Here is a 57,139-nt window from a genome sequence, read left to right on the forward strand (position 1 = left end):
CCGACAGGCTCATCCGTCGTAACCAGCAGTCGTTCCGCTTCCGTGAGGCGGACCAGATTGACGAACTGGCTGACATTGACGCCTTCAACTGCGTTGACGGCTCTGGATAGATCCCGATCAGGAACCCCGACCCGCCGGGCCAGCCGCGTAAGTGTGAGCGATGGATCCCGGAAGAACTCCTGGTCGATCAGAACCGTTCTAGCAGCTTCAACCAGTTCTGCCTGTCGCGCTTCGCTTGCAGCAAACTCCTTCCCAGTATTCCGGGATCGCCCGAACCGAGTGCCTAGAAATCCAATGGCGGCTCCCACTGCGATCACCAGGAAAAACAGGCTTGCCCCGGAAATAGCCAGAGCTGCTGCGCCCTGTTTTTCTTGCGCAAACAGATACGCGACGAGAGCATCGATCAGGAGCGTGGCCACCATGACCAATATGGAGAAGAGAAGCAGCTTGTGCAGCAGACCGCCCATGTTGGTCGGCGCCTCGGCAAAGACGTCCTGCCCGTTGATCCAGATTCGTGCGAGAGCCAGCGAATAGACCGCATAGCTCATCCCGATCACCCCATCGACATACCCGGTCACCGGCACCGGCAAATTCAACGCTACCGTCAAAATGGCTGCCGCCCCAAGGTTCCAAGCAATCAGTCGCCGGGCTCTTTCGGCGGGTACCGTGAGGGAAATGAAGGCCAGATAAATGAGCGGCGCTATCCACACGGGCAGAACCCGTTGAACCGCAAGAAACTCGAAATGCCCATAGGCAAAACGCATTCCGACCAGGGACGCCTCGACCGCCATCAGGCAAAACACGCCGGCGAACATTCCGCGAGCCTGTCCAGGCAGAGACCGCCAGGCCAGGGTTGCCAGGGCGAGCCCTGCGAACAGTGCGGCAAGCAGGAAAGACACCGGAATGCTGATCATCGTTGGTCCAAAGCGCTCGGCTGTGGTGACAAAACACCTTGCAGGTCCTGTCCTTTATCACGTTTGAGGACAGGACATCGCCTCCGAGGCAATTGTCAACAGGTCTGGCGAAGCGCATCTCAGGGACTTCTTGCTAACACCCCTGGAGGTTCCATGTATCCGTCATCCAACCGCCTCTTTTGGCCCATCCGGCTGTGCTGGTTTGCTGCGTCACTTGCCGGTGTCTTAGGGCTCGCGTCAAGTGCGCTTGCCGAGGACACACTTCGCTACGGGCCGGGTGTCACCAAGATCACCGTCGAAGATGCGCGCAAAGACCGGCCCCTTGAAGGTGACATCTGGTATCCAACCGCAACGCCAGACATTCTACCCCGGGCAGACACGAGCAAAGTCTGGCAAATGGCGCTGGCCGATCCTGACGGCAAAGCCGCCGAAGGCATATTTCCGCTCGTTGTCGTATCGCACGGTATGTACGGCAACACGTTCAACCAGGCCTGGCTCGGCTCCGAACTTGCCCGGCGCGGCTATTTCGTTGCCATGGTCAATCATCCGGGCACCAGCTCTTTCCTGCGCGATCCCGACCAAACCCGCAAGCTCTGGGAGAGGCCCGTCGATCTGTCTCGCCTTATCAGCTTCCTGATCGAGGACAGCCCTTACAAGGACAGGATCGACCCGGAACGGATCTATGCGGCCGGCCATTCCCTCGGCGGCTTCACAGTCCTGCTTTTAGCTGGCGCTGAATTCGAACCTGACCGGTATGAGCGTGAGTGTTCGGGTGAGAAACTGCCGGTTGCCTGCCAAGTGCTGACCGGTTGGTCTATCGCGAAAACGGAGGCCGACCGGAGCGAGATGGCAAAATCTAGAAAGGACCCGCGGCTGACCAAGGTCATCAGTCTGGATCTTGGTGGAACTCCGGTCCTTTCCCGCGACAGCCTGAGCGCCATCGACATCCCGGTTCTCGTTCTGGGTTCGCAGCGTGCCGACATGCTGAACCAGGAGATCGAGTCGCGAGCGCTGGCCGCTGCCCTGCCGGCCGACAAGGTCCACTATGTGGAAATGTCTGATGCCGGGCATTTCGACTTCATGGGTGTGTGCAAGCCGGAAGGGTTTGCCATCCTGGAAGAATATGAGCCGGGCGACGAAATCGTATGCATCAAAGGCAACAAGGAACGCGAAGAGCAACATCAACGTATCCTCGCGGAAATTCTTGCCTTCCTGGAACATTGAGACAGGGCGCGGCGGGCTCAAAAGTGCAGCAATGCCACAGCCTGCTGCCCGAACGAGGTTTTGCTCCGGTTTCCGCTTGCATCCGCAGGGGCGCTCCGCCAAACATCCGCTTCATGTTGCAGATTACGGACCTTACATATCGGATCGGAGACCGCCTCCTGATCGACAGAGCCAGCGTTACGCTTCCCGGCAAGGCCAAGACAGGTCTTGTCGGTCGAAACGGTGCGGGCAAATCAACACTTTTCAAGATCATCACCGGTGATCTTTCCACCGAGACAGGCTCTGTGCAGATCCCGAAGCGTGCGCGCATCGGTCAGGTCGCACAGGAAGCGCCGGGGACGGAAGAAACCCTGATGGAAGTGGTGCTGGCCGCGGACAAGGAACGCAGCCAGCTGCTGGCAGAAGCCGAAACACAGACAGACCCTGCCCGGATTGCCGAAATCCACACACGGCTCGCCGACATCGGCGCCCACACGGCTGAAGCCAGGGCAGGCTCGATCCTGTCCGGCCTTGGCTTTGATGCCGCCGCGCAGCAAAGGCCGTGTTCGTCGTTTTCGGGCGGATGGCGCATGCGCGTTGCCCTGGCTGCGGTTCTTTTTTCCGAACCCGACCTTCTTCTGCTCGACGAGCCGACGAACTATCTCGATCTTGAAGGCACGATGTGGCTGGAAAACTATGTTGCCCGCTACCCGCATCAGGTGCTTCTGATCTCCCACGACAGAGACCTTCTGAACAAGGCTGTCGACAGCATCGTCCATCTCGACCGGGGCAAGATGACCTACTACTCCGGTGGCTATGACAGTTTCGACAGGCAACGTCGCGAAGCGATGATCCTTGCCGAAAAGGCAAAGGAAAAGCAGGACGCCCAGCGCAAGCACATGCAAGCGTTTGTCGACCGGTTCCGCTACAAGGCCAGCAAGGCCCGGCAGGCGCAGTCACGCCTGAAAATGCTTGAAAAGATGCAGCCGATTGCCGCCCTCACGGATGAGAGCAGCAAGCCGATCCATTTCCCCGATCCGGACAGCCAGCTGGCGCCGCCCATCCTGAAACTCGAAGGTGTGGCGACCGGCTATGGCGATACCAAGATCCTGTCGCGGCTGACGCTGAATATCGACACCGACGACCGGATTGCGTTGCTGGGCGCCAACGGCAACGGCAAGTCGACATTCGCCAAGCTGATTTCCGGACGCCTGGGCGCCATGGATGGTGAGATCACCAAGGCGTCGAAGCTGAAAATCGCCTTCTTCGCGCAGCACCAGCTTGACGAGCTCAAGCCTGCTGAAAGCGCCGTTGCGCATGTGCGTACCCTCATGCTCGATGCTCCGGAGGCAAGGGTTCGGGCTCGTGTCGCACGCATGGGTCTTCCGACCGACCGGATGGACACGCCCGCGAAAGATCTGTCTGGTGGTGAAAAAGCCCGCCTGCTCCTGGGGCTGGCGACATTTGACGGTCCGCATCTGCTGATCCTCGATGAACCGACCAACCACCTCGACATCGACAGCCGGGAAGCGCTCGTGATGGCGCTGAACGACTTTCAGGGAGCCGTCGTGCTGATCAGCCACGACAGGCATCTCGTCGAGGCTTGCGCCGACCGGCTATGGTTGGTGGCAGACGGCAAGGTGGAACCCTATGACGGCGACATGGAAGACTATCGCCGACTGATCCTGCAAGGTCCCGAGGCGGTTCAGAAAGCCCGTGACAAGGCCGCTGCGGAAGCCGACAAGGCAAATGCGCAAGAAAAACGCCGCGATGCTGCCGTAAAACGCGAACTTCTGAAGCCGCTCAGACAGAAGATCGATGCCGCTGAAAAGGAAATGAAGCGCCTGCAGGAAAAGATCATCAAGCTGGACGAAGCCCTTGCCGATCCGGAATTCTTCACGAGGGAACCGGAACGGGCTGCGAAATTCGCCAAGGAACGGGCCTTCTGCGAGAAGAAGCTGATCAATACCGAAGAGGAATGGCTGGAGCTTTCCGCCGAATTCGAGGAGGCTTCCTGATGGCCAAGATCACAACACTCGGCTTCGATGCAGACGATACGCTCTGGCACAACGAACGGGTGTTCAGGCTGACGGAAGAACGGTTCGCCTCATTGCTCGGCGACTACACCGACAAGGATCACCTGGCCGAGCGGCTGCTGGCCGCGGAAAAACGCAATGTCCTGCATTACGGCTACGGCGTTAAGGGCTTTACCCTTTCCATGATCGAGACAGCGATCGAAGTCACCGACAGGCAGGTGCCCGCCGATGTCATCGCCGAAATCCTGGAAGCCGGGCGAGAGATGATGTCCCATCCCGTCGAGCCTCTCCCTTACGTTGAAGAAACGCTGAAAAAGGTGAAGGCGTCTTTCAAGCTGGTCCTGATCACCAAGGGGGACCTGTTCGACCAGGAACGCAAGGTGACGGCCTCCGGCCTCGATGTCTATTTCGACGCAATCGAGATTGTTTCAGAAAAGACCGACGAGACATACCGCTCACTGTTTTCACGTCACGGCAGTGGCCCGGGTGAAGCGCTTATGATCGGCAATTCGCTGAAATCGGACATCCTGCCGGCGCTGGACGCAGGAGCATACGGTGCTCACGTGCCCTATGACCTGACCTGGGCACTGGAAGAGGCGGACGAGCCAAGTGGCCATGACCGGTTTTACCGATTGGACCACATCGGCAAGGTGCCGCAACTGCTCGCTCGTCTGAGTTGAATTGCGGTATTTCGACCGAAAAATTCCTGTCGGAAGTGAAACCAATTAAAGTCTGACGGGTTGTCGTAAGTGAACATTCAGACACTGCGGGCACGTTTGCGGAGTTACCGCGGGCGTTTTCGCAAAGCTCGATTTTTCGCACGCTTCAGACCAGGATACGTAATGTCTCTCTCCAGAACCGTCACCCTATTCCTTGGCGCAACAGCGCTCGTCGTTGCCCCTTCCCTGTCGCCGGATGTGCCTTCACTTTCCTTCCATGTGGACAAGGCGTTCGCCAAGAATGGCAACGGAAACGGCAATGGTGGTGGCGGCGGCGGCAATGGTGGCGGCAACAAGGGAAATTCCGGCAACAAGGGCAATAGCGGCAACTCCAACCGCGGTGGGAACTCCGCTTCCAACGGCAACGGCAACAAGGGCCTTGGCATCTTCAACCGCGGCAATGGTTCCAAGCAGGCCAAGTCGAACAACGGCAACGGAAATGGAAAAGGCCTCGGCGGCTTTCTGAATTCCGTATTCGGAACCGAAAATTCAAAGAGCTCCGGCAAGCGTCAGACCGCCTCCAGAGGCAATAGTGGCACCGCGAGCCATCGGCTTCCAAAGGCTGAACGCGCGACACTGGCAAGCATTGCCGTGACCCCACAGGCAAGCCCTGCAGGCAAACCGAAGAACTTCAATGCAAAGCTTGGCCGGTTGAATTCCCTCAATCGCAATTACCACGCCTATATCAATTCCAACGACCCGCATCTGGCGGCCATCCAGGCCTACATAAATGACAGCCTTGCCTACGAGCGGCTTTCCGCAGATCTGCAAGGCCTCGAACAGGACCTCCTGACCGCACGTACGCTGTTCGACGGGTTGCTTCAGGACGTGGACAGCTATGACGGCTTCGCCTACGAAGGCCTGACCTCGCAACAGCTCGAAGACCGACTAGCCGAACTTGAAAGCCTGGATACGGCTGAATTGTCAGATGACGAGCTGACCGCTCTCGAAACTGAAAGACTGGCGCTTGAAACTGCTCTTCAGAGCGACGCCTATTCGGATTTCAAAACGGCTGAAGCCAACTACGAAACGGAAAAGACCGGCCTGGATGGGCTGGCCGCTGATGTCTCTGACGAAGCGCTGGAAGAAGCACTTCTGGCGATGGCAAACGAGAACCGCGTCCGGGAATATGGCGACGACTACGTCGACGAGGAAATGCTCGACTGGGCCAAGCAGGTTCTCGGGGTTGGCGATTACGACGGCAAGATCGATGAAATCCGCGAAGCAACCGAGACCGCGGACGACGGCACGGACCCGATTGATCCCGATGAAACCGCCGTCAACGACGATGGTACGGACGGTTCGGACGCCGATCCGGATGAACTGCGCCTGATCTCGACGTCCAACTAGCACCAATACGGCGGGGCGGTCTGTTTCAGTCCTTTTGTTCGACAGGACCGCCCTTCTCGACCCAGTCTGCGAACCCATCGGTCAGATGGGCAGCTTCAAAGCCCATATCCTGAAGCGTCGCGACAGTGAGTGCAGAGCGCCAACCTGCGGCGCAATGGAAGATGAAGCGTTTTTCCTGCGAGAAGACCTCCTTGTGATAGGGGCTCTCCGGATCCACCCAGAACTCGATCATGCCGCGTGGGCAATGAATGCTGCCCGGAATGAACCCAAGCTTCTGACGTTCACGCACGTCTCGCAGGTCTACGAATACCACATCCGGATCTCCTACCAGGGCGATGGCAGCGTCGGTGTCGACTTCCTCAATCCGCGCCTTGGCTTTGGCGACCATGTCGGCCGATGATATCTTCAGCTTCTTCATGAGGTTTTCCTCCAATATCGGCATCGCGCACCGGTGCGCGCCTCACTTCTTAAAAGATTGCTTGCCCATCTCAGGGTCTGTGCCGGCCTAGGCCTTGCGTTCCCAACCGCCGGCTTCGGTCTGTTGCCAGTAAGCGATTTCAAACCCTTCCGCCTTGGCTTCCTTCCAGCGATTGCGCGCTTCCTGAACAGCCTCGGTATCGTTGCCATCAAACATGTAGATCGCCCGCTTGTAGGCGCTCAGCGGTGGCGGCGCTGCCCTGTCCACCAGGAAGCGCACGTCGGCTTCGTTCGGATTATCCTGTTCGGACGTGAGGTATATCGGCTGATGTTCGGCGTAACCGTCTGCCTTGGTGCCATGTGGCAGAAAACCGTCGTCGGTAAAGGTCCACAAATGGGCATCAAGGGCACTGCATCGCTCCTCGGTTCCCGTTTGCACGACAACTTTCCAATCCCGCTCCAGGCACTTTTGCAAAAGCTGCGGCAAAGCCATCTCCAGTGGCTTGTGCAAAAGGTGATAGAATACAACTTCAACGCTCATGCCGGACCCTGTCTAGACACATCCTTGTACCTTCGCTTTCCGTTTTCCAAAGCCATGCCGGAATGTGGTGCAGGCCTGCAACACTTGCCTGTTCAAATTCCCCCGACGGCAAACATGACATGGACAGGCCATAAGACTCGTATCATTAACCCTTCGAAAATGTCGATTGGCTAGGGTTCGTCCCCGGGGACGATCCAATGATCATTTGATTTGGCCATGGATCAAAAAATTTGGCTGGTGAGCGGTTTTCCCGAGCCGGCGCAAAAGGGGATTTGGTGAATGCTTGCGCGTGTCGTTGTGTTTTTCGCATTGGTTGCTGTCGTTGCAGGCGCGACACTTGGCATGGGTCTTCTGGTTGAACCGGCAACGGCCTGCCAGACCTACAAGACCTGCTGATCCAGGGTCGACAGTCAGTTATGAAAAACCCGCCTTTCCGGCGGGTTTTTCTTTACCCAGCGGCATTCCAGTCCTGGCGCCCTCCACCAGTAGAAAATGCGAAGGGCGCCAAGATGGACCTCAGCCTTCGTAGTGATCCGCGACAAGCTGGTTGAGCAGACGCACGCCATAGCCCGAAGCCCAGCTCTGGCAGATATCGTCCTTCGGAGCGCCGAATGCGGTTCCGGCGATGTCCAGATGCGCCCAGGGCACATCATTCGTGAAACGCTGCAGGAACTGGGCAGCGGTGATGGACCCGGCCCAGCGGCCACCGGTGTTCTTGACGTCTGCGTTGGGCGTATCGATGATCTTGTCGTATTCCTTCGACAGCGGCAGGCGCCAAAGCGGCTCACCGCTCGACTTGGCAGATGACAACAACTTGTCTGCCAGAGCGTCGTTGTTGGAAAAGAGACCAGCATTCAGATTGCCGAGAGCGACAAGCACGGCACCGGTGAGCGTTGCCAGATCGATCATGATCGCCGGTTTGTACTTTTCCTGCGTGTACCAAAGCGCGTCGGCAAGAACCAAACGGCCTTCCGCATCGGTATTCAGGATCTCGATCGTGGTTCCGGACATGGCGGTGACGATGTCACCTGGTCGTTGCGCATTACCGTCCGGCATGTTTTCCACGAGGCCGATGACACCGATCACGTTTGCCTTGGCCTTGCGGCCCGCGATCGCATGCATGGCGCCGATGACTGCGGCAGCTCCGCCCATGTCGCCTTTCATATCTTCCATGCCCGCGGCCGGCTTGATGGAGATGCCGCCAGTGTCGAACACCACGCCCTTGCCGACGAACGCAACCGGAGCTTCGCCCTTCTTGCCTCCGTTCCAGCGCATCACGGCCAGCTGCGGTGGGCGGGTCGAGCCTTGGGAGACGCCAAGCAATGCAGCCATCTTAAGCTTCTTCATTTCCTTTTCGCCGAGAACCTCGACTTCGACACCAAGGGCCGTCAGTTCCTTGGCCTTCTCGGCAAACTCCACCGGACCCAGCACATTCGCCGGTTCGTTCACAAGGTCGCGGGCCAGAATCACGCCGTCGGCAATAGCTTCAGCAGAAGACCAGGCCTTCTTTGATGCCTTGGGATCGGCAACGGCCAAGGTCACCTTCATGTTCTTGGGTTTGTCATCGTCTTTCTTGGCAGTCTTGTAGGTGTCAAAGGCATACGCCCGCAGCTTCACGCCCATTGCGAACTCTGCTGCCAATACACCGGACGGATCTGCATCGCCCGGGACATCCAGAAGCACCGTTGCTGCGTCTGCCTTGGTCTTCTGCAATTCTGCAAACACCGCGCCGCCAAAAGCCCGCCAATCGTCGCCAGTCAACTCGCCGGCATCGCCAACGCCGAATACGATCAGCCGGTCGAGACCCGATCCGGCAGGAGCGACCAGATCAAGACTTGCCTTCTTCTTCCCGGTGAAACCTGCGATACCGGCCGAACGTTGCAAGCCTCCCTCGAGACCCGAGACAACTTCTGCGGCAACTGGCCCGAGGCTAAGGTCGCTACCGGCCAGGATTACGGCCACCCCACCCTTCGGCGTTTCGGCCTTGGAGAAGTTCAGTTTTGCAAGCTTGGTCATGCTTCGGTCCCGTTGGTTTTTCTGGTTGGAGCGGTTGGGCAGTGGAAAGAAAAGGCGCCCTATCCCGTAGATTGTGATTTTCCTGTCAAATCATGGGGTTTCAACAGCTTTTCGGCAAGGGCGACAAAAATTAATGTATATTTACCATTCTTATTCATGCGCCATTCACCACATTCCGTGTTATTCGGTCTCAGGCCGATTATCGTCATTTTTGCAGGGACATGTACCGGCACCGTTATGAAAACGCTTGAACGTTACATCATCCGCCGGACTGTTTACGCTTTCACCCTCACGATTGCAGCGATGACGGGTGTGGTTTGGGCAACCCAGGCCTTGCGCCAACTGGACCTGGTGACCTCAAAGGGTCAGACCATTGTCCAGTTCATTGGCATAACCATGCTTGCCCTGCCCTTCCTGATCGTCATCGTAGCTCCGTTCGCCCTGATGATTGCGCTGATACTGGTTCTAAACTCCTTGTCGGGCGACAGTGAGCTGATCGTGATCGATGCCAGTGGCGGCTCCAGGTTCCTTGTCTTGAAACCGGTCATGCTCTTTGCCTTCGTGGTCATGTTGCTGACCGCGAGCATGTCACTTTATGTGGCTCCGACAGGACTGGCTCAGCTGCGCACCGAGATTACCCGCGTGCGCGCAGACCTTGTTGCCAACATCGTCAAGCCGGGCCGCTTCATCACCGTCGAGGACGGATTGACGTTCCATATCCGCAACCGTTCAGGCAAAGGCACTCTTGACGGTCTTTTAATGCACGACACCCGCGACCCGGAGACGGCCTTTACCTATCAGGCAGACACCGGGCTGATCGTCGAAGCTGCCGATCGCACGCTTCTTGTCATGCAGAACGGAACAATTCAAAGACGTCCAAAGCAGCAGGGCGATATTTCGATCGTTCGCTTCCAGTCCTATGCATTCGATCTGTCGAACCTTATTCCTGAAGCAGGCGAGCCAGTGTTCAAAGCCAGTGAGCGGACCACCCTTAACCTGATGTCACCAGGCAGGAACGACGAATATGCGCTGAAGAATCCGGACAAGTTGGCGCAGGAGCTCCACGAACGCTTCAGCCAGCCGCTTTACTGTCTTTCCTTCGGCCTGATCGTGTTCGCGTTTCTCGGCAAGGCCAGAACGACACGCCAGGGGCGCGGGTTCGCCGTGCTCGGGGCAATCTGTTCCTGTGTCCTGTTGAGGACCACGGGCTTCGGCGTAACCGCCATTTCCGGTGGTTCCACCGCGCTTCTCAGCCTGCTTTACATTGTTCCCGTTGCGGGCGCGATGTTCGCCCTCGTCTCCATCTTCCGCGAACAAGGCGGGTCGCAGCCACGCTGGCTGGTCGATCTGCAACATTCTGTTCAGGACAGGATTGATGCACTGAGTGATCGCTTGAACGGTCGCAAGCCGGGAGGCGTCGCATGATCCTTGGACGGACCCTGTCGCTGTATTTTTCAGGGCGTTTCCTGAAGGCTATCCTCGGTCTCTTCCTGTTTGCCGCCGTCCTGATCTATCTGTTCGACGTCCTGGAACTTGTTAGACGTGGTGGTGACCGCGAAGGATTTTCCGTCCTGCGCGTTGCCATGATCTCGGCCTTGCGGGTGCCTCTGCTGCTGGAACAGGTCATTCCCTTCACCGTCCTGTTCGGTGCAATTGCTGCCTTCGTGACGCTGAGCCGTGGCCTGGAACTGGTCGTGGCACGGGCTTCCGGCATCTCGGTCTGGCAGTTTTCCCTTCCCGCCATCCTTGTCGGGATCGTTCTCGGCATCCTGTCCATCACTGTCTACAATCCTGCGGCTGTCTGGTTTCAGCAGAAATCGGACGAGGCAGCTGCCGGTTTGTTCGGCTCGGAACAGAGTTTCCTTTTGCAGTCCTCGAACGACGTTTGGGTTCGGCAGGACGGCCTGGACGGAGAATCGGTGTTGCTTGCCAAGCAATTGCTGGAAGGCGGCACGCTGCTGCAGGGCGTCACCATTTTCACGTTCGACAAGGACGGTACCTTCCGCGAGCGGATCGAAGCTGACGAAGCGCGGCTCGGAGACCAGATCTGGTACCTGGACAATGCCATCGTCTACACGACCGAACAGGATCCACAGCCTTACGGGCAATATCAGATCAGCACATTCCTGACTGCGACTGAAGTTCGTGAAAGCATCGGATCCCCCGAATCGATTTCGTTCTGGAATTTGCCTCGTTTCATCGAACTGGCCAGAAACGCTGGGTTACCTGCCTATCGCTACAATTTGCAGTATCAGACTCTCCTCGCCCGCCCGCTTCTTTTGGTCGCTATGATTTTGATCGCAGCGGCGGTTTCCCTTAAAGTTTCGAGGTTTGGCGGTTTGGGAAGTATGATTCTGGGTGGAATCCTTTCCGGGTTCGTGCTTTACGTTCTAACCGAACTTGCCAAGGACTTCGGGGGTGCGGGTATTGTCCCTCCCTTGGTGGCGGCCTGGGCGCCGGGAATATTTGGAGTACTCATGGGTTTGACAATTCTCTTGAATCAGGAAGACGGGTAAAGCGATGACTTTTCCGGTTTTTCTGACAACAGAGACTTGGGCCAAAAAAGGCAGACTGTTGGCTGCGGCGAGCTTGTGCGCCATTGCAGCAACCCTTTGCCATGGGTACGGATCACCAGCCGCGGCACAGGACCTGACAGCAGGTCTGGCCGGTCAAGTCGATCCCGATGCCGAACTCCTGCTTGAATCAAGTGAGATCACCTACGATTTCGACCGCGATCTCATCGTCGCGACCGGAGATGTTCAGGTCTATTACGACGGCAGCACCGTGCAGGCGCATCAGGTTGTCTTCGACCGCAAGAGCCAGCAGCTCAAGGCGTCGGGCAATGTGATCTTCATCGAATCCAACGGCAATGTCGTGCGCACGGAAGAAATGGTCCTGTCCGAGGACTTTTCAGAAGGCTTCGCACGCGCCCTTCAGATCGACACGACGCGGCGCACACGCTTCCTGGCCGAGCAAGCCCGGCGCGAAGGCAACAACATCACGACCATCGATAACGGCGTCTATACGGTCTACACCAAACCGACCAACCCGCCGGACAAGCCGCCGCTCTGGCGCGTGCGGGCCGAGAAGATCATCCACAATCAGCAGGAAAAGATCATCCGGTTCGAGAACGCAGCCTTCGAGGTCTACGGTCAGCCGATTGCCTACCTGCCCTATCTGTCGATGCCGGATCCGTCCGTCACCCGAAAGTCCGGTTTCCTGATGCCAAGCGGCATTGTGTCCGACAAGCTCGGGTATGGCGTAAGCGTTCCCTATTACTGGGCGCTCAGCCCCTATTACGATGTGACGACCATTCTGACGCCGCTCACCAAGCAGGGTGTGTTCGGCGATGTCGAATATCGTCATCGGTTTGCCGCTGGCGAAGTGAGTGTTTCTGCGGCTGGCCTGTTTCAGGCGCAGCCGAGCAACTTCACGACGGACCGTGCTGACGATCGTTGGCGTGGTGCGGTCAATTCGACCGCCTCCTTCAGCATTGCGCGCGACTGGACCCTCGGCTGGAACCTGACCTACAAGAGTGACCGTCAGTTCTTCAAGGACTACTCGTTCACCAGTTTTGGCGACAACGGCGAGACCTCCACGATCTATCTGGAAGGCAAGACCGACCGTAACGCGCTGTCTGTCAAAGCCTATGCGTATCAGATCTCCCAGGAGGACTATACGGACAGCCAGTTCAACGCCAATGGCTTCTCTCCGGTCGGCAGCTCCCTGCAGGACAAGCAGCCGCTCGTTCTGCCCGTGATCGACTATGACTATGTGTTCGCGGATCCGATCCTCGCCGGTGAGTTGGCACTGACTGCCAACTTCACCTCGCTGACACGCGATGAAACGGATGCTTTCTCCATTGATGGCGGCACAACCGCGAAATTCCGTGGTATCGACGGCACCTTCTCGCGCGTGTCCGTCAAGGGAAACTGGCGCCGCACATTCATCGATCCGCTTGGACAGTCGTTCACGCCGTTTGCCTATATGCGCGGTGACCTGTTCTTTCTTGCCTCACCCGATTCTGACGTGACCGCTCTCACAGGCGAAAGTTTCGTCGGCCGTGCGATGCCTGCTATCGGCCTAGAATACCGCTATCCGTTCATTGCAACCTTCGACGGCGGCAACCAGATCCTGGAGCCCGTCGCCCAGGTTGTGGCCCGCCCGAACGAGCAGCGGATCGGCGAACTGCCGAACGACGACGCGCAAAGCATCGTCTTTGATACGACGACCCTGTTTGACTACGACAAGTTCTCGGGCTTTGACCGCGCCGAAGGCGGCACACGTCTTAACGTCGGCCTGAACTACAAGCTGCAACTGGACAGTGGCTACTATGTCAGCGGCCTGTTCGGCAGGTCCTATCAGCTTGCCGGCGACAACTCCTATGCCATTCCGGACATACTCGGTGCGACGCAGGATTCCGGTCTGGAAACTTCCTTGTCCGATTATGTCGGCAGCCTCTATCTGGACACGCAATACGGTGTGAAGGTCGGCGCCCAGGCCCGGCTCGACAAGGAAGATTTCACCGTAAACCGGATACAGGCACAGGCCAGCGGTATCTACGGCCCGGTCGTGTCTTCCCTTGCCTATGCCTTCCTGAACGCGCAGCCGGATGTCGGGATCGATGATCCGCGAGAGGAACTGCTTGGCTCCGCAAGCCTTCGCCTTGAGGAAAACTGGCGCGTTTTCGGCTCCATGCGATACGATCTGCAAAACAGCAACATCGTGCAGGACGGTCTCGGGATCGGTTATGATGACGAAGGTTTTTCGCTGTCCGTCACCTATGCTGAAGACCGCAGCCGCAACGATGGCGATGACGTCAACCGGACGCTTTATTTCCGAATCGGGTTGAGGACCATCGGCACGACACAGGTTTCAAGCGGCGCTCTCAACTAGGCCATCTGACTGACCGTAGGTCATCATGCCGCCATGAAAAAAGGCATGATGCGTGGAACCTTTGAAATTTCGGACATGATATGCGAAACATCATGTCATAAAACAACGAACTTCGGTTTGGCCTCAAGCCAGCACGGATGGTTATTCAATGCGACTTCGTATCGTTCCGGTATTCTTTGGACTAGCTTTGATCCTGGCAGCGCCGCTGGCAACGCCTTCCCATGCAGCGATCAAGATCATCGTCAACGATGTGCCGATTACCGACTACGACATCAGCCAACGCGCCCGGCTGATTACAATGACCCAGCGCAAGTCCGCATCCATCGCCAAAAAGCAGGCGGAAGAGGAGCTGGTCGACGACCAGGTCAAACTTGCCGAAGCCGAGCGTGTCGGCGTTGACGTCAGCCAGTCGGAAGTCGACAACGCTTTCAACAACATTGCCCGTAATGTGAAGATGTCTCCGGCCCAGCTTTCCAAGGCGCTTCGCAGTGGCGGTGTTCAGCCGGATACCTTGAAGGAACGCCTCAAGGCGCAGCTTGCCTGGAACCAGGTGTTGCGGTCCCGTTTCAGTGGCCGGATCGAAGTGGATGAATCCGACGTGATCGCGGCCCTGAAGAAGACCGACGAGGAAGACCGTCAGAAGTCCGTGGAATATGACCTCAAAAGGGTCATTGTCGTGGTACCGAAGAACTCTTCCGGTGGCTTCAAGTCCAAGCGCAAGAACGAGAGCAACCAGATCCGGGCTGCTTTCAACGGCTGCGATGAATCCGGCGCCATTCTCGGCAAATACAGCGAAGTGGTTGTGCAGCCTATCGGACGCCGGCTCGAAACCGAGCTTCCGGAAAACATGCGCGCCGAAATCGAAAAAATGACACCGGGCAAGTTGACGAAACCTTCCACCACGCCCGTCGGTTACGAAATGATCGCGGTTTGCGGAAAACGCGAAATCGCGTCGGACATAGCCGTTCGCACGGAGCTTGAAAACGAGCTGCGACAGAAGGAAGGCGAAAGCCAGTCCCGTCGGTATCTCCTGGAAATCCGCCGTCGTTCCACCATCATTTATCGCTGATCCTACATGCGCTCCAACCAGAAGCCGATCGCCGTCAGTATGGGAGAACCTGCCGGGATCGGCCCGGACCTGGCTCTGATTGCATGGGCTAATCGCAAAGCTCTCGGATTGCCGCCATTCTACATTCGCGGTGACGAGGCCCTGCTGCACGAACGTGCACAGAAAATGGGCCTGAACGCGCGGCTCAGGCTGGTGGCGCAGGACGAAGCCGTTGCGACTTTCACCAAAGCTTTGCCTGTTGTACAGACCGGGCCGGCCCTACTCGACCAGCCGGGTGTGGAAGCACCTGAAACGGCAGCTTCCGTTGTTGCTGCTATTGAAGGGTGTGTCGACGATATAAAGTCCGGCCATGCCTGCGCCCTCGTGACCAGTCCGATCAACAAGGCTGCGCTTTACCGAACCGGCTTCGCCTTCCCCGGCCATACGGAATATCTCGGCTCCCTTGCAGAGATGCACTGGCCCGGAGAACCGGCAAAACCCGTGATGATGATTGCCGGACCGGAGTTGATGGTGGTTCCGGTCACCATTCACATTCCAATTCGCGATGTTCCGACATCTCTAACGACTGAACTTATCGTTGAGACTGCGGAAATTACCGCACGCGACCTCAAGACCAGGTTTGGCTACACGTCGCCACGATTGGCGATTTGCGGGCTGAACCCTCATGCGGGTGAAAACGGCTCGATGGGAACAGAAGACCGCGACATTATCGAGCCAGCCATTTCTCGCCTGCGAGCGATGGGCATCGAGGCGACAGGTCCGCATCCAGCCGACACTCTGTTTCACCCGCCCGCACGGCAGCATTATGACTGCGTGCTTGGCATGTATCACGACCAGGTGTTGATACCGGCGAAGACCATCGGTTTCGATGAGAGCGTCAATGTCACGCTAGGTCTGCCTTTCGTGCGCACCTCTCCCGACCATGGCACGGCATACAACCTGGCAGGAACCGGCACCGCCCGGGTCGACAGTTTCGCTGCGTCTTTGCGCATGGCGGATGTGCTTGCCAACCCCGAGCGGTTCTAGGGCGACAGCGATCAATGGCTCAGATAGACGACCTGCCCCCGTTGCGCGACGTCATCGCCGCTCATGGTCTCAATGCGAAAAAGTCGCTGGGACAGAACTTCCTTCTCGATCTCAATCTCACCTCTCGCATCGCCCGATCTGCCGGCAGTCTTGAAGATTGCACCGTTCTGGAAGTCGGCCCTGGTCCCGGTGGGCTGACACGTGCCCTGCTGGCCGCAGGAGCGAAGCGGGTGATCGCGATTGAAAAGGACAGCCGCTGCCTGCCGGCTCTTGCCGAAATCTCGGCACACTATCCGGGGCGCCTGGAAGTCATCGAAGGCGATGCCCTTGAAATCGATCCGGTCGCCCTGACTGGAGGAGACAAGGTCCGCATTGCCGCGAACCTGCCTTACAACGTTGGCACCCAGCTGCTTATCAATTGGATCACGACACCGCAGTGGCCGCCATTCTGGTCGTCGCTGACGCTGATGTTCCAGAAGGAAGTCGGTGAGCGGATCAGCGCGTCCCCTGCGTCCAAGGCCTATGGCAGGCTTGCAGTTCTGGCAGGCTGGCGCTGCAAGGGCGGGATCCTGTTCGACATCAGCCCAAAGGCGTTCACGCCGCCCCCGAAAGTGACGTCGGCTGTGGTTCATCTGACGCCAAATCCTTCGCCCCTGCCCTGCGACCTGAAAGCCCTTGAAAAGATTACCGCTGCGGCCTTTGGCCAGAGACGCAAGATGCTGCGTGCCAGCCTCAAGTCACTGACACCGGACGCAGAAGACTTGGTCACAAGGGCCGGGTTGAAGCCGACGGCCCGTGCCGAAGAAATCGACATCGCAGGGTTCGTTGAACTTGCCAACACGTTCAGGGCCGCTCAGGCAGTTTGACGACTGGCAGGATGCTGGAAAGTTCCGGTTTACGGCACTTGCCCGCCTGAACGGCTTTCAGGTTGTCCGGGTTATCCAACCCGAGATCCCGCATCATCCAATCCGGCATTTGGTTTCTTCGGTCAGCCTTGTCCGGACCGGTGTACCAAACGTTTCGTTTTCTTGAAAACAGGACCCTTAAAAAGCTGACCATTGTCTCATCTCCCGTAGATGACGGGCAGAAGATGTCAGAACCTTTTCTGAATGTAATTGAATGATGCTGCATGATATCATTCAAAAATGAATGAAATCGATTTTGACTGGGATGCCGTACGCGTCTTTCTTGCTGTTGCCGAGAATCAGAGCCTCAGCAAAGCCGCCCAGGTTCTTTGCCTGTCCCAACCAACCGTCGGCCGCCATATTGCGCGGTTAGAAGAACAGTTGGACGTACAATTGTTCGATCGACGCCAGACCGGCTACGAACTGACGGGTGGTGGCCGACGTTTGATCAAGATTGCCAGATCCATGGCACGCGGAGCGGCGGACTTCAGGCGCGCGGTTGATCTGGAAAAGGTCGGCTCAAAAGAGCAGGTCTGCAGGATCACGCTCGGTGAATGGGGGCAGCATTATCTGACACGGCACGTCGACCAGATAACCGATGGTCTTGACGGTGTCCGGATAGAATTTTTCGCGGACGATGCCTTCTGGGATCTCAGCCGGAACTCCGCCGACATCGCCATCGGGAACAGACAGCCTAAACATCCGCACCTGATTGTCCAGAAACTGGGTGAGATCCAGTTTCACGTCTACGCCTCAAAGGACTACTGCCGAAAGCGGCCGGACGCTGTTGACCCCTCGACCTGGCAGGAACAGATCTGGGCGGGATATTGCGGCAGCCGGGCGCGGCTCAAGTCCTCGCAGTTGCTCAACGCCATTCTGCTGGGCAAGACATGCCGCTACGCCGTCAACAATTCCGTATCGCTCTGCAATATTCTGAACGCCGGGCACGCCATGGGCGTTCTACCAGACTGGATCGCGGAAACGGAGGGGCTGACACGCCTGACCGCTTCCCCACTCGCTCAGGGAGAGTCATGGATGAGCTTTCACGAAAGACTGCGTTTCCACCCGATGCTGTCGGAGGTCAAGGATCGCGTCGCCAAGCTCTTTCGGCAGAGGTTTTCAGAGACAGCCTCTCGAGCAGAGCAAAGGGATACAGCTCATGTCGCAGGTGCAGGTTCTTCGTCTTCCTAGCTTCTATTGACGCTGAATGGCCAGTCCAAACAGCGCTTGAGACGTCAGGATTTTTCGGCCAGCTCGTTTTCCAGATCATCGACCATGCCCTGAATGAGCGGACCGATTTTCGGCGAGCGGAACTGCTTCAGTCTTTCTGCTTTCAGGATTGCACGAACGTTTTCGTAAGCGCGTTCCAGGTCGTCATTCACCACAACATAATCGTATTTCGACCAGTGGCGCATTTCACCGACCGCAGTCTTCATCCGCTTGAGGATAACAGTGTCCTCATCTTCAGCACGCCGCTTCAGCCGTGATTTCATTTCCGCGATGGACGGCGGCAAAATGAAGATGGAAACGACATCGTCACGCATCTTTTCATAGAGCTGGAAGGTTCCCTGAATATCGATGTCGAACAGGATGTCCTTGCCATTTTCAATAGCATTTTCGACCGGTCCACGCGGTGTGGCGTAGTAGTTGCCATGCACCTCGGCCCACTCCAGAAGCTCATCGTGCTCGCGCATCTGCTCGAACCTGCCGGCATCAATGAAGTGGTAGTGCACGCCGTCAACTTCGCTGGACCTGCGTGGCCGCGTGGTCACGGAGATCGACAGGGCAAGATTGTCTTCGTTCTGCAGCAGGAGGCGCGCGATCGTCGACTTTCCGGCTCCGGACGGTGACGACAGCACCAGCATCAGGCCACGGCGCTGCTGCTCGGCCTGCTCCGCACTGACAGTGGTTCCCGTTGAGGTACCTGCAGGTGCGTCGGTCATGTGGCTCACTCCAGATTCTGTATCTGCTCACGCATTTGGTCGATAACGGACTTCAGGTCCAGCCCAATGGCTGTCAGGTCCACGTCGTTGGACTTTGAACACAAAGTGTTGGCTTCCCGGTTAAATTCCTGAGCCAGGAAATCCAGGCGCCTTCCGATTGCTCCACCGGTGTCCATCAATTCACGCACGGCCGCCACATGGGCATGCAGGCGATCCAGCTCCTCACGGATGTCAGCCTTGGTTGCCAGGAAGACAGCTTCCTGATGCACGCGCTGCGGATCCAGTTGACCGTCCGAGGCATCCATCAGCTCTGCGAGCTGTCGCTTCAGCCGTGCCTTTATGGCGTCCGGTTTGCGCGCAGGCAGATCCTCGGCGGCCTGGGTCAGTTCGGCGATCCTGTCGATCTGATCTCGTACCACCTTGCCAATTGCCTGCCCCTCGCTGTGGCGCATGTCGACAAGGTCAATCAGCGCAGCATCCAGGGTCGTCAGAAGAGTGTTGTGAAGCGCTGCCTGAACCGCTTCGTCTTCTTCGGGCTCCTTGAGCTCAAAGACGCCTTTTTGCGCCAGAATGGCGTCAAGCGACGGCGGAGCAAGATCAGGTACCCGGTTCTTGAGGAGATCGATTGTCGCAAGGACAGCTTCAAGAGCCGATTCATTGACCTGGAGCTGCTGTTCGGACTGGTCTCTCTGCATGGAGAGCCCAACGGAAACATTTCCGCGCCGAAGTAGCTTGCCGCAACGCTCGCGGATCTTCGGTTCAAGCGTCTCCAAACCCGTCGGGATGCGGATACGAAGGTCAAGGGACTTGCCGTTGACAGATCTCAGTTCCCAGGTCCAGCGAACCGGTCCGGATTCTCCAAGGGCCCGTGCAAAGCCCGTCATGCTGGCAAGTGCCATGTGCCCCCCTTTGCGAATGTGCCGCCACCGGCCCGCCGCAAAGGCGGGCTCCTGTCAATTGGATGTGGCTGGCTGCGTTTCCTGGTTCTGCTCCGCCTGACGACGGTCTCTTTCCACCTGACGCCACTTGCGGACGTTTGCCTGGTGCTGCTCGTAGGTCTCGGCAAAGATGTGGCCACCGGTTCCGTCGGCCACGAAATAGAGATCCTGCGTGCGGGAAGGATTGGCGACCGCTTCCATGGCCGCGCGGCCCGGATTACCGATCGGTCCTGGCGGCAAGCCGTCGATCTGGTAGGTGTTGTACTTGTTGTCCGCCTTCAGCTCGGATTGCTTGATTGCCGAGCGGTCCTTGAGCCACGCTTCACCGCCATAAAGACCGTAAAGGATCGTAGGGTCGGACTGCAGGCGCATGTTCTTGTTGAGACGGTTCACGAAAACACCGGCGACGCGCGGTCGCTCGTCTGCCAGGGCTGTTTCCTTTTCCACGATCGACGCGAGAATAACCAGGTCTTCCGGCGTTTCGACCGGCAGGCCTTCCGTCCGGCGTCCCCAGATTTCGCTCAGCAGCTTGGACTGCGCCGCTTTCATCTGGTTGAGAACTTCCTGGCGCGAGGCACCGCGTGCAAAGGTATAGGTTTCGGGAAGCAGTGCACCTTCTTCCGGAACTTCGGTAATCTCGCCTACAAGCACTGGGTGCTCGCGCACGCGCTCGATGATCTGGGCGGTGGTCCAGCCTTCCGGGATCGTTACCGAATGGGTGACGGCATTGCCTTCCACCAGATCGGTCATGATCTCCTGCATGGAGACGCCGGGCGCAAAAGCGTATTCACCGGCTTTCAGTTTGGTGGCGTTCTTGTAGAAGCGGATGCCCAGGTTGAAGATCCACTCGTCGAGCAGATTGTCACTGATGACGCCCTGCCCTGAAAGCCTGTCGGTAATACCGGAAAGCCCGGCACCTGAAGAAATCACCACGGTGGCGTCTTTCTGCAGCGGGCCCTTTTCCTCGAATTTCTGTTTGCCGAAATAAAGCGCGCCCCCGAACGCGGCAAGTCCGAACACGGTCAATGTGATGACCATGTTGATCAGAATGACGAAGGGGTTGCGTACGTGCCTGGAGCGTTGCGGAGGCGCAGGCGCCGGTTCCGGCTGCAAGGCTTCACGCGGGCTTTTGGGCTTAATGCGCATATTGGGTCGCACCTCCAAGATTGAGCCCCCAAATCCCTGACTTAGGCTCAAACGGACCAGTTGTCACAATCAAAGTTTCAGGCCGGCCCGAGAGAATCGGACCGGCCTGAAGAACTTGAATGGGTTATGCGGCAACTTTGCGGAAGACAAGCGAGGCATTTGTGCCGCCGAAGCCGAACGAGTTCGAAAGGGCGACATTGATATCCAGCTTCTTCGGCTTGTGCGGCACCAAGTCGATAACCGTCTCGACAGACGGGTTATCGAGGTTGATCGTCGGCGGAGCCATACCGTCACGCATGGCCAGAACCGAGAAAATGGCCTCGACCGCACCAGCAGCACCGAGAAGGTGACCGATGGAAGACTTGGTCGACGACATTGTCAGATCGGCGGCATGTTCTCCCGCAAGCCGGGTGACAGCGCCAAGTTCGATCTCGTCGCCAAGCGGCGTCGAAGTTCCATGAGCATTCACATAGTCGATGTCGGCCGGCGTGACCTGGGCGCGCTTCAGCGCAGCTTCCATGCAACGGTAGGCACCATCGCCATCGGAGGACGGAGCGGTGATGTGATAAGCATCGCCGGACAAGCCGTAACCGATGATCTCACCGTAGATCTTTGCGCCGCGGCGAACTGCATGCTCGTATTCTTCGAGCACGACGACACCGGCGCCTTCTCCCATCACAAAGCCGTCGCGGGCGACGTCGTAAGGGCGGGAACCTTTTTCGGGAGTGTCGTTGAAAGCCGTGGAAAGCGCACGGCAGGCAGCAAAGCCCGCGAGTGCAAGACGGCAGACCGGGGATTCCGTACCACCGGCAACCATGACATCCGCATCACCGAAGGCAATCAGCCGCGATGCATCGCCAATGGCGTGCGCGCCGGTCGAACACGCGGTCACGACAGCGTGGTTCGGGCCCTTCAGGCTGTGACGGATCGAGACATACCCGCCGGCAAGGTTGATAAGACGGCCGGGGATGAAAAAAGGAGAAATGCGGCGCGGGCCTTTTTCGGCCAGCAGATTGGCGCCCTGCTCGATGCCCTGAAGACCACCGATGCCGGAGCCGATCAAAACGCCAGAGCGTACCTGTTGTTCGTAAGTCTCGGCCTTGTAGCCGGAATCGGCCATTGCCTGATCGGCAGCCGCCATCGCGTAGACGATGAAATCATCGACCTTGCGCTGTTCCTTGACGTCCATCCAGTCATCCGGATTGAACGCGCCTTCAACGGACGAGTCACGCGGGATCTGACATGCGATCTGGCAGGCCAGATCGTCAACTTTGAAATTCGTGACCTTGTTGGCCCCGCTCTGTCCTTCAAGGATCTTTTTCCAAGTGACATCGACACCACAGCCAAGCGGCGTCACCATGCCCAACCCAGTTACGACAACTCGCCTCATACACCCGCACTTACGTTGGAAGGGCCAGGCGGGGTTTCGCCCCGCCGGCCCGATCTTCAAACATTCACAAGAAGGGGGTAACCCTTACTTGTTGGCTTCCAGGAATTTGACAGCATCGCCAACGGTCAGGATGGTTTCTGCTGCGGTGTCCGGGATTTCTACGCCGAATTCTTCTTCGAACGCCATGACCAGCTCGACCGTGTCAAGGCTGTCTGCGCCCAGGTCGTCGATGAAGCTTGCACCTTCAACAACTTTGTCAGCATCTACGCCGAGGTGCTCAACGACGATTTTCTTTACCCGATCCGCGATATCGCTCATCTTTCACTTCCTTAGTTTTCATCTATTCGTCACTCGCGAAACTGCCCCCATCCGGTTTACAAACAAGCGGTGGCGCGAACTCGCGGTCTTTAAGATGTCGCCGCACACCAGGCCAGTTTATTTGGCCAACTGTGCAATTCGAAACAATCGGCGGGTTGGTAACACACTTTGTTGACCTTTACCAGCCGATCCAGACCGCTTGTGAGCGGCCCGGATTCTTTTTGCCTGCTCGGCAAAAATTCCTTTTAAATCATAGCCATGCCGCCATTAACGTGCAGGGTCTGCCCGGTCACGTAAGCGGCTTCGTCGCTGGCCAGGTAGACGGCGGCTGCGGCAATCTCTGCGGAAGTGCCCAAACGCCCTGCAGGCACGCTCGTCAAAATCGATTCTTTTTGCTTGTCGTTCAGCGCATCGGTCATTGCCGTTTCGATGAAACCGGGCGCAATCGTATTGACCGTGATGTTGCGGCTGGCGACTTCCCGGGCAAGCGACTTGTACATGCCGATCATGCCGGCCTTGGCTGCCGCATAGTTGACCTGACCGGGGTTACCGGTGACACCAACGACGGACGTAATGCCGACGATGCGGCCGGACCGACGCTTCATCATGCCCTTGATTGCGGCGCGGCACAGACGGAAACCGGACGACAGGTTCACTTCCAGAACCTGATCCCACTCTTCGTCCTTCATGCGCATGAAGATGTTGTCGCGCGTGATCCCGGCATTGTTCACCAGAATGTCGACGGAGCCCATTTTCTCTTCAGCCGCCGGTAACAAGGCATCAACAGCCGCGCGGTCGGACAGATTGGCCGGCGTCACATAGGCGCGTTCGCCGAGATCAGCAGCAAGCGCTTCCAGCTTTTCAGCCCGCGTGCCGGACAAGGAGACGGTTGCGCCCTGTGCATGGAGCGACCGGGCGATTGCTTCGCCGATCCCACCGGTGGCACCGGTGACAAGCGCGTTTTTCCCTTCCAAGCTGAACATTCGGGATCCTTCCATTGTTCCTGTTTGGGTCCGCGGCGGACCAAATCGTCGCCTCGGCCGATATAAGCCTTATCCGGAGATCTTTTCCATAAGGGCGTCGATGTCTTCCGGAGAATTGACCGCCATGCCGGTGGCTTCCTTGGCGATCCGCTTGACCATGCCGGTCAGCACCTTGCCTGTCCCAACCTCGACAAAGGTGTCGACACCGTTGTCGGCAAGCCAGGTGATGCTTTCGCGCCAACGCACGGTACCGGTCACCTGCTGAACAAGACGATCGCGAATTTCATTTGCGTCAGTGATCGGGCGCGCCAGCACGTTTGCGACCAGCGGCACGGCAGGAGAGCGGATTTCGGCATTCGCCAGAGCTTCGGCCATCTTGTCGGCAGCCGGGCCCATCAGGGAACAATGGAACGGTGCGCTGACCGGCAGCATCACCGCACGGCGCGCGCCCCTGGCCTTGGCAATCTCGACGGCGCGCTCGACGGCGGCCAGATGACCGGAAACAACCACCTGCCCCGGCGCGTTGTCGTTCGCGGCCTGGCAGACTTCGCCCTGTGCGGCAGCCTCGGCCACTTCTGCGGCAACATCAAACTCCAGCCCGAGCAACGCAGCCATTGCGCCCTGACCGGCCGGAACCGCATCCTGCATGGCATCTCCGCGCACGCGCAGGAGCTTTGCAGCGGTCGCAATATCCAGGCTGCCGGCAGCAGCCAGCGCGGAATATTCACCAAGCGAATGTCCTGCGACAAAGGAAACACTGCCGGCAAGATCGAGGCCGCGGGCTTCCAGAACGCGCATGGTCGCAAGGCTGACCGCCATAAGTGCAGGCTGAGCATTTGCTGTCAGTGTCAGCGTTTCTTCCGGACCAGTCCACATGACATCGGACAGCTTCTGGCCAAGCGCCTCGTCGACTTCGTCGAAAACGGCTTTTGCTTCCGGGAACGCATCGGCAAGGGCTTTACCCATTCCAACGCCTTGACTGCCCTGGCCGGGAAATGTGAATGCAATGGTCATCTGGAAACGCCTCCGTGACTCGTGAGCGGACCTTAGTTGTTCTTATAGCGAAAGGTCGACGGCTTATTAGAAAGCGGAGAAGACAGCCCGTGCAGGCTGAAATCGAACTTGGCGCGAGGCTATGATACGGTCTTGACCAAACTGTCAAGGCCCACAGGGCAATCATTTCCGCTTTTCGGGCGGTTTTGCCGGTTTTCCTTTGTCCTGATTATCCCTGAAATGCCCGGCAACCCGATGGGCATTGTCTTGCGCGCGAAACCGGTCCTCCCCTTACCTGCTTCGGGAACTCGATTTATATAGACAGTCAGGCAATCTTCCAAATCGGCAGCGTTCGTATCTTCTCCAGATTTTCGATCCTTTCGGGCGTATGCTGCTTGCAATTTCCGCAAAACAGAGTATAGAGCGCGCTTCATCCGGGGTTTGGCCGGGGGCTGAACGGAAGGGCATGACGCCAGGATCCTTGATCGGATCCGACTTCCCGTGTTCCCGCTCTCGTTAGAATTCTCGTGCCTTTCCGGGGCTACGAGGAGGCTCTGCGCCGATCCCGCGTTGTCAACACGAAGAAAGGCTATTTCCATGCCTCTTTACGAGCACGTATTCCTGGCTCGCCAGGACGTTTCGGCCCAGCAGGTCGAACAACTCGTCGAACAGTACAAGGGCCTCATCGAAGGCGCTGGCGGTACTATCGGCAAGGTGGAAAACTGGGGTCTGCGTTCCCTCGCATACCGCATCAAGAAGAACCGCAAGGCTCACTACACCCTCATGAACATCAACGCTCCGCACGCCGCGGTTGCCGAGATGGAACGTCAGATGGGTCTGAGCGAAGACGTTCTGCGTTTCATGACCTTCAAGGTCGATGAACTCGACGAAGAGCCGTCTGCAATGATGCAGAAGCGCGACCGTGACGACCGCCGTGGTGGCGATCGTGGTGGCCGCTTTGGTGGTGGCGATCGCGGCGGCGACCGCGGTGGACGCGGTGGCGACCGCGGTGAGCGCGCTCCGCGCCGCGCAGAAGGGGAGTAAGATTGATGGTTGATATTGCACAGCTCCCGAGCCGCCGTCCGTTCTTCCGTCGCCGGAAGACCTGCCCGTTCTCCGGCACCAACGCGCCGAAGATCGATTACAAGGACATCCGTCTGCTGCAGCGCTACATTTCCGAGCGCGGCAAGATTGTTCCGAGCCGCATCACCGCGGTTTCCGCGAAGAAGCAGCGTGAACTGGCCCGTGCGATCAAGCGCGCCCGCCTGCTCGGCCTGCTGCCGTTCGTGATCAGCTAAGCGTTTCTCGAAAATCTTGAGACGTTTCTTTCGGGGCTTCCCGAAAGACCCGAATTGGGGCCGCGGGCAAACGGCCTCTAACCATCCTCAACGGGTGGGACAGTAGGAGAAATGACATGCAAGTTATCCTTCTTGAGCGTATCGCCAAGCTCGGCCAGATGGGCGACACCGTTCGCGTACGCGACGGCTATGCCCGTAACTTCCTGCTGCCGCAGGGTAAGGCACTGCGCGCCAACAAGTCGAACCTCGAGCGTTTTGAGCGTGAGCGCGTTCAGCTCGAAGCTCGTAACCTTGAGCGCAAAAACGAAGCTGAAGGCGTTGCCTCCAAGCTCGACGGCGAATCCCTGGTGATGATCCGTTCCGCTGGTGAAACCGGCCAGCTCTACGGTTCCGTTTCCACGCGCGATATTGCTGACGGCCTGACCAATGCCGGCTTCTCCGTTTCCCGCAGCCAGGTTGAACTGCGCAACCCGATCAAGACGATCGGTCTGCACAGCGTTCTGATCCAGCTGCACCCGGAAGTCGAAGTCGCCATCAGCGTCAACGTTGCCCGTTCTGAAGACGAAGCTGTCCGTCAGGCTGCCGGCGAAGATCTCTCCACGCCGGAAATGGACGTCTTCGAATTCGAAGAAGACGAAGAAGCAGAAGACACCGAAGAAGGTGCAGAAGCTTCCGAAGAAGCAGCGGAAGAAGAAGCCTAAGCACTTCGCTTCCCTTGTGGACTTTAGAAAACGGCGCTGGCTTCAGCGCCGTTTTTTTGTTTGCCGGCAACTTTTTGAAATGATGGCAAGCCACGCCTAATCCTGGCTTTTCAGTTTCCGGTTTAAGGCCTTGAAACTGCTTGAAAATTCATTAACCAGCTATTAATCTTCTCGAAAATATCATAAATTTCAATAACTAAGAGGTAGGCCCTTGAGTCTTCAATCGAGTTCAGAGTCAAGCTGGATTCGATTCTTTCCCCGCTGATTTGTCCAAGCCGGTGGGAATCGAAATCAGCCATTTTTGAACCTTGAGCCCTCCCCCGTCACAGAGTATTCCCAATGAACTTGGGTCAACGGGGGTCGTTATGAAGGGCACGCTACAGAAGGTCGAAACGGAAGAAGACATCCAGCGCTTGGCACCACACAATGCCGAGGCTGAACGTCAGCTTCTGGGGGCGATTCTCGTTAACAACGAGACGTTCTACCGGGTCTCAGACTTTCTGGAACCACATCATTTTTTCGTGCCTGCTCACCAGGATATCTACGAGAAGATCAGCCATCTGATCCGCGCCGGCAAAACCGCGTCGCCGATCACGCTGAAGACCTTCTATCCCGCCAACGCGAAGATTGCGGATCTGTCCGCGACCCAGTTTCTTCTGCGCCTGGCTGGTGATGCCGCCTCGATCATCAACGCCGAAGATTATGGCCGGACCATCTACGACCTGGCGATCCGTCGCAATCTGATCCGCATCGGCGAGGACATGGTCAATATCGCCTTCGACGCCCCGATCGATGTGCCCCCCTCCCAGCAGATCGATGATGCCGAGCGCCGCCTGTTCGAACTTGCAGAAACCGGCCGCAGCGAAGGCGGGTTCGTCGCGTTTGGCGACGCCCTGACCGAAACCATCGAGATGGCGCACGCCGCCTATAACCGTGAAGGTGCCCTTTCCGGTATTTCCACAGGCCTGCGCGAACTGGACCGTTTGATGGGGGGTCTGCAGCATTCGGACTTGATCGTGCTTGCCGGTCGTCCCGCGATGGGCAAGACCTCCCTGGCAACCAACATCGCCTACAACATCGCCCAGTCCTACAAGTCCGAAGAACAGCCCGACGGCTCGATCAAGACCGTCAACGGCGGCGTTGTCGGCTTCTTCTCTCTGGAAATGTCGGCCGAACAGCTGGCCACCCGTATCATTTCCGAACAGGCGGAAATCTCGTCCTCGAAAATCCGCCGTGGCGATATCACCGAAGCGGAATTCGAGAAGCTGGCCGCCTGTGCGCAGACCATGCAGGCCGTCCCGCTTCATGTGGACCAGACCGGTGGTATTTCCATCGCCTCGCTGGTTGCCAAGGCACGGCGTCTGAAGCGTCAGCGCGGTCTCGACCTGCTCGTGGTCGACTATATCCAGCTCTTGTCAGGCTCGAACAAGAACTCCGGCAACCGCGTCCAGGAAATCACCGAAATCACCACGGGCCTGAAGGCGCTTGCGAAGGAACTTCACGTCCCGATCATCGCGCTGTCACAGCTCTCCCGTCAGGTGGAATCGCGTGACGACAAACGACCGATGATGTCGGATCTGCGTGAATCAGGCTCCATCGAGCAGGACGCCGACGTGATCCTGTTCGTGTTCCGCGAAGAATATTACCTGTCCAAGACCGAGCCGGAATTCGGAACTGTCGAACACGAGAACTGGCAACGGGACATGGAGCGGCTCAAAGGCAAGGCAGAAGTCATCATCGCCAAGCAGCGTCACGGCCCGACCGGTACGGCGAACCTGCACTTTGAAGGCCAGTACACCCGCTTCTCCGATCTTGCCGAAGAAGATCACCTGCCTGAACGCTACGAATAACAGGCGTCTTCGCGATTTTGGATGGTCCTTGAGACAAGGTGCCCCGATAGCCGCCTGATGCCGCATTCAAACTCTCGTCTGCGGCTCACTTGCGGCATTTGGCAATGAACACTCCGTCGCTCACGATTAAGCCACTGTTAAAACTCCTCACTTACTTTAAGTAGAAAGAATTTCGCCTAAAATCTTTTCCAGGTGACCGCATCTTGTATTCGTCGGCACAAAAACTCCTCGAAGAAGCTCGCATCTTTCCGCGTAAAAGATGCAAGTGGTCCGGCCTTTTGAAGCAGGACGCGACCCATCGCCCCTGCGTGGTCGAAGACATCAGCGTCGGTGGTTGCCGCGTTGCGACCAACACCAAGGGTCTTGAACGGCATCAGCGCATCACCATCGAAATCGAAAGCCGGAAATTGCGGTTTTACGGTGAAATTCGGTGGGTGCGCTCCGGCGAAGCCGGCGTCGAATTCCTCTATATGGATTGAGCTTCCGCTCTTCAGCGCACTTCCCGTGGGGAGCGCTGCAGTGCGCTTCACTTGGTCACGGTTTTGGCAGTTTGGCCGTTGGTGCAAATACGCCTCGATGCGCTAAGCTCACTCTCGAATTTCAGACATTGATTCTGACTGGAGAGATATTCGGACCGTGCCTGCGACGATTGAACAAGCTTTCCCATCCAATCTTTACGGCGGACGACTGACGATCGACCTTGATGCGATCGTGTCGAACTGGTCCTTGCTGAAAGGCAAGGTAAGCGACAGCACCGATTGCGCTGCCGTTCTGAAGGCCGATGCCTATGGAACCGGACAGGACAAAACCGCTGCAGCCCTCTACCAGGCGGGATGCAGGACGTTTTTCGTCGCGGTGCCGACCGAGGCCCTGACGTTGCGCGCAAGTCTTCCGGACGCCGTCATCTACGTGCTCGACGGGCTGTTTCCGGGAACGGCCGACCACTTTCTGACCCATGACATCCGTCCCGTCCTCGGCAGTCTGGAAGAACTCCTGGAATGGGCGGAAGTCTGCAAGGCGTCGGGCAAGAACAATGCCGCCGCTGTCCATGTCGATACCGGCATCCACCGTTTGGGCCTGTCTCCGGCTGAACTCACCCGCGCTCTGGGTGACAACACCGTTCTGGGGCCGTTCCAGCCATCACTGGTGATGAGCCATCTTGCCTGTGGCTCGACACCCGACCACGACATGAACCGGCGGCAGCTCAAGCTGTTTACGGAGACAACCGCCCCCTTCCCTCACATTCCGCGGTCATTGGCAAATTCCGCCGGGGTGCTGCTTGGCCCGGACTACCACTTCGACCTTGTCCGTCCCGGGATCGCGCTTTACGGCGGGCTGGCCATCGAAACCGAGCCCAACCCGATGAAACCGGTCGCCAAGGTGGAAGCACGCATCATGATCGTGCGCGACGTTCCACAGGGCGATACCATCGGCTATGGCGCGAAACAAACCGCAAAGCGCCCCTTGCGCAATGCCGTCGTGGCTGCCGGTTATGCCGACGGCATGATCCGTCGTGCCGGCTCTACGGACGACCGCCCGGGTGGCTTCGGGCTGATCGGCGGATACAAGGCGCCGATCCTCGGCCGGATTTCAATGGACATGATCACGCTCGACGTGACGGATGTGCCTGAACACCTGCTTCAGCGCGGCGCGTTTGTGGAAATGCTGGGGCCAGGTGTTGCAGCTTCCGATCTTGCCGCTTATGCGGAAACCATCGACTACGAATATCTGACAAGCCTCGGACGTCGGTTTGAGCGCGTCTATGCGCCCCTGACCTGACCGGAGCCGAGAGCGAAAGGCAATTTGCATGGCACGGCGCTCCACATCCTTCGTCTGCCAGTCCTGCGGCGCGGTTACCGCCAAGTGGGTTGGCCGTTGTGAAAGCTGCGGTGAATGGAACACCATCGTGGAGGAGCAGACCGGCGGCGGCGTCGGTGGCGGCCCCGGCAGGGCTTCCCGCAGCAAGGGCCGTGTCATTCCCCTTGTCGGCCTTTCCGGCGATGCCAAGGAAGCCCCGCGCATTCAGACCAAGGTGCCTGAACTTGACCGGGTGACCGGCGGCGGCTTCGTACGAGGGTCCGCCCTGCTGGTCGGCGGCGATCCCGGTATCGGCAAATCCACATTGCTGATCCAGGCGGCTGCGCAACTGGCAAACCTCGGGCACAAGACCGTCTATATTTCGGGCGAAGAAGCCATTGGACAGGTTCGGCTCCGGGCCGAAAGGCTGGGTCTCGCCCAGGCACCTGTGGCACTGGCTGCGGAAACGAGCGTTGAAGACATTCTGGCGACACTGGAATCCGACACGGCGCCGGCCCTACTCATCCTCGACTCCATTCAGACGCTCTGGACAGACCAGGTGGAATCTCCTCCCGGCACCGTGACGCAGGTGCGTGCGTCCGCCCAGGCGATGGTGCGTTATGCCAAGAAGAACGGCACCACCCTTGTTCTTGTCGGCCATGTGACCAAGGACGGGCAGATTGCCGGTCCGCGCGTGGTTGAGCACATGGTCGACGCCGTGCTCTATTTCGAGGGGGACGGCGCTCACCAGTATCGTATCCTGCGCTCGGTCAAGAACCGCTTCGGCGCGACGGATGAAATCGGCGTTTTCGAGATGACCGGCAAGGGGCTGCAGGAAGTCCCCAATCCTTCCGCCCTGTTCCTGGGAGACAGAAACACGTCCGCGCCCGGCGCAGCCGTTTTCGCTGGTCTGGAAGGCTCAAGACCTCTCCTGATCGAGATCCAGGCACTGGTGGCGCAGTCTTCTCTCGGAACACCCCGCAGGGCCGTCATTGGCTGGGACAGCGCGCGGCTTTCCATGATCCTGGCCGTGCTTGAGGCACGGTGCGGCGTCCGCTTTTCACAACATGATGTCTATCTGAACGTCGCCGGTGGTCTCAAGATCAACGAGCCTGGAGCCGATCTTGCCGTGGCAGCAGCGTTAATCTCCTCACTCAGCGGACTTGCCCTTCCGGCCAATTGCGTCTATTTCGGCGAAGTCAGCCTGTCGGGGGCCATCAGGCCGGTCGCCCAAGCCCCTTCCAGACTGAAAGAAGCCGAGAAACTCGGCTTCGATCAGGCTTACTGTCCGGAGGGCAATCTCAAGGACGGCACTGTGTCTTCGTTCAGGACGACAGGCGTGCCGGAACTTGGGGACTTTGTTGCCAAACTTTCGGCGGAGGCTAGTGCTACGGGGCAGACCTGACGCAAGATGGTGACGGGTTTGGGCAAAAAGTTTAAGCTCTTGAAAGAGCGCCAGACAGAGGATTTTTCAGGAACATGCCGATAACGCTGCTGGACGGACTGCTCTTGGTCATCATGTTCATCTCGGCGGTCCTTGCGATGATCCGCGGATTTGTCAGGGAAGTTCTTTCCATCGTTTCCTGGGTGGCTGCGGCAGCTGCGGCATTCCTGCTGTACGAACGGGTTCTTCCTTACACCAAGCAGTATATCAACCATGACCTGGTTGCCATGGGCGTATCTGCCGCGGCAGTCTTTCTGGTCACGCTGCTTGTTGTCAGCTATATCACCATGCGGATTTCCGATTTCGTGCTCGACAGCCGGATCGGCGCCCTCGACCGGACCCTCGGGTTCGTGTTCGGAGCTGTGCGCGGTCTGCTGCTGGTCGTCGTCGCGATGATGTTCTTCAACTGGTTCGTCCAGCCGGAACAGCAGCCGAACTGGGTCAAGACCGCCAAGTCGCGGCCGATCCTGCTGTCCATCGGTGAACGGCTGGTGGCTGTGCTGCCAGAAGACCCGGAAAAGGCGATCCTGGACAAGATCCGGCAGAACAACCAGGCCGGAGGGGGAGCAACCCCGACTGATGAACCGGCCTACAGCGATTCAGAACGTCAGGGACTTGAACAGCTGACGACGGATAGTAACTAACAGGCCTTGGGCATAAACCAGGGACACTAACCGAGACTGGGGCAGTAACGGGCACCGCTTGAGGTGCAGCGTTGAATGAGGCATCCCGCGCCCAAATATGTGCGGGACGATGTACCATTTGCAAAGCGGCCAATGTTTCGTCCACCTGAGTGACGATGACAGACATTTGACCGCAAGACCCGGCCGGTCCTCCCACCGGCCAGAACGAAGGAGTGTTCGCCATGGCTGGCGGAACCGACGTGCACGAACCGTTCGACATCAATGCAGATACCTTGCGCGAAGAATGCGGTGTTTTCGGCATTCTGGGTCATGAGGATGCCAGCGCGCTGACCGCGCTCGGGCTTCATGCGCTCCAGCACCGCGGGCAGGAAGCAGCGGGGATCGTCACCGTTGACAACGAGCAGTTCCGTGCGGAACGCCATCTCGGGCTGGTGGGCGATCACTTCTCCGACGCCGACACCATCGAGCGGCTGAGCGGAAAGGCCGCTGTCGGCCACGTTCGGTACTCGACGACCGGTGAAACCATCCTGCGGAACGTGCAGCCGCTCTTTGCCGAGCTGGACGGTGGCGGCATAGCCGTTTGCCACAACGGCAACTTCACCAACGCCCTCACCCTGCGCCGCCAGTTGATCCGAGACGGAGCAATCTGCCAGTCGACCTCCGATTCAGAGGTGGTCCTGCAGCTCGTTGCCCGCTCGCGCAAGGGCAAGATCGTCGAACGTTTCATCGACGCGATCACCCAGATGGAAGGTGCCTATTCTCTGGTGGCGCTGACTTCGAAGAAACTGATCGGCGCGCGTGACCCGCTCGGCATTCGCCCGCTGGTGCTGGGCGACCTGAACGGTGCTCCGATCCTGGCCTCGGAGACCTGTGCACTCGATATCATCGGGGCAAAATTCATCCGCGAAGTGGAAAACGGCGAAGTTATCGTCTGCACGTCAACAGGGATTGAATCCTTCTTCCCGTTCGGCAAACGCCCGGCTCGTCCGTGTATCTTCGAATACATCTACTTCTCCCGCCCCGACAGCGTCGTCGGTGGTCGCAGCGTCTACGACGTCCGCCGGGAAATGGGGCGCCAGCTGGCCCGGGAATCCAACGTCGAAGCCGACGTCATCGTTCCGGTGCCGGACAGCGGTGTGCCGGCGGCCATCGGCTTCAGCCAGGAAAGCGGCGTGCCGTTCGAACTCGGCATCATCCGCAACCACTATGTCGGCCGCACGTTCATCGAACCGACCCAGCAGATCCGTGCGCTTGGCGTGAAGATGAAACACTCCGCCAACCGGGCTCAGATCGAAGGCAAGCGCGTCGTGCTTGTGGACGACAGCCTTGTGCGCGGAACAACATCGGTCAAGATCGTGCAGATGATCCGCGAAGCGGGCGCGAAGGAAGTTCACTTCCGCCTGGCCAGCCCGCCGATCAAGTATTCCGACTACTACGGCATCGACACGCCGGTGCGTGAAAAACTGCTGGCTGCAAAATACGGTCTTGAGGAAATGCGCGCCTATATCGGTGCCGACAGCCTGGCCTTCCTGTCCGTCGATGGCATCTACAAGGCCATGGGCTACGATGGCCGCGACGATGCCAATCCGCAGTTCACGGATCATTGTTTCACCGGCGATTACCCGACACCGCTGACCGATCTTTCCGAGGATCAGGACTTCGTCAGCGCCCCTCGCCTGGTCGAGGTCGGCTAAAGCGCTCAAAACTCTTTGGACCGCTTCAATTTATGCCTTTCGGCGGTACCGCCGGAGGGCAAATTGATCTAAGAGATCACGCATGATCAAAGACTTTGAAGGCCGGGTCGCTCTCGTCACCGGCGCCTCCCGCGGAATCGGCTATCAGATCGCAAAGCAGCTCGGCGAACGTGGTGCGCATGTCATTGCGCTTGCGCGGACTGTCGGCGGCCTGGAAGACCTCGATGACGAGATCCGCTCCGCAGGCGGGGAAACAACGCTCGTCCCGCTTGACCTGACCGACTTCGACGCGCTCGACCGGCTTGGCGCCGCGATCTACGAACGCTGGAAGAAGCTCGATATCTTCGTTGCCAATGCCGGCATGCTGGGTGTTCTGTCGCCGATCGGCCACATCAGCCCGAAGGACTTCGAGAAAGTGACGGCGGTGAATGTCGTTGCCAACTGGCGGCTGATCCGCTCTCTGGACCCGCTCCTGCGCCAGTCGGACGCGGGCCGTGCACTGTTCCTGTCTTCCGTTCATGCAAGCACCTGCACACCCTTCTGGGGCCTACAGTCCATCAGCAAGGCTTCCGTTGAAGCCATGGCACGGACCTGGGCGAATGAAAGCCTGCAGACGAAGATGAAGATCAACCTGGCCGACCCGGGCCCTACCCGCACAGGGCTGCGCGCCAAGGCAATGCCGGGCGAGCTTGCCACCAACCTTCCGACGCCGGATGATGTTGCGGCAGATCTTCTGCCCTTGCTGATGCCGGACGTTCTGGAAACCGGCCGCCTGTACGACCGCGTCAGCGGAGAATGGATTCAGCCCTAAGGCGGATCCTGCTGGGCTGATCCAATCAACGGTTGCATAGCCCGTTCATTCGCTTTACGCCTTCCGGTTGATGATCGGAAGGGAAGAATGCCATGCGGTCAGATATCAGTGTCATCGCCTGGGATTTCGACGGCGTTCTAAACCGCAATGTCGTCGACGGCAGGTTCATCTGGGCCGACACGCTGGAGAGCGACCTCGGCATCGCGCTCGATGCATTCGAACGCGGCGTCTTCGATGCCTCCTTCCTGCAAGTCATCTCCGGGAAACGGGACATAAAAACTCACCTGCAAGACTGGCTTGACCGGTGCGGCTACCTCCTGGATGCGAGAGAACTTCTCGACTACTGGTTTGCCAAGGATGATCTGCGGGATCCCTTCACCTGCAGCCTGCTTGAACATCTGACAAGTCATGACGTCGTTCAAGTGATAGCGACGAACAATGAAGATCGCCGCTGCAGCTACATTGAGCACCAGTCCGGCTTCGGCTCGCTCGTCAGCCAGATTTTCTCTTCCGGCCGCATCAAGTCAGCCAAGCCGGACACCGCGTTCTTCGCCCATGTCAGCGACACTCTCAAGGTTGCCCCGTCCGAGATCTTGCTGATCGACGACAGCGCCACAAACGTTCGCGTAGCGAAGGCGCTTGGCTGGAAGGGCTTTCATTTTACCGAGAAGACCCGCCTGGAACTTGCTTCCTTTCTGGAACTTTGAAAGCATGCAGGGTATCCAGCGGCGATCGCTGCAGAGGAGCCAGGAAGATGAAACTCGGCGCGTTCTCGGTCAGTCTGGCCGTCAAGGATCTCGAAAAATCGAAGGCGTTCTACGAAGGACTTGGCTTCGTGGATATCGGCATCTCGGACGCGGACAACTGGGCGGTCCTGAAGAACGGCGATACCATCATCGGGCTGTTTCAGGGCATGTTCGACAAGAACATACTCACCTTCAATCCCGGCTGGGACCAGGATGCCAGGACACTGGAAGATTTTCAGGATGTACGGGACATCCAAAAGGTGCTGAAGGCGAAGGGATACGCTTTCGCATCCGAAGCTGACGAGGCCGGCAGTGGTCGGGCCAGCTTCATGCTGGTCGACCCGGATGGAAACCCGGTTCTTGTCGACCAGCATGTGTGAGGCTGATTAAGCAGCTTCGAAAGGCGCAAAGGAACTTTCGGCGATTTCCTTCAGGTCAGCAAAGACGCCGGGAGCGCCAACAACGACACGTGCGCCATCGTAAAGGGACTGGTTGATGTCCTGTTCCAGAACTTCACCACCGGCTTCCTTGGTGATCAGCATGCCTGCAAGGCAGTCCCAGGCGTTCATGTGGGATTCTACATAACCGATAAGGCGCCCGGAAGCCGCGTAGGCAAGCATCAGACCGCCCGAGGCATTGCGGAAGAACACACCGCCCTTGGAGACCAGGGCACCGACGACGTTGACCGCATCCGTGACGGCAGTGCGGCCGTTGAAACCAACACCGACAGAGCCGTGAGAAAGGCTTTCGCTGTCGGAGGCACGGATCGGCTTGCCATTGAGGAACGCACCGTGACCGGCGGCAGCCTTGAAGGTTTCCTTGGACACCGGATCATGGATCACACCGACAATCACCTGGCCCTGATGAACGCAGGAGATGATGACGCACCACTGCGGAATGCCGGCAACGAAATTTGCCGTACCGTCGATAGGGTCGGTAACCCAGGTGTAGCCCGAAGACCCTTCTTCCATGCCATGCTCTTCGCCCAGGATACCGTCGTCCGGATAGCTCTTTGCGAGTTCCGCGCGGATGAGCGTTTCCACATTGCGGTCCGCTTCCGAGACGAGGTCTTGATGACCCTTCTGCGTAATCGTCAGCGTGTCCAGCTTGTGAAAATAGTCGAGACCGAGCTCGCCAGCCTTTTCGGCAAGGGCAACGGCGAATTCCAGCCGGTCGATGGACATGGTTCAAACTCCCTTAAGTGTCGATAGCGCGGCGGGAAGCTGCTTTCCCGCCAGGAAAGAAGAATACTGGCTGGCAGCCTGGCAAAATGGCAGGCTGCCCTCCCCACTCAGCCCCGTTTTCTCTTCGGGGCGTAAGGGTTTTCGCCTTTGCGATAGGACAGGCGAATGGGAGTTCCGTGTATGTTGAAGGTCTGGCGCAGCGAGTTGACCAGATAGCGCGTGTAGCTTTCCGGCAATTGTTCGGGACGCGAACAAAAAACCACGAAATGTGGCGGCCGCGTCTTGGGCTGGGTCATGTAACGCAGGCGCACCCGGCGTCCGGCAACTGCAGGGGGCGGATGGTTCGCGGTGACCTTGTCCAGCCAACGGTTCAGCTTGGCGGTCGAGACACGCGAGTTCCAGGCCTCGTAGGCGGTAAAGACGCTTTCGATCAGGCGATCGACGCCCTGCCCTTGCTGGCCGGACAAAGTCGCGATCTGAACACCGCGGATCTGGTTGAAATACCGCTCGTTGGCGTCCTTGATTTTCTTCCAGGCTTCTTCCCGGTCTTCGATCAGGTCCCACTTGTTGATCGCAATCACCAGCGCGCGGCCTTCGCGCGCGACCAGATCGATGATCTGCAGGTCCTGCTTCTCGAAGGACATGGTGGCGTCCAGCGTGACAACAACCACTTCGGCGAACTTGATCGCACGCAGAGCGTCAGCCACGGAAAGCTTTTCGAGCTTTTCCTGAACGCGCGCCTTTTTCCGGATACCGGCGGTATCGAACAGCTTGATATGCCTGTCGCGCCAGACCCAATCTACCGAGATGGAATCGCGCGTGATGCCTGCTTCCGGGCCGGTCAGCATGCGGTCTTCGCCCAGCATGCGGTTGATCAGCGTCGACTTGCCCGCATTCGGACGGCCGACGATGGCAACACGCAGCGGTCTTTCAATGGTGCCGACCGGCTCTTCGTCCTCGACGAATTCCCCGTCCTCGTCGACATCCACGTTGGTGATCGCCTCTTCGCGCTTTGCCTCTTCTTCTTCCGTGACCCGGTCGACATGAGGTTTCAGAGCATCATAGAGATCAGCAAGCCCCTCGCCGTGTTCAGCGGAGATTGCAATCGGATCACCGAGCCCAAGCGAATAGGATTCGTAAAGTCCGCTCTCTCCGGCCCTGCCTTCCGCCTTGTTGGCCAGCAGGATCACCGGGCGGGTGGTCTTGCGTGCGACTTCGGCAAAATGGGCATCAAGCGGCGTTACACCGGCACGAGCGTCAATCACGAACAGAACCGCGTCGGCGGTTTCGATGGCCTCCTCGGTCTGCCGGCGCATGCGGCCCTCAAGGGATTCCTTGTCCGCATCTTCGAGACCAGCGGTGTCGATGATCGTAAAGCGCAAGTCGCCCAAACGGGCATCGCCCGGCCGCCGGTCTCGCGTCACACCAGGTGTGTCGTCTACCAGCGCCAGGCGCTTGCCCACAAGGCGATTGAACAGGGTGGACTTGCCGACATTCGGCCGTCCGATAATGGCGACAGTAGCGCCCACAGCAGATTCTCCTGATAGGCGGGCCTCTTCGGGCCCTGCCTCAAATGCTAGTTGAAGGCAGCGACGCCGTCATTGCCTGTCAGCACGATAATCCGGCCTCCGGCGACGATCGGTGTCACATAGACATCCGTATTGGTCCGCTGCGTCAACATGGTTTTTCCAGAAGCGGCATCCACGATTGCGATCTGACCGTCGCTGGAAAAGGCAACCAGTGCCCCATTCGCCAGGATCGGGCCAGCCCAATTGCGGCGCTTCTTCTTCTTTTCCGGACGCGGCAAGGCCGTTGCCCAGAGGGTTTCCCCGTTTTTCAGATTGAGGGCGACCATACGGTCGTCGAGATCAACCATGAACAACGCGCTGCCGGAGACTACCGGCGTGTGCACGCTGCCGAGATCCTGTTCCCAGCGACGCTGGCCGGTGCGGGCATCCACCGCAACCGTGCGGCCGGCAACACCAGTGGCATAAACCGTACTGCCGGAGACAACCGGGCTAGCCGAAACGTCCGCGAGACCGGACAGGGCAAGTGTCCTGAAGCCGCGCGACACGCCATCGATCCAGGCCGGTTCGCCCGACTTGATGTCGATTGCCATGATTTCACCGGAGGAGAACGGCACGATGACACGGTTGCCGGAAATGGCCGGATTGGCCGCAGACAACAGACCAGCGGTTTCCTCGATACCTGCATAAGTCCAGGCAACGCTGCCGTCAGACTGCTTCAGGGCATAGACTTCGTTGGACTGGGATACAACGATGACATGACCGGCACCGGCAACAGGCGCACCACGAGCCGGCGTGTCGATGTCGACTTTCCAGATTTCCCGGCCGGAGCCGGCTTCAAGAGCCGCCACCTGACGATAGCTGGTGGCAGCGTAGACAACGCCGCCTTCAACGGCGACACCACCACCAGGCCCCACATCCCTTTCGCCTTCCGGACGCAGGTTCTGAGTCCACTGGCGTCCACCACCCGTCGACAACGCTACGACTTCGCCATTCGGCTTGTAGACGTAAATACGGCTGCCATCGCTGACCGGACGGGAAGACACCCGAAGTGCGGATGTTGTCAGCCCGCCGCCGGACGAGCCGACCTGAGCGCGCCAGGCACGATTGCCGGAGACGGATATGGCGACGTTGCCCGGATCGTTGGTCAGGCCACCACCGGCTGTTGACCAGGACTGCCCGCCAGTCGCAGAACCGACCTTTGCTGCCTGGCCAAGCGCTTCGGCTGCCGGATCGGCACCGTCGAAAACGGGCTGGCGCTCACCCTTGAGGATTTTCTCGCGAGCAAACGGGTTTATGTTCTCGGTAAATTCGCTGACCGACCCGCAACCGGTGAGGACGAGCGAAAGCGCAATGGCACCAAACACACCGCGTCTGCGGAAAGAAACGGTTACAAAACTCACTGGTTGTTTCCTTCACTGTCCGCCTTGGCTTCGCCGTTGCTGGACCGGATCACGTCACTCAGGATCGACACGCGCCGGCTCACGTCTGCCGGTGTTTCCGCGTCGTCTTCAAGAGCGGAAATCCACTGACGGGCTGTTTCAATATCGCCGGCTTTCCATGCACTTAGGGCAAGAAGTTCGCGTGCAGCTGCACGGAACGGACCAGTGTCACCGGTCAGCTTCTCGACCCGGTCGGCAATATCGCCGTAGCCTTGGGTGTCGACGGCAAGATAAGCAGCACGCAGCGCTGCTACATCACGCAGAGCATCCATGATGCTGGTATCGCGCGACAGGGCATCGAATTCGGCCAGGGCTTCTTCAGTCTTGCCGGAATTGGAAAGATCGGTTGCCTGACGCAGTTTCGCCAAGGCCGGGTATCCGCCAAGGGCGTTGTCCAGTTCACCGTAAAGAGCTGCTGCTTCTTCGTAGTTCTGGGCTTCGGAAAGCCTCACGGCTTCAAAGAACGTGTCGCCAGCGCTCTGGGACTGCTGTTCCTGCCAGTAGAGCCAGCCGCGATAGCCGCCGGTGCCAACAATGATCAAGACCGCAACGCCAAGCACCCACGGACCGAAGCGGTCCCAAAGCCGACGGTATTTTTCCTGGCGGATATCTTCATCGACTTCACGAAAAATGTCAGACATGCGTGTCTATTTCCTGCATTCACTTCTTCGGCCCGGCACGTCTGCCCGGGCACGGCCCCTTCATGAGTGGCGCACATTATCCACTTGATCCGGCTCGGGCAATTCCCTGAAGGGGCTTAAATCGGTCCTTCATGGCGCAAGTGGGGCAATCCGGCACGGAATGCCGGATTTCTAACGTAATTTCAAGCTCCGCGACCGCTATCAGGCCACCGGAACGCCGATCAACAAGGCGTGCAGCTTCCACGCGAACAGTCCGTAGAGAACCAAGCCCAACAGAATCACCACAAAATCGGAGTATTTTCCGGGCTTGGCCGTTGCCAGTGCACCTATCTGCCCTGCGCCGGGCCCGCGGCGCTTGACCGAAATCCGGTCTGCCACTGCCCAGGCGAGAAAACCGCCAAACAAAAGCACCGAAGCCAGATCGCCATTTGCCAGAAGGTGAGCCAATGCCCATAGTTTTATGGCCACCAGCATCGGATGTTTCAGGACTGTCTGGATCCGCGACGGCACATAGGCAGCGACAAGGAAAATGAAAACAGGAACCATGAACAGCATGGTGACGTGGCGCAGCCAGAACGGCGGATCGTACAGCACCGGCGGGCCTTCAAAACGGGCCACGCCATAACCGTAAACGATCAGCCCCAGACCGACGAACGACAAGAGCGTATATAGACCCTTGTACGGTGTTTCGCCGAGCCTTGAGACCAGCCCATTGCGCGTTGCCGGAAACATCGGCAACGTGTGAATTCCCAAAAACAGCACAAGGCCGGCGATCAACAAGGCCATTCCCGCTCTCCCTCTTTTGCCCGCAAGCGGCCGGGTGCCCTCAGACCCGGACATCCCTTGCGGCGAAGATAGGTGGCTGGCGGTGCACCTGCAACCAGCTTCAGACGAGCAATTTGACTGCCTCAGCGGCAGCAAGCGCCTGTGGACGGCTGGCCTGGTGTTCGATTTCGACGAACGTCCCCGTTTCGGCGGATTTCAAAATCGACACCATGACGTCGACCGCATGCAGTGCCCGTTCGAGCGAACAGCGGAACTCGGTGTCGTCTCCACTCAGGATCGACTGGGCCATGTCTGCCAGACCGGCAGCGCGGTAGTTCGCACGCGGCAGGCCGTTGTCATCGACATTCGCCAAACCGAACGGGTGCATCGCATCGTCCAGTGCTTTTGTCGTTCCATCTTCGGTGACCAGGCTTACGTCTCCGCCGAAATAGTTCGGGTCGGCCAAAAAAAGTGTTCCCCGGGTTCCGTAAAGCTCCATAGGCTGGTGCCTGTGTGCCCAGACGTCCCAGCTCGCCGTCAGCGTTACTTTTGCACCGGACAGGAACTCGAGAATCGCATGGATCGTGGTTGGGGTGGTGACATCGATCTTTTCACCATTTCGAGTGCCACTCCCGATCGTCCGGGTCTTGAACGGCATGGCTGACATGGCGCACACACGCTTTACCGGGCCGATCAGATTGAGCAACGCGGCAATATAATAAGGTCCGAGGTCGAGAACCGGCCCCCCTCCCGGTTTGAAGAAGAAGTCCGGGTTGGGATGCCAATGTTCCATGCCGTGACTCATGACATGGCACGTGCCGCCAACGATTTCTCCGATCAGTCCTTCGTCAACTGCCTTGCGGGCAATCTGATGTGCCCCGCCCAGAAACGTATCCGGTGCACACCCGACCCTCAGATGTTTTTTGCGTGCAAAATCGGCAAGCGCCTGCCCGTCCCGGATCGACAGAGCCAGAGGTTTTTCCGAGTAGACATGCTTCCCGTGCGCCAGGATTTCATGGGAAACGAGATAATGGGCATCGGGAACAGTCAGATTGACAATCAGATCGACATCATCCGCCAGAAGCAGGTCGTGCACGGTGAGTGCACGCACGCCGTATTCGGATGCGCGCTCTTCCGCAGCATGACGGTTCAGATCCGCACAGGCCTTGATTTCAAGGCCATTGAACTTTGGCGCCAGATCAAAATAGGTCTTTGAGATGGTGCCGCATCCGATGATGCCGATGCCCAGTTTGTCTGCCATGAACCTCTCCGGGGATTCGATGCAGACATCCTAGAACAAAGACACTGTCTCGGAAATCAAATGGATGCCGGGAAACACCGCCAGGGTTACATCGGCATGGTGCACTGCCGGCAGGTACCGCGCAGTTCGATGGTTGTCCGGGACAACTGGAAGCCTTCGCTCTGCGTCCATTCCCTCAGGAGAGAAATGGCCTTGTCCGGCGTAAACTCGCTGACGACACCACATTTTTCACAGATGGCGAAGGCAGCCGTGCCATGACCGGAGCAGCCCTTGTGGGAACAGGCCACAAAGGCATTGAGGCTTTCCAGCCGGTGGACCATTCCGTATTCCACCAGCTTGTCGAGAGCCCGGTAGACCTGCAACGGCGCACGGAAACCGCTGTCGCGCAACAGATCGAGAATCGCATAGGCCGTCAAAGGGCCACCCGCGTCCGACAACGAGCCGAACACCAGGGCCTGGTTCTTGGTCAGTTCGGGATGTGTCTCAACGCTCACGGACGATCTCCTTTCGTGCTCGATCTCACCCTTCTCACGATTTGCACACCCGGGACAAGACTGACGACAAACAGCGCCATCGCCGCAACGACGATGGAGGGGCCGGACGGGGTATCGTAGGCCAGCGAACTATAGAGCCCGCCGACGACGGCGGCGGCTCCGGTCAGGGCTGCAATCACCGCCATCTGTTCCGGCGACGCCGACAGACGCCGGGCGGCAGCGGCCGGAATGATCAGCAGCGCTGTGATAAGCAGCGCGCCGATGATCTTCAGAGAAATGGCAATGACGATTGCCGTCAGCAGCATGAAGATCAGCTCGGTCCGCTCAGGCTTCAGGCCCTCGCCCGCGGCAATGTCCGGACTGACCGTTGCTGCGAACAGGCGGCGCCAGATAACCACGAGGACACCGAGCACGATCGCACCGCCAGCGTAGATCATGGCAATATCCATGGGTGTGACGGCCAGGATATCGCCGAAGAGCAGCCCCAGCAGATCGACCCGAACCCATGTCATGAAGGCCAGACAGACCAATCCCAGGGCGAGCGCGGAATGGGACAGCAAGCCAAGCAACGCATCGGAAGAAAGCGTGTCGCTGCGCCTCAGTGCCATCAGCACGATCGCCAGAAGGATGGAAACGACCCCGACGGCCAACGTGGTGTTGACGTTGAGGAGCAGCGACAGGGCGACGCCCAGCAAGGCTGCGTGCGACAGCGTATCGCCGAAATAGGCCATGCGACGCCAGACGATGAAACAGCCAAGCGGTCCTGCAACAAGTGCCACACCTATGCCGGCAATGAGTGCACGGGTGAAGAAATCATCCAGCATTTCGAATGCCGCCTTCTTTCTCCGCAGCCGCATCGGCAGGTGCGTGATGATGCTCGCCGGAACAGGAGGAACACAGCGAACCGTCTGCGTGGCGCACCTTTCCATCCGGCAGATGCACGTGGTCATGGTGATGTTCATAGACGGCAATCGCCGCATTGCGCCGGTTGCCAAACAGCGCATGATACCGGTCGTCACGGCTGACGTCAGAAGGGGTTCCGCGGCAGCAAACGTGACCATTGAGGCAAATCACCTGATCTGCTGCGGCCATGACGACATGAAGATCGTGAGAGATCATCAGGATGCCGCAGCCAAGCGTGTTGCGGATTTCGGAAATGAGGTCGTAGATCGCGATCTCACCGGCATAATCCACGCCTTGCACCGGTTCGTCCAACACCAGCAGTCCGGGATTGCGGGCAATCGCGCGCGCCAGCATGACACGCTGCATTTCACCGCCGGAGAGCGTGCGCATCTGAGAAGTCATCAGCCTTTCAGCGCCGGTGCGCGCCAGCGCAGCGCGGCATTCGGCATCGGACAGGGGATTCGTCAGCCGCATGAACCTGGCGACCGTCAGCGGCAACGTCCAGTCGATGGCGAGCTTCTGCGGCACATAGCCAATTTTCAGGCCGGGCTTGCGTTCGGCACGGCCTTCGCTCGGGCTCAGGATCCCAAGCGCCATCTTGGCCGTTGTCGACTTGCCGGACCCATTGGGCCCGATAAGCGTCACGATTTCACCCGGTGAAACCGATAGATCTACGCCGCGCACCAGCCATTCACCGCCCTTGCGGATGCCCGCGCGGTCAAGCTGAACAAGCCTGGTATCCGAATTTGTCATAGTCCTGAAAGCCTGCTGCGCTCTTTGGGAACCAACGCCCTGGCGTTACGTTATTACGTATGTAGCGTTCAAGCCACTTGCTTGCAACTTGTCCCGGTGCTGATTAACACTCAAAGCAACACCGGTGCTCCCGCAAGCGCCCGAATGTGCCAGCAGAACAGGAAGCAAAGCATGATTTTCCCTTGTATTTTGTCCGGTGGTGTAGGTTCGCGGCTGTGGCCGCTGTCACGCACCGACCGGCCAAAACAGTTTTTGCCACTGTTTGGCGGGGAAAGTCTGTTCCAGAAGACCTGCAAGCGCGTCAATCGGCCGGACTTTGCCGCTCCGATCGTGATCGGCAGCAATGCCCACCGGTTTCTGATCGGCGAGCAGCTCAACGAACTGGGGCTCGAAGCCCGGTCCATCCTGCTTGAGCCTGTCGGCCGAAATACAGCGCCCCCTGCCCTGATGGCAGCTTTGATTGCCGCTGAAACCGACCCGAACGCCCTGATCCTGCTGTTGCCCTCCGACCACCTGATCCGGAAGGAAGATCTTTTCCTGACTGCCGTCCATCAGGCGGAGACAGCCGCTCGCGCAGGCAAGATCGTGACCTTCGGCATCGAACCCAGCGAAGCCAATACCGGATACGGATACATCAAGGTTGCAAGTGGCAGCGAGCCTGTGCGGCCTGTGGAAGCCTTTGTCGAGAAGCCTGACCAGGACCGTGCCGATGCCTTCCTGAAAGACGGCAGCTATGTCTGGAATGCCGGCATCTTTCTTTATGCCGCCAATACGATGATTGATGCTTTCAAGAAGCACCAGCCGGAGCTTTACGAGAACATCGTCGCCGTCATGAAGACACGGCATGGGGATCTGGATTTTACGCGACTGAACCAGGAAGCCTTCGAAGCACTGGACAACATTTCCATCGACTACGCCATCATGGAAAAGGCGGACAACGTCGTCTGCGCGCCTGTTGCACCGGAATGGGACGATCTGGGTTCCTGGTCGGCGATCTGGACGGTCCTTGACAAGGATGCCCAGGGCAATTCCGGATTGGGCGATGCCCGCTTTCTCGATAGCAACAACTGCCTGGCCTATGCTGAACGCGGGCTCGTATCCGTTATCGGCCTTGAGGATGTCATGGTGATCGCCACGACCGACAGCGTTCTTGTTGCCCACAAGGACAAGGCGCAGGACGTCAAGACCGTTGTGGAGCAACTGAAGGCGGAAGGCAGGCATGAGGTGGACCGGCACCCGAGGTCCTACCGTCCTTGGGGCTACACCGAACGCATCAACGCCGGCGAGCGTTTTTCCGTTCAGTCAATGATGATCAAGCCGGGCAAGAGGCTCAGCCTGCAAAGCCACCTTCACCGGACGGAGCACTGGGTGGTGGTGTCCGGTACGCTCGAGATCACGATCAATGGCGAAACGCGCCTGCTCAGCGAAAACCAGTCCGCATATGTGCCGCTTGGAGCGCAGCACACGTTGCATAACCCGGGCAAGATTCCGGTGCGGATGATTGAGGTGCAGTCCGGAACCTACCTGCAGGAAGACGATATCCGGCGCCATCCGGAAACATCACAAAACTCCTGACGTGATCGATTTTTCTGTGATGCGTTCTTGCCCTGCCAGATGATTTCCGGCAAGACTTCACGTCAATTCGCGACCATGCCCCAGAGGCCAACGCCACGCGACGGAGAGGAAAACGCTCATGCATCATGTCTTCATTTGCGATTATGTCCGCACCCCCATCGGACGCTATGGCGGCATGCTGTCCTCTGTCCGCGCTGACGATCTAGGTGCAATCCCCATCAGCGCCCTCATGGAGCGCAATCCGGACACGGACTGGGCCGAGGTAGATGACGTCTTTTATGGCTGTGCCAACCAGGCCGGTGAAGACAATCGAAACGTCGCGCGCATGTCGGCACTGCTGGCGGGCCTGCCGGAGACAGTTCCCGGTCTGACGCTCAACCGGCTTTGTGGTTCGGGAATGGACGCCGTTATGACTGCGGCCAGGGCGATCAAGGCCGGCGAAATCGATCTGGCCATCGCTGGCGGCGTTGAAAGCATGTCCCGCGCACCTTTTGTCATGCCAAAGGCAGACACCGCCTTTTCCCGCTCGGCTGAAATCTTCGACACGACAATCGGCTGGCGCTTCGTCAATCCGCTTCTCAAACGCCAATATGGTATCGATTCCATGCCGGAAACGGCGGAAAACGTTGCCGAACAATTCCAGATCTCGCGACAGGACCAGGATGCCTTCGCGCTGCGCAGCCAGCAGCGAGCCTCCGCCGCTCAGCAATCCGGTCGGTTCGCTGAAGAAATCGTTCCCGTCATGATCCCGCAACGCAAGGGCGACCCTATTCTGGTGGACAAGGACGAACACCCCAGGAACACAACCCTGGAGGCCCTTTCGGCACTCAAGACGCCGTTCCGTGAAAATGGTTCGGTGACCGCCGGCAACGCGTCCGGTGTCAACGACGGTGCTGCGGCTTTGCTGATCGCGTCGGAAGCTGCGGTGGCCAAGCACAATCTCACGCCGATCGCCCGCGTCGTCGGTGGAGCCACCGCCGGCGTTCCGCCGCGGATCATGGGCATTGGCCCCGCGCCGGCGACGCGCAAGCTCTGCGCGCGCCTCGGAATCGCGCTGCCGGAGTTCGACGTGATCGAACTCAACGAAGCTTTCGCTGCCCAGGGCATTGCGGTCATGCGAGACCTTGGCCTGCCCGAAGACAGCGAAATCCTCAATCCGAATGGCGGTGCGATTGCACTCGGCCATCCGTTGGGGATGTCTGGCGCCAGAATCACGGGAACAGCAGCCCTGGAACTGAAAAAACGGGATGGAAACCTGGCGCTTGCCACCATGTGCATCGGTGTCGGCCAGGGTATAGCGCTGGCTCTGGCATCAGCGTAAGGCGTTTCTGATCAGATCGACAGTTTGGCGTGCCGGTCTTCACCAGTGCGCCAATACCGGCTCGGGCCAGTCCCCACCGGCACCGGCCGATCTTTTGCGGCAGTTGTTGCTGTCTGAGGAAAAGGCGCTGACTGCACCCTCTTTTCCATCGTGTCGCTGACTTCGCCCAGTTCATCCGACAGCCTTTCGAAGAGCAGGCTGGGCATGCGCAGCGTCGCGACATAGTAGGAAATCGCCTCATCTGCCGCTTTTTCCAGGTCCAGTTGACCGATCTCGCGCAGGGCATTTTCCGCCATCACATGAAGCTCGACCGCGTCTTCGACCAGTGGCTGCGCAACCTCTACCGCCTGGTCGGAATGGCTAGCAACCCAAAAGGCGATTGACGCTGAAAGGCTAACAAAAACAAAAACGTGCAAGTTTCTAAAAAGAAATCGCATTGCAACCCCAATGAATAATTAACAAAACGTTAATCTACCATTGGTCGTACAGGGCGCGTGTGAGATCTGCAACCTGTCCTTGCAGTTCTCCCTTTTTTTCGAACGCCATGGTTAACAGCGGTCTGCGCTGTTCGGAGACCTACCCTTCTTCGCTTCCCGATCCTGGAACGGACCACTGCGGACGTACTGACAGTCCTTCAGCTACATGACCTGGCCGCCCCTTCCCGGCACCGGAAATGGGGCACTGTCAGATTTGCCTGTAGGTATTTGCAGGTACGTAAAATTTTACATGCGGTATTACCGGGACTTTAGATCCTGCGACTGTATAAGCGCGGCATCAAAACGGAGGACGTCATGATCGAAAGGACCGGTGAGATGAGGCTCTCATCCCTGGGATTGCTGCTACTTTTAGCAGCTGCGGCCATGACCTTGTTTGCTGATTTGGGGCCACAGCCCTCGACTTCCGCCAAGGCCAAGTCAGTTTACCAGCAACTCGCTCATTGACCGTTTACGCAAGGTGCCGAACTGACCGAGAAGGTTCACCGGCGCAGATCGTGCCCGCGATTTGCTCTGGCTGGAACCGGCACCGGTTTCATTTGCCCGGTGAAAGATATCGGCAGTCTGCGCCTTGCGGCCCCACCTCCGCCTTTTCCGCTTCGGCCGGTTTCACCCAACAACATGATGGCTGAGCCCATGACCACGGACCCGAGCGTGATGAACAGGCCGAATGCCAGCATGATGACCGGCAGCACCGGGTCCTCTGCCGACATGACAAGCACTCTCAGATTACCGATATTGCCGAGGAAAATGCCGCCGAGCACGAGGCCGGCAATTGCCGTTCCCGCCAGGCCGTTGACTGCAAGCAGACGAAACAAGGGATCTCTCGGAAGCTTCAAGCGAACCGGCCCCTTCATCGACAATGCCATGGCGCGCACTCCTCGCTCTGCGATTGCTGTTGCGATGCATGATCAGCCTAGCGCCGATCGATACCTGCCAACAACCTGTCAAATAGACCGATTAAGATCATTTTGAAGATCAGCTCATAGTTTATTCATCTTCGACGCAAGATTTGTGCAGCGCACTCTTGATTACAAATGCGTGAGCATATATTTGTTCGATATATCGAACCAACATATGACACTTCTTACGATGCCTATAGCGTCATCCGGATCGCAACCGGGCTCGTATGAAGGCCGTCATGCCGGGAGGACGCTCCCAGGCACGGAGTTGTCAATGAGTGTACGCAGTCTCTGCCTCGCAATCCTTTCTTTCGGGGATGCCACCGGATACGAAATCCGGAAGGAGTCGACCGAAGGCCGGTTCAGCTATTTCGATGATGCGAGCTTCGGCTCGATCTATCCGGCGCTGGCGCGTCTGGAATCGGAAGGGCTTGTAACCGTGCGCGAGGAGCCGCAGGCAGGCAAACCTGCCCGCAAGGTCTATTCCATCACCGATGCCGGCCGGGAAGACTTCATCCAGTCCCTGTGTGATCCACAGGCGCCGGACACTTTCAAATCACCCTTTCTGCTGATCGCCCTCAACGCCGCGCAACTGCCTCCCGAGGTCATCCGCCGCGCGGTCGAACGGCGCAAGGCGCAGGTACACGCTGAGTTGCGCCTGCTGACAGACAACGAAAAAGACCAGGAATGTTCGCACCCCGGGTCAAACTGGACCCGTGAATACGGCATTGCCTGCATGAATTTCACCCTCGCCTATCTGGAAGAACATGGCGAGGCACTGATCAGGATTGCTGAAGAAGCGGCGCAGCCGGTTGCGGCAGCCGCAGAGTAAGCGCAAGACGTTTCGGAGCTTTAGACAATGCGAGTGAAGTTTTCCTACCTCCTGGCGACCGGCATCGCGGCCGGTATCGGTTTCTGGATGTATAGCGGCACGATGGTGATCGGTGGTGTCGGCGACAGCGAACATGCCACCCCGCCCCCGGCGCTCAGGGTCAGCCAGGCGTCCACGGAGACCTTCCGTGTTCAGGTGGAACGTCTTGTGGCGCAAGACCGTCGAGCCGTTCTGGAAGTGCGCGGGCGCACCGAAGCCGAAGCCACGGTGGCTGTCAGATCCAAGACAACCGATGATGTGGTGGAGCGCCCGGCGCAGGAAGGCGCGCATGTCGCCGCCGGCGATGTGCTTTGTGTCCTCGACAAGGGATCGAGACAGTCACGCATTCTGGAAGCCAAGGCTGCCCTGGCTCAGGCGCAACTGGACCATGAGGCAGCAACTCAGTTGAACAGCAAGGGCTTTACCGCTCAAACCCGTGTGGCTGCCCTGCAGGCCCAGCTCGATGCTGCAAAGGCACGCCTGATAGAGGCCGAGCAGGAGCTGGAACACACAGTTATCCGGTCGCCGATTGCCGGCGTCATCCAGAGCCCCATGGCTGAAATCGGCGCACAGCTTGAACAAGGCGGCATCTGCGCGACGGTGGTTGATGCGGATCCGATGATTGCCATCGGCGAAGTGTCGGAACTGAATATCTCCGAGATCTCGCTGGACATGCCGGCAACGGTCACGCTCGTGACGGGTGAATCGCTCAACGGCAAGGTGCGTTACATCTCGCCGACGGCAAATCCGGACACGAAAACCTTCCGTATCGAGATCGAGCTTCCCAATCCTGATGGCAAGGCCAGGGACGGCGTGACGGCAGTCACCAAGCTGGAGCTGGCTGCGGAGAAAGCACATAAGATTTCGCCAGCAATTCTGACGTTGAACGACGCCGGCCAGGTCGGCATTCGTGCAGTCGATGAAAACAACAAGACTGTCTTCTACCCCGTCAAGGTGCTGGGTGGAGAACAGGACGGAATGTGGATCGGCGGTCTTCCCGACGAAGTCGTCGCCATCACCGTGGGGCAGGAATACGTCTCGGATGGAGAACTCGTGCAACCGGTCTTTGAGACGGCAGAGGTGAGTCAATGATAGACATGCTTGAAGGCGTCCTTCGGCGCCCCAAGACGGTATTCGTGATGATGCTGGCGCTGATCGTTGCCGGTGTCGCCACCTATATCTCGATCCCGAAAGAAGCCAGCCCGGACATTGATCTGCCGATCTTCTACATTTCGATCACCCAGCAGGGCATTTCTCCGGAAGACTCCGAGCGCCTGCTCGTGCGGCCGATGGAAACGGAGTTGCGCGGCCTTGACGGGTTGAAGGAAATCACCGCGATCGCGTCGGAAAGTCATGCCGGCATCGTGCTGGAGTTCGACATCTCGTTCAACAAGGACGAGGCGCTGGCGGACGTGCGCGACAAGGTCGACCAGGCCAAGAGCAAGCTGCCGGACGAGGCTGAAGAGCCGACGATCACGGAAATGAACTTCGCACTTGCGCCGACCATGATCATCGCCTTGTCGGGCAACGTGCCGGAGCGCACGCTCTACAAGCACGCCCGGCGTCTCAAGGACGAGATCGAGGCTATCGACACCGTCCGGTCGGCGGATCTGACCGGGCACCGCGAAGAGCTGCTGGAAGTCCTGATCGACACCCAGAAACTGGAATCCTACTCGATCACCCAGCAAGAGCTCCTCAACTCGCTGCAGCTCAACAACCAGCTTGTTCCTGCGGGCTTTATCGACGGCGGCAAGGGTCGCTTCAACGTGAAGGTACCCGGCCTCGTAGAGACCGCAGAGGATGTCTACACACTTCCGCTGAAACAGAGCGGTGAAGGTGTGGTGACCCTTGCAGATGTCGCCGAGATCCGGCGCACCTTCAAGGATCCCAACGCCTACACACGCGTCAACGGCAACCGGGCAATTGCTCTTCAGGTCGTCAAGCGTATCGGCACCAACATCATCGAGAACAACGCGGCAGTCCGTGAAGTTGTCGAACATGCCTCCAAGGACTGGCCGGAAACCGTTCGTGTCGACATGATGCTCGACCAGTCCAACAACATCTTCGAAGTGCTTGGCTCGCTGCAATCTTCGATCCTGACGGCGATCTTCCTGGTGATGATCCTGGTTCTGGCGGCGCTTGGCATGCGCTCCGCACTGCTCGTGGGTCTGGCGATCCCGACCTCCTTCATGGTCGGCTTCCTGATCCTTGGCGGCGTCGGCTACACGGTCAACAACATGGTCATGTTCGGCCTCGTTCTGACCGTTGGCCTGCTGGTCGACGGTGCCATCGTGATGACCGAATATGCCGACCGCAAGATCCAGGAAGGCATGGAAGACCGCGAGGCCTATATCCGCGCTGCGAAGCTGATGTTCTGGCCGATCGTCTCTTCGACGGCCACCACACTGGTAGCGTTCCTGCCCATGCTGCTGTGGCCGGGTGTTGCCGGCGAGTTCATGAGCTACCTGCCGATCATGGTGATCATCGTCCTGACCGCCTCGCTGTTCACCGCTATGGTGTTCCTGCCGGTGACAGGGGGCATCCTGGCCCAGGTCTCGCATTTCCTGAACAGGTATGCCGCTGGACTTCTGGCACTGACATTTGGCGTTCTGGCCGCCGTCATTGTCGGATTCGGCCCGTTCGTACCGATGGCTCTCGAAGGCGTCGTGCCAGCGGTGGCTGCAACCGGCATCGCCATCCTGTGCGGCCTGGTGGCCCTCGTCCTTGTCGGCTTTGTTTCCTACAAGCTGCTGCGTCCGTTTGTGCGCTGGTCTCAGGCACGAGCTGCCAAGAGAGCCGAAAAGGAACGTGCGGAAGCTGCCGCCCTTTCCGGCTCCGAAGCTTTCGATGTCAAGAAAGTAAGCGGGTTCACTGGCATCTATGTTCGCATCTTGAAGATGTTTGCAGGCAACCCGATCGGCAACATCGCCGCCATCGTGCTGCTGATCGGCAGTTGCTTTGCGATCGTCGGCGCGTTCATGGCGAACCCGACCGGCGTGCAGTTCTTCATTGATGAAGAACCGGAACAAGCGGTGGTTCTTGTATCCGGCCGTGGCAACATGTCTGCCTCGGAAGCGCGCGATCTCGTTGTGCAGGTTGAAGACAGGATCATGTCCATTCCGGGCGTCGACAATGTCATCACCAACGCGTTCACACCCGGCGGTTCGTCCGGCGGCCCCTCCGTCGGCGACGTCCAGGACAAGCCTGCCGACGTGATGGGCGAGATCAATATCGAGCTTGCAGACTTCTGCTGCCGCCGGGTGGCGAAGGAGATCTTCGCCGACATCCGTAACGCGACCAGTGACATCCCCGGCATCAAGGTGGAGACCCGCAAGATCGAAGGCGGTCCGCCAACGGGCAAGGACGTTCAGCTGGAGATCAAGTCCACCGATTACAACGACATGGTTGCTGCTGTCGCCCGCATTCGCGAGCACATCAACGGCATGGATACGCTGATGAACCAGGAGGACGACCGTCCCCTGCCCGGCATCGAATGGCAGATCTCAATCGATCGGGAACAGGCCGGCCGCTACCAGGCAAGCATCGCTTCCGTTGGCAACATGGTCCAGTTGGTCACCAACGGTGTTCTGATCGGTACCTATCGTCCCGGAGACAGCGAGGACGAGGTGGACATTCGCGTGCGCCTGCCGGAGAACGAGCGGACAATCGACCGGTTCGACCAGCTGCGGCTGCAGACCTCGCTTGGACTGGTGCCGCTGGCAAACTTCGTCAGCCGCGAGCCGGCCCAGAAGGTGTCGGAAATCGTGCGTCGTGACGGGCTCTATTCCATGTTCGTGAAGGCGGCGGTCAATCCGGAAAGCGGTTCCACGCCGACAGAACAGGTTGCAGCTCTTCAGAAGTGGCTGGATACGCAGGAATGGCCTGCCAACGTGTTTCTGAAATTCCGCGGCGCGGATGAGGACCAGCAGGAGTCAGGCGAGTTCCTGATGAAGGCGATGGTGGCATCGCTGTTCCTGATGTTCCTGATCCTGCTGACCCAGTTCAACTCGTTCTACCAGACGATCCTGACGCTCTCGACGGTGGTTCTGTCAGTGTTCGGGGTGCTGCTCGGAATGCTCGTCACCAATCAGCCGTTCTCGATCATCATGACCGGGACCGGGGTGGTGGCGCTTGCCGGGATTGTGGTCAACAATGCCATCGTTCTGATCGATACCTACAACAGGTTCCTTCATGACGGCCTTCCCCCGCTGGACGCGATCCTGAAAACATCCGCTCAGCGTATCCGGCCGATCCTGCTGACCACCATCACGACCATCGCCGGCCTGGTGCCCATGGCCACCATGATCAACTTCGATTTCTTCAATCAGGTGATCACCTATGGCGGCATCACGGCGGTTTGGTGGGTGCAGCTGGCAACTGCGGTCATATCCGGACTTGCTTTCTCCACCTTGCTGACGCTGCTGATGATCCCGGTCATGATTGCGCTGCCGAGTGTATGGTCAAGCACCTTCTGGAAGGTGGTGTCCACCGTTCGGCGCAAGCCCGGTACTGCCACCGAGGAGGTAACTCCGGAACCTGTGGCTCTTGGCGATCAGCCCGAACAGCGCCCGGCTGCAAAGGTGGTTTCCATGCCGAAGCCGTCGCAACCGAAAATCCCCCCGCAGGAGGAACTGCCGCACGCGGCAGAGTGATCCTAAGCACCTCCAAGCAAAAAGGCCGCCAGTTTCCGGCGGCCTTTTTGTTTGCAACACGCAGCGTGTCTTCACCCGAATTCCAACCACTGCCCCTTGAATTCCGGCCCATCAATCAATATAGTTGCAATATACAACTATATAGGCTTTTGCATGTCCCAGCATTCCCCCTCCCTCGTCAACGATATTCGTGCAGCGTCCCGCCAACTGGTCCGGGAATTCGGCTTTCTGGACAAGACCATCGCCGGTACGGATCTGTCCGGTTCAGGTGTCCACGCAATGATGGAAATCGGTTTGAACCCCGGCATTACCGCCAAGGAAATCTCGACGAGACTGAAGCTCGAGAAATCGACCATCAGCCGTTTGTTGAAGTCACTCGAGGCCCGCGGGGAAATCACGCAAACCCGGTCTGACAGCGATGGCCGATCATTCGGACTGACTTTGACCGAAACCGGAAAGGCCACCTTTGCGAAGATCGACAACTTTGGCGACGCCCTGGCTCGAAGGGCGCTCAACCGGATCAACGGGGACAAGGCACAAGAGATTTGCGATGCCATGTCAGCCTATGCGGAAGCACTCGCCATGCCGCAGGGAACGCCGGCAGATTACCAGCCACAATTCACGGTCGCTGAAGGTTATCAAACCGGAATGATCGGCGACATTGCCGGAATGCATGCCCGCACACACGGCCACATCGTCGGTATGGGGCCAACCTTTGAAAGTGTGGTCTCAAACGCCATGGCCGAATTCATGCCGCGCATCGGCAAACCGATGAACAACAGCTGGAGCGTGCTCGAAAACGGAGCCGTTATCGGATCGATCACCATTGATGGCGAAGACCTTGGCAACAACATCGCACATTTGCGCTGGTTCATTCTGTCCGAACGCCTGCGGGGCAAAGGACTGGGAAAAGTGCTGCTCCAGAAAGCCCTGGAACACTCGGATGCGCTTGGGTTCGATGAAATCCACCTTTGGACGCTCAAGGGGCTTGAAGCCGCGCGCGTACTCTACGAGAGAAACGGGTTCACCCTTGCGGAGGAATATGTCGGCGACCAGTGGGGCAAGGCCGTCACGGAACAGAAATTCATAAGAATTCGCCCGAAATAAATTGGTAGCCCCGCAGGCCCCCTATCACCGGGCCATATCAGCCTTTCAGCCCAAAAGGAACGGTTCGGTTTTTCGCCAGAACCGTTCCTGTGTTGGCTCATCCCTTGGAGATGGAGTTTCCGCCATCACAAAGCATGGCGGAACCGGTAACGAAAGAACTGGCGTCAGACAGCAAAAACGCAGCCGCCTTGGCGATCTCTTCGGGTTCGGCCATCCGCTTCAACGCGTGGAGGCCGGCGATATACTCGCGGAATGCCGGGTCATCGCCCCCCATCTCGGTCTTCGTGCCACCAGGCAGAAGCGCATTGACCCGGATGTTTTCCGGTCCGTGTTCCACGGCCAGAACCTGTGTCAGGCCGATAAGCCCCGCCTTCGTAGCCGCATAGGCGGCCATGCCCGGAAAACCGATGGTATGGCCAACGAACGACGAGGTGAACACAATCGACCCGCCTCCCCGTTCGCGCATGGCCGGGATCTGGTATTTGGCCGCGAGAAAGGCGCTGTTGAGATTGGTGGCGACAACATGGTTCCAGGTTTCCATGCTCATGTTCGGCACCGGCCCCATCTCTCCAAGGGTGCCTGCATTATTGAAGGCTCCGTCGAGGCCACCAAAGGCGTCGAGCGTCGCTTTCACGGAAGCTTCGGAAAATGTGGTATCGCAGACGTCGCCAACGAACAGTGCGATCCGGTTGGATGCATGGGGCAATGACGACCGCAGCTCATTCAGTCGGTCTTCCCGTCGGGCAGCCAGCATCAGGTTCGCACCGGTGTCGGCCAGAAGACGCGCAGCAGCTGCTCCGATGCCACTGCTGGCACCGGTGATCAGAATTGTCTTTCCATCAAGCATGAGAAGGCTCCTCATTTGTCGAGGAGGCCTAATTGAACCAGAAAATCGCCTGCTGAAACCCGATTTGCGATCAGGTGTGCGTCAGCCGCCGTGGTCCTTGTCCCTGTCCGCGATATTGTCGAGATCGGTATCGCATTCGTCACCGTCGTCATCGAGGCCCAGCGAGGCGTCTGCGAGCACCAGCTTCCTGTGCGCACGCCAGGACAACGGAATGGTCAGCAGGTAAAGGACCGCTCCTCCCGCCAACATCCGGAAGGGATAGGAAACGGTCAGCGCCACCACCAGAACCGCAACCAGGAACAACGGCAATACAAAGTCGCGGCGCACCCTCGTTCCCAGCGTCTTGCCGGAATAGGTCGGCAAACGGCTGATCAGCAGGAAGGCAACTCCGATCGTATAGGCTGCAACAAAAGCTGAATCTGCGAACCAGTGCGGAAACAGGCCGAGAAAATCGAGATAAAGCGGCAGAAGCACGGTCAGCGCTCCGGCCGGTGCAGGCACGCCTGTGAAAAAACGTGACGCCCAGGCAGGCTTGTTCGGATCGTCCAGGGCCACATTGAAACGCGCCAGACGGAGTGCGGCGGAAATCGCGAAGATAAGGCCTGCGATCCAC

General features: G+C 58.5%; 54 protein-coding genes (2 of these 54 only partly in view). 29 read left to right on the forward strand and 25 right to left on the reverse strand.

Translation table 11 applies throughout. From position 1 onward, the window contains the following. Positions 1 to 914, reverse strand: partial view of an AraC family transcriptional regulator gene (locus HEP89_RS24645; RefSeq protein WP_168693274.1) — the 5' portion only. The gene continues 115 nt to the left of window position 1, outside the view; the window shows 914 of its 1,029 coding nt (coding positions 1-914); it begins with the start codon at positions 912 to 914; its stop codon lies beyond the left edge, outside the window. 153 nt (positions 915 to 1,067) lie between these two features. Between HEP89_RS24645 and HEP89_RS24650 the strand changes: the two genes are divergently transcribed. The 4 genes from HEP89_RS24650 (at position 1,068) to HEP89_RS24665 (ending at position 6,222) form a co-directional block, all read left to right on the forward strand. Next, positions 1,068 to 2,138: an alpha/beta fold hydrolase gene (locus HEP89_RS24650; RefSeq protein ID WP_168693275.1), complete on the forward strand. Its 1,071-nt coding sequence runs from the start codon at positions 1,068 to 1,070 to the stop codon at positions 2,136 to 2,138. Positions 2,139 to 2,251: 113 nt separating this feature from the next. Continuing rightward, entirely contained in the window at positions 2,252 to 4,135 is a 1,884-nt protein-coding gene (locus tag HEP89_RS24655) for an ABC-F family ATP-binding cassette domain-containing protein (protein WP_168693276.1), read from the forward strand. Continuing rightward, complete coding sequence (locus HEP89_RS24660; protein WP_168693277.1) at positions 4,135 to 4,833, forward strand: HAD family hydrolase; 699 nt, start codon at positions 4,135 to 4,137, stop codon at positions 4,831 to 4,833. The genes HEP89_RS24655 and HEP89_RS24660 overlap by 1 nt, the downstream gene beginning before the upstream one ends. Before the next feature lie 162 nt (positions 4,834 to 4,995). Next, positions 4,996 to 6,222: a hypothetical protein gene (locus tag HEP89_RS24665; protein ID WP_168693278.1), complete on the forward strand. Its 1,227-nt coding sequence runs from the start codon at positions 4,996 to 4,998 to the stop codon at positions 6,220 to 6,222. A gap of 25 nt (positions 6,223 to 6,247) precedes the next feature. On the opposite strand, the gene HEP89_RS24670 is transcribed toward HEP89_RS24665, so the two are convergent. The 3 genes from HEP89_RS24670 to HEP89_RS24680 form a co-directional block, all read right to left on the reverse strand. Next, entirely contained in the window at positions 6,248 to 6,640 is a 393-nt protein-coding gene (locus HEP89_RS24670; RefSeq protein WP_152506938.1) for a rhodanese-like domain-containing protein, read from the reverse strand. Positions 6,641 to 6,727: 87 nt separating this feature from the next. Continuing rightward, positions 6,728 to 7,180 carry a DNA polymerase III subunit chi gene (locus HEP89_RS24675; protein ID WP_023003980.1) on the reverse strand — a complete coding sequence of 151 codons (453 nt, stop codon included), beginning with the start codon at positions 7,178 to 7,180 and terminating at the stop codon, positions 6,728 to 6,730. Positions 7,181 to 7,696: 516 nt separating this feature from the next. Then, a complete protein-coding gene (locus HEP89_RS24680; protein ID WP_062489048.1) occupies positions 7,697 to 9,196 on the reverse strand; it encodes a leucyl aminopeptidase in 1,500 nt (499 codons plus the stop codon). A gap of 237 nt (positions 9,197 to 9,433) precedes the next feature. Between HEP89_RS24680 and lptF the strand changes: the two genes are divergently transcribed. The 6 genes from lptF to rsmA all read left to right on the forward strand — a co-directional run bounded on the left by lptF (position 9,434) and on the right by rsmA (position 17,053). Beyond that, positions 9,434 to 10,621, forward strand: coding sequence for an LPS export ABC transporter permease LptF (gene lptF / locus HEP89_RS24685; RefSeq protein ID WP_168693279.1), 1,188 nt, complete (start codon positions 9,434 to 9,436; stop codon positions 10,619 to 10,621). Beyond that, complete coding sequence (gene lptG, locus HEP89_RS24690) at positions 10,618 to 11,712, forward strand: LPS export ABC transporter permease LptG (RefSeq protein ID WP_023003977.1); 1,095 nt, start codon at positions 10,618 to 10,620, stop codon at positions 11,710 to 11,712. The genes lptF and lptG overlap by 4 nt, the downstream gene beginning before the upstream one ends. Before the next feature lie 58 nt (positions 11,713 to 11,770). Continuing rightward, positions 11,771 to 14,092 carry an LPS-assembly protein LptD gene (locus tag HEP89_RS24695; protein ID WP_168693280.1) on the forward strand — a complete coding sequence of 774 codons (2,322 nt, stop codon included), beginning with the start codon at positions 11,771 to 11,773 and terminating at the stop codon, positions 14,090 to 14,092. A 148-nt stretch (positions 14,093 to 14,240) separates the two neighbouring features. Beyond that, a complete protein-coding gene (locus HEP89_RS24700; RefSeq protein WP_075281556.1) occupies positions 14,241 to 15,161 on the forward strand; it encodes a peptidylprolyl isomerase in 921 nt (306 codons plus the stop codon). A gap of 6 nt (positions 15,162 to 15,167) precedes the next feature. Beyond that, positions 15,168 to 16,187 (forward strand): 4-hydroxythreonine-4-phosphate dehydrogenase PdxA, encoded by a 1,020-nt coding sequence (pdxA, locus tag HEP89_RS24705; protein WP_168693281.1) that lies wholly within the window; start codon positions 15,168 to 15,170, stop codon positions 16,185 to 16,187. A 14-nt stretch (positions 16,188 to 16,201) separates the two neighbouring features. Continuing rightward, a complete protein-coding gene (rsmA, locus tag HEP89_RS24710) occupies positions 16,202 to 17,053 on the forward strand; it encodes a 16S rRNA (adenine(1518)-N(6)/adenine(1519)-N(6))-dimethyltransferase RsmA (protein ID WP_168693282.1) in 852 nt (283 codons plus the stop codon). Here the strand turns inward: rsmA and HEP89_RS24715 are convergent. After that, positions 17,031 to 17,318 carry a hypothetical protein gene (locus HEP89_RS24715; protein ID WP_156912296.1) on the reverse strand — a complete coding sequence of 96 codons (288 nt, stop codon included), beginning with the start codon at positions 17,316 to 17,318 and terminating at the stop codon, positions 17,031 to 17,033. The two genes, rsmA and HEP89_RS24715, sit on opposite strands and share 23 nt — an antisense overlap. 14 nt (positions 17,319 to 17,332) lie before the next feature. On the opposite strand from HEP89_RS24715, the gene HEP89_RS24720 reads away from it, so the two are divergent. Beyond that, positions 17,333 to 18,283: a LysR family transcriptional regulator gene (locus tag HEP89_RS24720; RefSeq protein ID WP_077290111.1), complete on the forward strand. Its 951-nt coding sequence runs from the start codon at positions 17,333 to 17,335 to the stop codon at positions 18,281 to 18,283. 44 nt (positions 18,284 to 18,327) lie between these two features. Here the strand turns inward: HEP89_RS24720 and gmk are convergent, their stop codons facing one another. The 7 genes from gmk to fabD form a co-directional block, all read right to left on the reverse strand. Further along, the gene (gene gmk, locus HEP89_RS24725) at positions 18,328 to 19,035 is read right to left on the reverse strand and encodes a guanylate kinase (protein ID WP_023003971.1); all 708 of its coding nucleotides are present in this window, start codon (positions 19,033 to 19,035) and stop codon (positions 18,328 to 18,330) included. A 5-nt stretch (positions 19,036 to 19,040) separates the two neighbouring features. Next, complete coding sequence (locus HEP89_RS24730; protein ID WP_152506945.1) at positions 19,041 to 19,934, reverse strand: YicC/YloC family endoribonuclease; 894 nt, start codon at positions 19,932 to 19,934, stop codon at positions 19,041 to 19,043. A gap of 54 nt (positions 19,935 to 19,988) precedes the next feature. Next, complete coding sequence (gene mltG / locus HEP89_RS24735; protein WP_023003969.1) at positions 19,989 to 21,119, reverse strand: endolytic transglycosylase MltG; 1,131 nt, start codon at positions 21,117 to 21,119, stop codon at positions 19,989 to 19,991. Positions 21,120 to 21,243: 124 nt separating this feature from the next. Then, complete coding sequence (gene fabF / locus HEP89_RS24740) at positions 21,244 to 22,509, reverse strand: beta-ketoacyl-ACP synthase II (RefSeq protein ID WP_031270725.1); 1,266 nt, start codon at positions 22,507 to 22,509, stop codon at positions 21,244 to 21,246. A gap of 84 nt (positions 22,510 to 22,593) precedes the next feature. Next, positions 22,594 to 22,827: an acyl carrier protein gene (locus HEP89_RS24745; RefSeq protein WP_006931822.1), complete on the reverse strand. Its 234-nt coding sequence runs from the start codon at positions 22,825 to 22,827 to the stop codon at positions 22,594 to 22,596. Positions 22,828 to 23,072: 245 nt separating this feature from the next. Next, positions 23,073 to 23,810: a 3-oxoacyl-[acyl-carrier-protein] reductase gene (gene fabG / locus HEP89_RS24750; RefSeq protein ID WP_031270724.1), complete on the reverse strand. Its 738-nt coding sequence runs from the start codon at positions 23,808 to 23,810 to the stop codon at positions 23,073 to 23,075. A 69-nt stretch (positions 23,811 to 23,879) separates the two neighbouring features. Beyond that, positions 23,880 to 24,824 (reverse strand): ACP S-malonyltransferase, encoded by a 945-nt coding sequence (gene fabD, locus HEP89_RS24755; RefSeq protein WP_062489053.1) that lies wholly within the window; start codon positions 24,822 to 24,824, stop codon positions 23,880 to 23,882. A gap of 576 nt (positions 24,825 to 25,400) precedes the next feature. Here fabD and rpsF point away from each other — a divergent pair. The 12 genes from rpsF (at position 25,401) to HEP89_RS24815 (ending at position 36,168) form a co-directional block, all read left to right on the forward strand. Then, the gene (gene rpsF, locus HEP89_RS24760; protein ID WP_023003965.1) at positions 25,401 to 25,847 is read left to right on the forward strand and encodes a 30S ribosomal protein S6; all 447 of its coding nucleotides are present in this window, start codon (positions 25,401 to 25,403) and stop codon (positions 25,845 to 25,847) included. Positions 25,848 to 25,852: 5 nt separating this feature from the next. Beyond that, positions 25,853 to 26,101: a 30S ribosomal protein S18 gene (gene rpsR, locus HEP89_RS24765; protein WP_023003964.1), complete on the forward strand. Its 249-nt coding sequence runs from the start codon at positions 25,853 to 25,855 to the stop codon at positions 26,099 to 26,101. 116 nt (positions 26,102 to 26,217) lie between these two features. After that, entirely contained in the window at positions 26,218 to 26,802 is a 585-nt protein-coding gene (gene rplI / locus HEP89_RS24770) for a 50S ribosomal protein L9 (protein ID WP_023003963.1), read from the forward strand. Between the two features lie 365 nt (positions 26,803 to 27,167). Next, entirely contained in the window at positions 27,168 to 28,652 is a 1,485-nt protein-coding gene (locus HEP89_RS24775; RefSeq protein ID WP_023003962.1) for a replicative DNA helicase, read from the forward strand. A gap of 203 nt (positions 28,653 to 28,855) precedes the next feature. Beyond that, on the forward strand, positions 28,856 to 29,131 hold the full coding sequence (locus tag HEP89_RS24780; RefSeq protein WP_023003961.1) for a PilZ domain-containing protein: 276 nt from the start codon (positions 28,856 to 28,858) through the stop codon (positions 29,129 to 29,131). 157 nt (positions 29,132 to 29,288) lie between these two features. Further along, positions 29,289 to 30,431 carry an alanine racemase gene (gene alr / locus HEP89_RS24785; RefSeq protein WP_062489054.1) on the forward strand — a complete coding sequence of 381 codons (1,143 nt, stop codon included), beginning with the start codon at positions 29,289 to 29,291 and terminating at the stop codon, positions 30,429 to 30,431. Positions 30,432 to 30,459: 28 nt separating this feature from the next. After that, positions 30,460 to 31,854, forward strand: a complete 1,395-nt coding sequence (gene radA, locus HEP89_RS24790) for a DNA repair protein RadA (RefSeq protein ID WP_062489055.1) — start codon at positions 30,460 to 30,462, stop codon at positions 31,852 to 31,854. Positions 31,855 to 31,928: 74 nt separating this feature from the next. Further along, a complete protein-coding gene (locus HEP89_RS24795; RefSeq protein ID WP_023003958.1) occupies positions 31,929 to 32,537 on the forward strand; it encodes a CvpA family protein in 609 nt (202 codons plus the stop codon). Positions 32,538 to 32,758: 221 nt separating this feature from the next. Next, entirely contained in the window at positions 32,759 to 34,231 is a 1,473-nt protein-coding gene (gene purF / locus HEP89_RS24800; RefSeq protein WP_023003957.1) for an amidophosphoribosyltransferase, read from the forward strand. Between the two features lie 82 nt (positions 34,232 to 34,313). After that, on the forward strand, positions 34,314 to 35,042 hold the full coding sequence (locus tag HEP89_RS24805; protein WP_152511124.1) for an SDR family NAD(P)-dependent oxidoreductase: 729 nt from the start codon (positions 34,314 to 34,316) through the stop codon (positions 35,040 to 35,042). Between the two features lie 92 nt (positions 35,043 to 35,134). Beyond that, positions 35,135 to 35,749 carry an HAD-IA family hydrolase gene (locus HEP89_RS24810; RefSeq protein ID WP_168693283.1) on the forward strand — a complete coding sequence of 205 codons (615 nt, stop codon included), beginning with the start codon at positions 35,135 to 35,137 and terminating at the stop codon, positions 35,747 to 35,749. A 47-nt stretch (positions 35,750 to 35,796) separates the two neighbouring features. Further along, positions 35,797 to 36,168, forward strand: a complete 372-nt coding sequence (locus tag HEP89_RS24815; RefSeq protein WP_168693284.1) for a VOC family protein — start codon at positions 35,797 to 35,799, stop codon at positions 36,166 to 36,168. Positions 36,169 to 36,174: 6 nt separating this feature from the next. Here HEP89_RS24815 and HEP89_RS24820 read toward each other — a convergent pair whose 3' ends face one another. The 9 genes from HEP89_RS24820 to HEP89_RS24860 all read right to left on the reverse strand — a co-directional run bounded on the left by HEP89_RS24820 (position 36,175) and on the right by HEP89_RS24860 (position 44,757). Beyond that, positions 36,175 to 36,972, reverse strand: a complete 798-nt coding sequence (locus HEP89_RS24820; protein ID WP_023003953.1) for an inositol monophosphatase family protein — start codon at positions 36,970 to 36,972, stop codon at positions 36,175 to 36,177. 107 nt (positions 36,973 to 37,079) lie between these two features. Next, positions 37,080 to 38,501, reverse strand: a complete 1,422-nt coding sequence (gene der, locus HEP89_RS24825) for a ribosome biogenesis GTPase Der (protein ID WP_023003952.1) — start codon at positions 38,499 to 38,501, stop codon at positions 37,080 to 37,082. Between the two features lie 47 nt (positions 38,502 to 38,548). Then, positions 38,549 to 39,901: a PQQ-binding-like beta-propeller repeat protein gene (locus tag HEP89_RS24830; protein WP_023003951.1), complete on the reverse strand. Its 1,353-nt coding sequence runs from the start codon at positions 39,899 to 39,901 to the stop codon at positions 38,549 to 38,551. After that, positions 39,898 to 40,581 (reverse strand): tetratricopeptide repeat protein, encoded by a 684-nt coding sequence (locus HEP89_RS24835; protein ID WP_023003950.1) that lies wholly within the window; start codon positions 40,579 to 40,581, stop codon positions 39,898 to 39,900. The genes HEP89_RS24830 and HEP89_RS24835 overlap by 4 nt, the downstream gene beginning before the upstream one ends. Before the next feature lie 201 nt (positions 40,582 to 40,782). Continuing rightward, entirely contained in the window at positions 40,783 to 41,367 is a 585-nt protein-coding gene (locus HEP89_RS24840; protein ID WP_168693285.1) for an NnrU family protein, read from the reverse strand. A 100-nt stretch (positions 41,368 to 41,467) separates the two neighbouring features. Continuing rightward, positions 41,468 to 42,607, reverse strand: coding sequence for a Gfo/Idh/MocA family oxidoreductase (locus HEP89_RS24845; RefSeq protein ID WP_168693286.1), 1,140 nt, complete (start codon positions 42,605 to 42,607; stop codon positions 41,468 to 41,470). An 86-nt stretch (positions 42,608 to 42,693) separates the two neighbouring features. Beyond that, positions 42,694 to 43,101, reverse strand: coding sequence for a Fur family transcriptional regulator (locus tag HEP89_RS24850; protein WP_023003947.1), 408 nt, complete (start codon positions 43,099 to 43,101; stop codon positions 42,694 to 42,696). Continuing rightward, entirely contained in the window at positions 43,098 to 43,925 is an 828-nt protein-coding gene (gene znuB / locus HEP89_RS24855; RefSeq protein ID WP_168693287.1) for a zinc ABC transporter permease subunit ZnuB, read from the reverse strand. Before znuB ends, HEP89_RS24850 begins: the two co-directional genes overlap by 4 nt. After that, a complete protein-coding gene (locus HEP89_RS24860; protein ID WP_055653619.1) occupies positions 43,915 to 44,757 on the reverse strand; it encodes a metal ABC transporter ATP-binding protein in 843 nt (280 codons plus the stop codon). The genes znuB and HEP89_RS24860 overlap by 11 nt, the downstream gene beginning before the upstream one ends. Before the next feature lie 171 nt (positions 44,758 to 44,928). Between HEP89_RS24860 and HEP89_RS24865 the strand changes: the two genes are divergently transcribed. Then, positions 44,929 to 46,332, forward strand: coding sequence for a mannose-1-phosphate guanylyltransferase/mannose-6-phosphate isomerase (locus HEP89_RS24865; protein WP_082809936.1), 1,404 nt, complete (start codon positions 44,929 to 44,931; stop codon positions 46,330 to 46,332). A gap of 118 nt (positions 46,333 to 46,450) precedes the next feature. Next, positions 46,451 to 47,653, forward strand: coding sequence for a 3-oxoadipyl-CoA thiolase (gene pcaF, locus HEP89_RS24870; RefSeq protein WP_077290121.1), 1,203 nt, complete (start codon positions 46,451 to 46,453; stop codon positions 47,651 to 47,653). Between the two features lie 11 nt (positions 47,654 to 47,664). On the opposite strand, the gene HEP89_RS24875 is transcribed toward pcaF, so the two are convergent. Together HEP89_RS24875 and HEP89_RS24880 are read right to left on the reverse strand one after the other, a co-directional pair. Further along, positions 47,665 to 48,090 (reverse strand): hypothetical protein, encoded by a 426-nt coding sequence (locus HEP89_RS24875; protein WP_156912297.1) that lies wholly within the window; start codon positions 48,088 to 48,090, stop codon positions 47,665 to 47,667. Between the two features lie 539 nt (positions 48,091 to 48,629). Beyond that, on the reverse strand, positions 48,630 to 49,016 hold the full coding sequence (locus HEP89_RS24880; RefSeq protein WP_075281543.1) for a hypothetical protein: 387 nt from the start codon (positions 49,014 to 49,016) through the stop codon (positions 48,630 to 48,632). Positions 49,017 to 49,323: 307 nt separating this feature from the next. Between HEP89_RS24880 and HEP89_RS24885 the strand changes: the two genes are divergently transcribed. The 4 genes from HEP89_RS24885 (at position 49,324) to HEP89_RS24900 (ending at position 55,679) form a co-directional block, all read left to right on the forward strand. Beyond that, positions 49,324 to 49,881: a helix-turn-helix transcriptional regulator gene (locus HEP89_RS24885; protein WP_023003940.1), complete on the forward strand. Its 558-nt coding sequence runs from the start codon at positions 49,324 to 49,326 to the stop codon at positions 49,879 to 49,881. Positions 49,882 to 49,908: 27 nt separating this feature from the next. Then, positions 49,909 to 51,012 (forward strand): efflux RND transporter periplasmic adaptor subunit, encoded by a 1,104-nt coding sequence (locus HEP89_RS24890; RefSeq protein WP_023003939.1) that lies wholly within the window; start codon positions 49,909 to 49,911, stop codon positions 51,010 to 51,012. Continuing rightward, entirely contained in the window at positions 51,009 to 54,572 is a 3,564-nt protein-coding gene (locus HEP89_RS24895; RefSeq protein WP_168693288.1) for an efflux RND transporter permease subunit, read from the forward strand. The genes HEP89_RS24890 and HEP89_RS24895 overlap by 4 nt, the downstream gene beginning before the upstream one ends. Positions 54,573 to 54,725: 153 nt before the next feature. Beyond that, positions 54,726 to 55,679 (forward strand): helix-turn-helix domain-containing GNAT family N-acetyltransferase, encoded by a 954-nt coding sequence (locus HEP89_RS24900; RefSeq protein WP_168693289.1) that lies wholly within the window; start codon positions 54,726 to 54,728, stop codon positions 55,677 to 55,679. A gap of 97 nt (positions 55,680 to 55,776) precedes the next feature. Here HEP89_RS24900 and HEP89_RS24905 read toward each other — a convergent pair whose 3' ends face one another. Both HEP89_RS24905 and HEP89_RS24910 read right to left on the reverse strand, forming a co-directional pair. After that, positions 55,777 to 56,526 (reverse strand): SDR family oxidoreductase, encoded by a 750-nt coding sequence (locus HEP89_RS24905; RefSeq protein WP_168693290.1) that lies wholly within the window; start codon positions 56,524 to 56,526, stop codon positions 55,777 to 55,779. Positions 56,527 to 56,607: 81 nt separating this feature from the next. Beyond that, a protein-coding gene (locus HEP89_RS24910; RefSeq protein ID WP_062489071.1) for a phosphatidylcholine/phosphatidylserine synthase crosses the window boundary here: on the reverse strand, positions 56,608 to 57,139 show its 3' portion. 341 nt of this gene lie beyond the right edge of the window; 532 of the gene's 873 nt are visible here — the last part of the coding sequence; the start codon falls outside the window, past its right edge — the gene reads right to left on this strand; it ends in the stop codon at positions 56,608 to 56,610.

The organism is Labrenzia sp. 5N, assembly GCF_012395805.1.
Lineage (GTDB): Bacteria > Pseudomonadota > Alphaproteobacteria > Rhizobiales > Stappiaceae > Roseibium > Roseibium algicola.

Coding starts and splice junctions, on each gene's coding strand:
- fabG (WP_031270724.1), bottom strand. CDS start 23,810: ATGTTCAGCTTGGAAGGGAAAAACGCGCTTGTCACCGGTGCCACCGGT.
- HEP89_RS24895 (WP_168693288.1), top strand. CDS start 51,009: ATGATAGACATGCTTGAAGGCGTCCTTCGGCGCCCCAAGACGGTATTC.
- HEP89_RS24655 (WP_168693276.1), top strand. CDS start 2,252: ATGTTGCAGATTACGGACCTTACATATCGGATCGGAGACCGCCTCCTG.
- HEP89_RS24835 (WP_023003950.1), bottom strand. CDS start 40,581: ATGTCTGACATTTTTCGTGAAGTCGATGAAGATATCCGCCAGGAAAAA.
- HEP89_RS24820 (WP_023003953.1), bottom strand. CDS start 36,972: ATGTCCATCGACCGGCTGGAATTCGCCGTTGCCCTTGCCGAAAAGGCT.
- lptG (WP_023003977.1), top strand. CDS start 10,618: ATGATCCTTGGACGGACCCTGTCGCTGTATTTTTCAGGGCGTTTCCTG.
- HEP89_RS24845 (WP_168693286.1), bottom strand. CDS start 42,607: ATGGCAGACAAACTGGGCATCGGCATCATCGGATGCGGCACCATCTCA.
- rpsF (WP_023003965.1), top strand. CDS start 25,401: ATGCCTCTTTACGAGCACGTATTCCTGGCTCGCCAGGACGTTTCGGCC.
- gmk (WP_023003971.1), bottom strand. CDS start 19,035: ATGACCGACGCACCTGCAGGTACCTCAACGGGAACCACTGTCAGTGCG.
- HEP89_RS24680 (WP_062489048.1), bottom strand. CDS start 9,196: ATGACCAAGCTTGCAAAACTGAACTTCTCCAAGGCCGAAACGCCGAAG.
- HEP89_RS24670 (WP_152506938.1), bottom strand. CDS start 6,640: ATGAAGAAGCTGAAGATATCATCGGCCGACATGGTCGCCAAAGCCAAG.
- HEP89_RS24905 (WP_168693290.1), bottom strand. CDS start 56,526: ATGCTTGATGGAAAGACAATTCTGATCACCGGTGCCAGCAGTGGCATC.
- HEP89_RS24875 (WP_156912297.1), bottom strand. CDS start 48,090: ATGCGATTTCTTTTTAGAAACTTGCACGTTTTTGTTTTTGTTAGCCTT.
- lptF (WP_168693279.1), top strand. CDS start 9,434: ATGAAAACGCTTGAACGTTACATCATCCGCCGGACTGTTTACGCTTTC.
- HEP89_RS24810 (WP_168693283.1), top strand. CDS start 35,135: ATGCGGTCAGATATCAGTGTCATCGCCTGGGATTTCGACGGCGTTCTA.
- radA (WP_062489055.1), top strand. CDS start 30,460: ATGGCACGGCGCTCCACATCCTTCGTCTGCCAGTCCTGCGGCGCGGTT.
- mltG (WP_023003969.1), bottom strand. CDS start 21,119: ATGCGCATTAAGCCCAAAAGCCCGCGTGAAGCCTTGCAGCCGGAACCG.
- pcaF (WP_077290121.1), top strand. CDS start 46,451: ATGCATCATGTCTTCATTTGCGATTATGTCCGCACCCCCATCGGACGC.
- HEP89_RS24715 (WP_156912296.1), bottom strand. CDS start 17,318: ATGCAGCATCATTCAATTACATTCAGAAAAGGTTCTGACATCTTCTGC.
- HEP89_RS24860 (WP_055653619.1), bottom strand. CDS start 44,757: ATGACAAATTCGGATACCAGGCTTGTTCAGCTTGACCGCGCGGGCATC.
- purF (WP_023003957.1), top strand. CDS start 32,759: ATGGCTGGCGGAACCGACGTGCACGAACCGTTCGACATCAATGCAGAT.
- HEP89_RS24815 (WP_168693284.1), top strand. CDS start 35,797: ATGAAACTCGGCGCGTTCTCGGTCAGTCTGGCCGTCAAGGATCTCGAA.
- HEP89_RS24675 (WP_023003980.1), bottom strand. CDS start 7,180: ATGAGCGTTGAAGTTGTATTCTATCACCTTTTGCACAAGCCACTGGAG.
- HEP89_RS24730 (WP_152506945.1), bottom strand. CDS start 19,934: ATGGCACTTGCCAGCATGACGGGCTTTGCACGGGCCCTTGGAGAATCC.
- HEP89_RS24665 (WP_168693278.1), top strand. CDS start 4,996: ATGTCTCTCTCCAGAACCGTCACCCTATTCCTTGGCGCAACAGCGCTC.
- HEP89_RS24840 (WP_168693285.1), bottom strand. CDS start 41,367: ATGGCCTTGTTGATCGCCGGCCTTGTGCTGTTTTTGGGAATTCACACG.
- HEP89_RS24865 (WP_082809936.1), top strand. CDS start 44,929: ATGATTTTCCCTTGTATTTTGTCCGGTGGTGTAGGTTCGCGGCTGTGG.
- HEP89_RS24720 (WP_077290111.1), top strand. CDS start 17,333: ATGAATGAAATCGATTTTGACTGGGATGCCGTACGCGTCTTTCTTGCT.
- HEP89_RS24660 (WP_168693277.1), top strand. CDS start 4,135: ATGGCCAAGATCACAACACTCGGCTTCGATGCAGACGATACGCTCTGG.
- HEP89_RS24745 (WP_006931822.1), bottom strand. CDS start 22,827: ATGAGCGATATCGCGGATCGGGTAAAGAAAATCGTCGTTGAGCACCTC.
- fabD (WP_062489053.1), bottom strand. CDS start 24,824: ATGACCATTGCATTCACATTTCCCGGCCAGGGCAGTCAAGGCGTTGGA.
- HEP89_RS24775 (WP_023003962.1), top strand. CDS start 27,168: ATGAAGGGCACGCTACAGAAGGTCGAAACGGAAGAAGACATCCAGCGC.
- rpsR (WP_023003964.1), top strand. CDS start 25,853: ATGGTTGATATTGCACAGCTCCCGAGCCGCCGTCCGTTCTTCCGTCGC.
- HEP89_RS24650 (WP_168693275.1), top strand. CDS start 1,068: ATGTATCCGTCATCCAACCGCCTCTTTTGGCCCATCCGGCTGTGCTGG.
- fabF (WP_031270725.1), bottom strand. CDS start 22,509: ATGAGGCGAGTTGTCGTAACTGGGTTGGGCATGGTGACGCCGCTTGGC.
- HEP89_RS24885 (WP_023003940.1), top strand. CDS start 49,324: ATGAGTGTACGCAGTCTCTGCCTCGCAATCCTTTCTTTCGGGGATGCC.
- HEP89_RS24700 (WP_075281556.1), top strand. CDS start 14,241: ATGCGACTTCGTATCGTTCCGGTATTCTTTGGACTAGCTTTGATCCTG.
- HEP89_RS24880 (WP_075281543.1), bottom strand. CDS start 49,016: ATGGCATTGTCGATGAAGGGGCCGGTTCGCTTGAAGCTTCCGAGAGAT.
- HEP89_RS24890 (WP_023003939.1), top strand. CDS start 49,909: ATGCGAGTGAAGTTTTCCTACCTCCTGGCGACCGGCATCGCGGCCGGT.
- pdxA (WP_168693281.1), top strand. CDS start 15,168: ATGCGCTCCAACCAGAAGCCGATCGCCGTCAGTATGGGAGAACCTGCC.
- HEP89_RS24805 (WP_152511124.1), top strand. CDS start 34,314: ATGATCAAAGACTTTGAAGGCCGGGTCGCTCTCGTCACCGGCGCCTCC.
- znuB (WP_168693287.1), bottom strand. CDS start 43,925: ATGCTGGATGATTTCTTCACCCGTGCACTCATTGCCGGCATAGGTGTG.
- HEP89_RS24900 (WP_168693289.1), top strand. CDS start 54,726: ATGTCCCAGCATTCCCCCTCCCTCGTCAACGATATTCGTGCAGCGTCC.
- rplI (WP_023003963.1), top strand. CDS start 26,218: ATGCAAGTTATCCTTCTTGAGCGTATCGCCAAGCTCGGCCAGATGGGC.
- HEP89_RS24795 (WP_023003958.1), top strand. CDS start 31,929: ATGCCGATAACGCTGCTGGACGGACTGCTCTTGGTCATCATGTTCATC.
- rsmA (WP_168693282.1), top strand. CDS start 16,202: ATGGCTCAGATAGACGACCTGCCCCCGTTGCGCGACGTCATCGCCGCT.